This is a genomic window from Streptomyces sp. NPDC008238, assembly GCF_042956445.1.
Lineage (GTDB): Bacteria > Actinomycetota > Actinomycetes > Streptomycetales > Streptomycetaceae > Actinacidiphila.
This window is the reverse complement of record NZ_JBIBGK010000016.1, coordinates 1-57671: the sequence shown is the minus strand read 5'-3', so window position 1 is coordinate 57671 and position 57671 is coordinate 1. Positions and strand designations below refer to the sequence as shown.

The following is a 57671-nucleotide window of genomic DNA, read 5'->3' as shown; positions in this document are numbered from 1 at the left end:
CCGCGGTCACCGCCTCCAGGGTCGGCCCGCTCAGGCCCTTGGGGAGCACCGAGCTCTCCGGGCTGCGCAGCGCGGCGAGGGCGCGGTCCACCTCGTCCTGGCCCGAGGCCTCCCCGCCGGCGAGCTCGTCGCGGTAGCGCGCCCAGCGCTCCAGCCGGTCGCGCAGGGTGGGGAAGGTGAAGGGCTTCAGCAGGTATTGCACCACCCCGACCGAGACGGCCTGCCGCACCACCCCGAGGTCGCGGGCCGAGGTCACCGCCACCACGTCGGCGGTGTGCCCGGCCGCGCGAAGGGTGCGGACGACCTGCAGCCCGTGCCCGTCGGGCAGGTTGAGGTCGAGCAGGATCAGGTCCACCTGGTGGCGTTCCAGGGCGCGCAGCGCCGCGCCCCCGGAGTGGGCCACCGCGGCCACCGTGAACCCCGGCAGCCGTTCCACGTACAGCCGGTGGGCGTCCGCCGCCACCGGGTCGTCCTCGACGACCAGCACCCTGATCATGTCCGCACCTCCCCGCGCAGCGGCAACCGTACGGTGAAGGTGGCGCCGCCGCCCACCGCCCCGTCCAGGTCCACGGTGCCGCCCGCGCGCCGGGCGGTCTGCTCGACGAGGGCGAGCCCGAGGCCGTGCCCGTGGCTCTTGGTCGTCCAGCCGCGCCGGAAGACCTCGCGCACCACCGCCGGGTCCACCCCGCGCCCGCTGTCGGTGACCCGCAGCAGCAACTCGCCCTCGTCGGCCCGGGCGGTGACCTCGACGTGCGGGCGGGCGATCGTCTGGGCGGCCCCCTCGATCGCGGCGTCCAGAGCGTTGTCGATCAGGTTGCCCAGCAGGGTGACGAGGTCCCGGGAGGTGAGGGAGGCGGGCAGCACCCCGTCGTCGATGCGGCTGTCCTCGGTGACCGTCAGCTCCACACCGCGCTCGTGCGCCTCGGCCGCCTTGCCCAGCAGCAGCGCGGCCAGCACCGGTTCCGCCACCGCCGCCACCACGCGGTCGGTCAGCGCCTGGGCCAGCTCCAGTTCGGCGGTCGCGAACTCCACCGCGTCCTGGGTGCGGCCCAATTCGATGAGCGAGACGACCGCGTGCAGGCGGTTGGAGGCCTCGTGCGCCTGCGAGCGCAGCGCCTCGGCGAAGCCCCGCACGGAGTCCAGTTCGCCGGTGAGGGACTGCAGGTCGGTGTGGTCGCGCAGGGTGACCACGGTGCCGCGGCGCTCCCCGCCGCGCACCGGCGAGGTGTTGACCACCACCACCCGCTCCGCGGTCAGGTGCACCTCGTCCACCCGCGGTTCGGCCGCCAGCAGCGCGCCGGTCAGCGAGGTGGGCAGCCCGAGCCCGGCGACGTAGGAGCCGACCACGTCCTCGGGCAGGCCCAGCAGTTCGCGGGCGGCGTCGTTGCACAGCGCGACCCTGCGGTCGGCGTCCAGCAGGATCAGGCCCTCGCGCACCGCGTGCAGGGTCGCCTGGTGGTAGTCGTACATGCGGCTCAGCTCGTCCGCGGCCATGCCGTGCGTGTGGCGGCGCAGCCGGGCGTTGGCGAGGTAGGTGCCGACGCCGCCGACCGCCAGGGCCGCCGCGGCGATCCCGATGAGCACCGCCAGCTGTTCCCGGACCCGGTCGGTGATGGCCTCGACCGTGATGCCGACGCTGACCAGGCCGACGATCCGGCCGTCGTCGTGGACGGGGGTGACCACGCGCACGGACGCGCCCAGCGTGCCGGTGTAGGTCTCCGTGAAGGTGCCGCCGCGCTGGGCGGCCTCTATGTGCCCGAGGAAGCGGTGGCCTATCTGCCCGGTGTCGGGGTGCGTCCAGCGGATGCCGTCCGGGCTCATGATCGTGATGAAGGAGACGCCGGTGTCCCGCCTGACCTGCTCCGCGTAGGGCTGGAGCGCGGCGGTGGGGTCCGCGCCGCGGATGGCCGCCGCGACCGAGGGGGCGTCGGCCACCGCCCGCGCGGCGGCCGTGACCCGGTCCTTCGCGGCGTCCTCCGCGCGCTCGGCGGCGTTGACGTAGACGAGCACCGCGATGCCCGCGACCACCATGGCCACGATGACCACCTGCATCGCGAACAACTGGCCCGCCAGGCTGCGCGCACGGCGGCGCGGCCGGGGGCGGAGGAGGCGGGTCGGGAGCAGCATGCCCACCAGTGTGCACAGGTGCCGCGAACACAATGAACGCAAACGTGACCTGGCTCACTGCGCGGGCGATAGTCACCGGGACCTATCCAATCGCGGGCGTCCCGGGACGGCGTCCGGGTGGACCGAGGAGACGAAGGTGTCAGTGCCGGTACAGAGCCGTACCCAGGGTCGCAGGGACCGCACCCATTTCCTGTACATCGCGGTGCTCGTCGCCGCGGTCGCCGGCGCCGTGCTCGGGATGGTCGCGCCCGACGCGGCCGTCGAGCTGAAGCCCATAGGCACCGGCTTCGTGAACCTGATCAAGATGATGATCTCGCCGATCATCTTCTGCACGATCGTGCTCGGCGTGGGCTCGGTCCGCCAGGCCGCCAAGGTCGGCAGGGTCGGCGGCCTCGCCCTCGGCTACTTCGTGGTGATGTCCTTCGTGGCCCTCGCCATCGGCCTGGTGGTCGGCAACATCCTCCAGCCCGGCGACGGGCTGCACCTGACGAACGCGCTGGCGGACGCCGGCCAGGCGCAGGCCAAGGACGCCCCGGCCGAGACCCTGCCGGACTTCCTGCTGAGCATCATCCCGGTCACCCTGGTCTCCGCCTTCACCGAGGGCCAGGTGCTGCAGACCCTCCTGGTCGCTCTCCTGGTCGGCTTCGGCCTGCAGGCCATGGGGACGGCGGGCGAGCCGATCCTGCGCGGTGTCGGCCACATCCAGAAGCTGGTCTTCCGCGTGCTGTCCATGATCATGTGGGCGGCCCCGATCGGCGCCTTCGGCGCGATCGCGGCGGTCGTCGGCTCGGCGGGCGTGGACGCCCTCAAGGCGCTCGCCACGATCATGCTCGGCTTCTACGTCACGTGCCTGATCTTCGTCGTGGTCGTGCTCGGCCTGATGCTCCGCTTCTTCGCCGGGGTCAACCTCTTCCAGCTGCTGAAGTACCTCGGCCGGGAGTTCCTGCTGATCGTCTCCACCTCGTCCTCGGAGTCGGCGCTGCCCCGCCTCATCGCGAAGATGGAGCACCTGGGCGTCAGCCGTCCCGTCGTCGGCATCACCGTGCCGACCGGCTACTCCTTCAACCTCGACGGCACCATGATCTACCTGACCATGGCCTCGCTGTTCATCGCCGACTCGATGGGCCAGCCGCTCGCCCTCGGCCAGCAGATCACCCTGCTGCTCTTCATGATGGTCGCCTCCAAGGGCGCCGCCGGCGTCACCGGCGCGGGCCTGGCGACCCTCGCCGGTGCGCTCCAGTCGCACAAGCCGGCCCTGGTCGACGGCGTCGGCCTCATCGTCGGCATCGACCGCTTCATGAGCGAGGCGCGCGCCGTCACCAACTTCGCGGGCAACGCCGTCGCCACGGTGCTGATCGGCACGTGGACCAAGGAGTTCGACCGTGAGCAGGCCCAGCGCGTGTTCGCCGGCGAGCTGCCCTTCGACGAGACCACGCTCGTCGACGACGGCCACGGCGCGCCCCCCGAGCCCGCCGAGTCCGCCGAGCCGGCCGAGCCGGCGGGCAGCGGCAAGGAGCCGGTGACGACGGCCTGACCGGCCGTCACCCCCGATACGGTCCCGCCGGGCGGATCCCCCCTCCGTCCGGCGGGACTTTTTCCGTGCGGGGAAGGGGGAGTCACCCGATCGGCCGAGGACGCGGGGGTGAGTTCCGGAAAGTGCGCCGAGCGGCCCGGGGCCGGTCGGCGTGCGGGCGTACGGGGCTCGCGCGCCCCGCGCGCGGGACGTCGCGCGGCACGCCGGAAGGCGTGCCGCGGGGGCGGTCGCCGTGCGGTGCGCGAAGGGCTTCAGAAAGTTCGTCTCGGTTCGTGGATATGGCCAATTCCCGTTCCACGTAAGGGAGATAATCACACGGCCCGGCGTTGGGGACGGGGGAGCGCAGGCGCCTGCTGCATTTGGCGTATTCGGCACCACTTGCAGCAGCGGTGACTCGTTGTCACTGCTGCGTCGCAATGTCCGGGGTGAGAGGATTTTTTTTACCACATTCCGGACATATGGTGTGCGACCCTAACGCACCTCACTGGACAAGGACCCGCTATGACTGCCACCCCCACCGTGCACGCCGGCCATGACGCTCCGACCCGGCGCCCGCAGACGCGGCGGAGGATCCCGCTGGCGGAGCTCGCCTCCCGCGGCAGCTCCGTCGCCTCCCCGGCCCTTGACCGTGTGATGCCCGCCGCCGCGTCCGCGGGGGCCGTCCCCGTCGCCGCCTTCCAGTCGTTCAGCAGCAAGTAGGACGGACGACTCGGGGGTTCCGGGCGCCGCAGTCATGGAGGCATCAGCGCCGGCCAGGCCGTTGTCGCAGTTCGTGCTCAAGTTGCACAGCCGGTGCGACCTGGCGTGCGACCACTGCTACGTCTACGAGCACGCCGACACCAGCTGGAAGACGCGTGTCCGGGCCACCCCCGACGAGGTCTTCGAACGGGTGGCGGCGCGGATCGCCGAACATGCCGCGGCGCACCGGCTCCCCGCCGTCCAGGTGGTGTTCCACGGGGGAGAACCCCTGCTCGCCGGCCCGGCGCGGATCCGCCGGGCCGCCGCGGCACTGCGCGGGGCGCTGGACGGCGTGTGCGCCCTCGAACTCGGCATCCAGACCAACGCCGTCCTCCTGGACGAACGGTTCTGCGACGTCTTCGACGAGTTCGGCGTCTCGGTCGGCGTCTCCTTGGACGGCGGCAGGGCCGAGAACGACCGCCACCGCCGGTTCGCCGACGGGCGCGGCAGCTACGACAAGGTGGTGGCCTCGATCGGGCTGCTCCGCGAGCCGCGCTACCGCCATCTGTTCGGCGGGCTGCTCTGCACCATCGACGTGGAGAACGACCCCGTGGCGGTGTACGAGGCGCTGATGGCGCTCGAACCGCCCCGCATCGACTTCCTGCTGCCCCACGCCACCCACGACGCCCCGCCCGCGCGCCCCGGCGACGCCCAGGCGCCGTACGCGCAGTGGCTGCTGACCGTCCACCGCCGCTGGACGGCCGAGGGCCGCCCGGTGCCCGTGCGGGTCTTCGACTCCGTGCGCCGGATGCTGCGCGGCGGCAGCAGCCTCGTCGAGTCGATCGGCACCGACCCGGTCGACCTCGTCGTGATCGAGACCGACGGCACCTTCGAGCAGGCCGACTCGCTCAAGACCGCCTACGACGGCGCCCCCGCCACCGGGATGGACGTGTTCGCCCACTCCCTGGACGAGGTCGCCGCCCACCCCGGCATCACGGCACGGCGGCAGGGCAAGGACGGGCTGTGCGACGAGTGCCGCCGCTGCCCGGTCGTCGACGTCTGCGGCGGGGGACTGTACGCGCATCGCTACCGCACGGGTTCCGGATTCGCGAACCCGTCCGCCTACTGCGCCGACCTGATGGAGTTGATCCTCGGCATTCGCGAGGCCGAGGAGACGGAACGGGAGAACCCGGTGAGCACCGCGTCGGGGCAGCAGCCCCAGTCCCCCTTGACGGAGGACCAGATCGACCAGCTGGCGGCCGGCCACGGCGACGCCGCGACCGTCGCCGCGCTCGCCGCCGAGCAGCTGGAGATCACCCGCGGCCTGCTCACCGCCGTCTGGGAGCGTGCTCCCCGGGACGGCAGGACGGCCGCGGTCTGGCGGGTGCTCGCCGAGGTCGACGAGGCCGTGCCGCAGGCCCTGGACGAGGTGCTCGCCCACCCGTACGTCCGGCCCTGGGCCCGGCACTGTCTTGAGACGGGCGGCGCCGGCGGGGCGGACGTGGCCGGGCTCGCGGAGTTCGCGGCCGCCGCCGTGGTGCGGGCCGCCGGCCGGTACGGGGCGGCCGTGCGCGTCCCCGTGCGCGACGGAGCGGTACGGCTGCCCGGCCTCGGCCGCGTCCTGGTCGGCGCCCCCGACGGCGAGGAGGCCGAAGTGACCGCGGACGCCGCCGGGTTCGACGTGCGCGCCGACGGCCGGACGCTGCGGATCGCCGCGCACGACCCGGGGGACGCGCGCTGGCACCCGGTACGGCGGGTCGGCCCGGCCGGCTGGAGCGTGGCGCTGGAGGACACCGACCCCTACCGCGACGCCCACCAGTGGCCCCCGGTGCCCCGGCAGGACGAGGCCGAGGTCAAGGCCTGGCACGAGGACCTGGTCGCCGCCTGGGACTTCCTCGGCCGTGAACTGCCCCGCTACGCACCGGGACTGGCCGCCGGACTCGGCACCGTCACCCCGCTGGTCCCGCCGGACGACGGCAGCGACGTCAGCGGCGCCGCCCGGCAGGCCTTCGGCGCGGTCGGCATCGCGCGGCCCGCCCTGCCGGACACCCTGGCCCTGCTGGTCGCCCACGAGTTCCAGCACGTCAAGCTCGGTGCCGTACTGGACCTGATGGACCTGTACGACCCGCGGGACACCCGCCTCTTCCACGCCCCGTGGCGCCCCGACCCGCGCCCGCTGGAGGGGCTGCTGCAGGGGACCTACGCGCACGTCGCCGTCGCCGAGTACTGGCGCGCGCAGGCCCGCCGGGACGTCCCGGGGGCGGCCGCGCCCTTCGCCCGCTGGACCCGCGAGACCGCGGAGGCGGTCGACCGGCTGGCCGGCAGCGGATCCCTCACCCCGCTCGGCGAGCGGTTCGCGGACGGCATGGCCCGCACCGTCGCCCCCTGGCTCTCCGAACTGAACGGGGTCTGACGTGCACACCCTGCAAAGCCTGACCCGGGACCTGCGCGCGCTGGGCGTCGAGCCGGGTGAGGTGCTGCTCGTCCAGGGCTCGCTGAAGTCGATCGGTCCCGTCGAGGGCGGCGTCCGCACCGTGATCGCGGCCCTGCGGGCGGCGCTCGGCGACCACGGCACCCTCGTCGCGTACGCGGCGACCCCGGAGAACTCGGTCACCTCCAGGGCCGACCGGCAGCACACCGAGGGCATGGACGAGGCGGAACTGGCCGCGTACCGCGAGGCGATGCCCGCCTTCGACCCGCTGACCACGCCCGTCTCGCCCAGCGTGGGACGGCTCGGCGAAGAGGTCCGGCTGCTCACGGGCGCGCTGCGCAGCGCGCACCCGCACACCTCCTTCACCGCCTTCGGCCCGGCCGCGAGCTTCGTCACCGACGGCCACGCGCTGGAGAGCCACCTGGGCGAGGACTCGCCCACCGCGCGCCTCTACGACCTGCGGGCCCGAGCCCTGCTGATCGGCGTGGACCTGTGGGTCTGCACCGCCTACCACCTCGCCGACTACCGGGCGGTCCCGCCGCCGGACCGCCCCTACCAGGCCGTGGTGCGCACGGAGGACGGCGGCAAGGAGTGGGTGCACTTCGAGGCGCCCGACATCGACGACCGGCACTTCCCGGGGCTGGTCCCGGTGGTGGCGAGCGAGTGCGCGGTGCTGGACGGTCCCCTGGGCGCCGCCGACTGCCATCTGGTGCCGATCGCCGACGCCGTGGACGTCATCGCCAAATGGCTGGTGAGCAACGGACGTTGACGGAATCCGGGCAAAATTGATGGTCATGCGCTATTCCGCCGGAGAATCGGCGGTTCCTACACTGAGGTTCCCTCACGAGGGGTGGAGCGGGGTCGTGTAGGTCGGGCGGGGGAGATGGCGCATGGCATTACCCGTGGGGCAGGGCGACGCCTCGGACAAGCCGTACTTCTTCCTCAGCTATGCGCACACCCCCCGGAACGACCCCTCGGACCCCGACCCCGACCTGTGGGTCGCCAAGCTCTACAACGACCTCTGCGCGCACATCCTGCAGATGACCACGCTCCCCGCCGGGGTGCGGGCGGGCTTCATGGACCGGGGGATGAACGTCGGCGAGGGCTGGCCGGAATCGCTCGCCGAGGCGCTGGCGCACTGCCGGGTCTTCGTCCCGCTCTATTCGCCCCGCTACTTCCGCAGCCCGCAGTGCGGCAAGGAGTGGTACGCCTTCTCGCAGCGCGCCCTCTACCACCGGTCCCTGCACGACCGCCCGATATCCGGCATCGTGCCCGCGCTGTGGGTGCCGGTCCCCACCGGGGACATGCCGGGTCCGGCCGAGTCCCTGCAGTTCAACCACGCGGACTTCGGCGAGGACTACGCCGCCGAGGGCTTCTACGGGCTGATCAAGCTCAGCTACCTCAAGCACGAGTACGAGCGGGCCGTCTACCGCCTGGCGCAGCGCATCGTGCAGGTCGTCGAGGACACCAAGATCGCCACGGGCCGCCACCTCGACTACCACCACGTCCCCAGCGCCTTCGGGCCCCCGGGCGCCAGCCGGCCGCTGCGCGTGACCGTGCTCGCCTGCTGCGACACCGAGGAACTGCCCGCGGGCCGCGGCCCCACCTGCTACGGGCCCTCGCCGCGCGACTGGAACCCGTACCGCCCGCAGAGCAGCCGGCCGCTGGCCGACCACGCCGCCGACCTGGCGCGCAACCTCGACTACCGGGTCAGCGTCGGGGTGTTCGAGGAGGAACTGGACCGCCTGCTGGACCCGACCCCCACCGCCCCCGGCCTGCTGCTGCTCGACCGCTGGGCCCTGGAGTCGCCCGAACGGCACGACATGCTCAGCCGCTTCGGCAGCGAGCGCCGGCCCTGGGTGAGCGTGCTGGTGCCGTGGAACCGCACCGACCCGGAGTCCAACGGCCACGAGGAGACGCTGCGCCGACTCGCCGACGAGGCCCTCGACCCCGGCCGCGCCGACGGCCCGGGCGCGCGCTTCGTCCGCAACAACATCCCGAGCCTCGAGGCCTTCAGCGACGAGGTCCCCCGCGCAGTCGGACGTGCGGCCAAGCACTACGCCGCCCACGCCCCGGCCTTCCCGCCCCAGGGGCCGCACACCCCGCGCCCGAGGCTGCGGGGCCCGTCCGCCGGGGTGTACGGACCCGAACGCTCCTCCCCGCACGGCCTGCACGACGACCGCGGCACCACTGAACCCGACAAGCCGGAGGGCCAGGATGAGCGAGAGCCGTAACGGACGTGTGATCACGTTCTACTCGTACAAGGGCGGCACCGGACGGACCATGGCCCTGGCGAACACCGCGTGGATCCTCGCCGCCAACGGCCACCGGGTGCTGACGGTCGACTGGGACCTGGAGGCCCCCGGCCTCTTCCGCTTCTTCCACCCCTTCCTCGACTCCTCCGCGCTCGCGGCCACCACCGGCATGATCGACCTGATCACCGAGTACCGCGAGGAGGCGCTGCGCGACGTGCCGCGGCCCCCCGACTGGCACCGCCAGTTCGCCCGGGTCCGCCCGCACGCCATCTCCCTCAACTGGGCCTTCCCCGACGGCGGCAGCCTGGACTACCTGTCCGCGGGCCGGCAGGACCGCAACTACTCCACCGCGCTCACCGGCATCGACTGGGACGTCTTCTACGACCGTTTCGGTGGCGGCCAGTTCCTCGACGCCATGCGCGCGGACATGCGGCGGCACTACGACTACGTCCTCATCGACAGCCGCACCGGCCTCAGCGACATCGCCGACATCTGCACCGTCCACATGCCCGACGAACTGGTGGTCTGCTTCACCCTCAGTGACCAGAGCATCTACGGCGCCGCCACCGTCGCCCGGGACATCGAGGAGCGCTACAACGGCCGCGGCATCCGCATCTTCCCCGTTCCGATGCGCATCGACGACGGCGAGAAGGAGAAGGCGGACGCCGGACGGGCACTGGCCCGCGCCCAGTTCGAGGGCCTGCCGGCCGGCATGGGCGACGACGAACTCGTCGCGTACTGGGGGTCGGTGGAGATCCCGTACCGCCCCTTCTACGCCTACGAGGAGATCCTGGCGACCTTCGGGGACGCCCCGGGCCTGTCCAGCTCGATGCTGTCGGCCTGCGAACGCCTCACCTCCGTCGTCTCCGGCGGCTCGGTGACCTCGCTGCCCCCCATCGCCGAGTCCGAGCGGCTGCGCTGGGCCGCGGAGTTCACCCGGCGCAGGCCCGTCCCGCCGTCCGGTCTGGTGCTGGCGTACGTGCCCGAGGACCGCATGTGGGCGGACTGGATCGAGTGGATCCTGACCCGGGCCGGCTTCCGGGTCGTCCCCTGGGACGTGGAGAGCCACACCGCCCCCGCGGAACAGCCCGCCGTGGCCGGGGCCTCCGCCCGCACCCTCGTCGTGCTCTCCGCCGCCTACCTGCGGTCCCGGCGGGCCGTGCGGGTGTGGGAGTCGAGCGCCGGCACCGAACCCTCGGGCCCGCAGCACCAACTGCTGCCGATCCGGGTCGGCGACGTGCGGCCGGGCCCGCCGCTGGCCCAGCGCAGCCCGGTCAGCCTGGTGCGGCTCGACCACGCCGCGGCCGCCGGCACGCTGCTGCGGGCCCTCGGACGTGACGAGGCGGACCTCGCCGCGACCGCCATGTCCGGCGGCCCGCGCTACCCCGTCGGCGACCCCAAGGTGTCCAACCTCAGGCCCCGCAACACCTTCTTCACCGGGCGCTCCACCGTCCTGGACCGGCTCCGCGACCGCCTGGGCGGCGGCAACCCGTCCGTCCAGCCGTTCCCGCAGACGCTCCACGGCCTCGGCGGCGTCGGCAAGACGCAGGTGGCGCTGGAGTACGCGCACCGCTTCAAGGCCGACTACGACCTGGTGTGGTGGATCGAGGCGGAGCAGGAGGACCGGATCGCGCCCTCCCTCGCCGAACTCGCCCGCCGCCTGGAACTGCGCGTCGGCGACAGCGTCTCCGAGGCCGCCGAGGCGGCCCGCGACGAACTGGCCACCGGCACCCGCTTCACGCGCTGGCTGCTGGTCTTCGACAACGTCGACGACCCCGAGCGGTTGCGCCGCTTCTTCCCCGGGGGGCGCGGCCACATCGTCGTCACCGCCAGGAACAAGCCGCCGACGGGCGCCACCGAGCCGCTGGAGATCGAGGTCTTCAACCGCTCGGAGAGCGTGGAGCACCTGCGCCGACGGGTCGGCGGCATGGGCCGGGAGGACGCCGGACAGGTCGCCGAGGCCGTCGGTGACCTGCCGCTGGCCGTCGAGGTGGCCGCCGCCTGGCTCGCCGAGACCGCCACCCCCGTCGACGTGTACGTGCACCAGCTCAAGGAGCAGACGACCAAGGCGCTGTCGGTCACCACCGCCGCCGGCTACCCCCGGGAGGTCGGGGCGACGTGGAGCATCTCCATCAGCCGGCTGCGCGACCAGTCCAGGGCCGCCGTCCGGCTGCTGGAGCTGTGCGCCTTCTTCGCGGCCGAGCCGATCTCGATGACCCTCATCGAGAGCGACTCGATGATCCAGGCGCTGCTGCCCCACGATCCCGAACTGCGCGACCGCTACATGCTCGGCAAGGTCATCCAGGCCCTCAACCGCTTCGCCCTGGCCAAGGTCGACCCCGCCGACAGCAGCATCCAGGTGCACCGGCTGGTGCAGGCCGCCGTGCGCTCGGAGATGTCGGAGGACGCCCAGCAGGACACGATGCACGAGGTGCACCGCATCCTCGCCGAGGCCCGGCCGCCGGAGGACGCCATCAACGACCCGGCGAACTGGCCCGGGTTCGAGCTGATCTGGCCGCACCTCGCCCCCTCGCAGGCCGAGGAGTGCCGTGAGGAGAAGCCGCGCCAGCTGCTGGTCAACCGCGTCCGCTACCTGTGGAAGAGCGGCGAGCTGGAGCAGGCCCGGCTGCTGGCCGAGCAACTGCTCGGCGTGTGGAAGCAGTCCCTCGGCGAGGACGACCTGCAGACCCTCAACCTGCAGTTCGAGCTCGCCAACGTGCTCCGCTCGCAGGGCAGGTACCAGGAGGCCCGGCAGTACGACGAGGACACCCTGGCCCGGCAGACCGCCCTGCTGCCCCCGGGCCACCCGCACACCCTGATCACCGGTGGCAGCCTCGCCGCCGACCTGCGGGCGCTCGGCCTCTTCCAGGAGGCCAGGGAACGCGACGAGGAGATCTACGCCGGCTTCAAGGACATCTTCGGCGAGCAGCACCCCCGCTCGCTGGTCGCGGCCAACAACCTCGCCATCGACTACCGGCTCACCGGGGATTCCGAACTCGCCCGCCGCCTCGACCAGGAGACCGTGGACCGGCGCACCCCGATGCTGGGCGACCGCCATCCGTACACCCTGTCCACCAAGGCCAACCTCGCCCGCGACCTGCGGGAGATCGGCGACTACACGGGTTCCGTCGCGATGCTCGAGGAGGTGATGGACGTCTTCCAGGACGTCCTCAACCCCGACGTCCCCGAGACGCTCCGCAACGCCAAGAGCCTCGCGGTCTCGCTGCGCAAGGCGGGCCGCGCCGCCGAGGCGATGCGGCTCACCCAGGTGACCTACGACCGCTACCTGGAGCGGTACGGACCCGACGTGCCTGACACGCTCGCCTGCGCCCTCAACCTCGCGGCCGACTACTCGGCCGCCGGCGACAAGCAGAAGGCCCGCGACCTGGCCACGGACGTCCTCGCCGCCTACCGCCGGATGCTCGGCGACGACCACCCGTTCACCCTGGCCTGCCGCAACAACCTCGCCATCTACCTGCGCGGCAGCGGCAACGCGGAGGAGGCGGTCGCGGTCGGCAACGACACCCTGGCCCGGCTGGAACGCGCCGTCGGCCCCCGCCACCCGTACACCCTCAACTGCACGATCAACCTGGGCAACGCGACAGGCGAACTGGGTGACAGCGACCGGGCGGTGACCCTCCTGGAGACCGCCCTGCGCGGGCTCACCGAGCGCTACGGCCCCGAGCACCCGGACGCCCTGGCCTGCGAGATCAACCTCGCCTACGCCCTGCGGCAGTCCGGTCGGCACGCCCGGGCGCAGGCGATCCGCGCCAAGGTGCTGCCCGAGTGCGCACGGCTGCTCGGCGACGAGCACCCCCTCAGCCGCGCCGCCCGCGAGTGGTACCGGGTCAACCGGGACCTGGAACCACAGCCGGTGTGAGCGGAGCTCAGGCGGGCACCGAACGCTCCCGGCCGCCACCGGCGGCCGCCCACGCCAGCACCCGGGGCAGCACGGACAGGGCCGCGAAGTGCGCGGCCCCCGGCTGCACCACCATGGTCGCGCCGGGGATGTGCTCGGCCAGCCAGCGGGAGTGCGCCACCGGCGAGAACACGTCGTCCTCCCCGTGCCACAGCAGCACCGGCGCCGTGATGCGGTCCAGGCCGAACCCCCAGCCCCGGTTGAACGCCAGGGTGTCGTCGATCCAGCCGTCCGCCGAGGTGCGCAACGCCTCCGCGTAGGTGCGCAGCAGCATCGTGCGCAGACCCGCGTCGGCGATCACCCGCTGGTCCGGCACCGGCATCTCCTCCCGGAGCACGGCGAGCAGGCTGGCCGGGTCGTCGCGGATGGTGCGCGAGCGCAGTTCCAGCCGGGCGGCGAGCCGGCGCTGCGCCGCGTCGGCGGTCGTGTGGTCGCGGACGTTGGAACGGGTCATCCCCGCGTACCAGGCGAGCCCCTGCGCGTCCCGGGGCGCGAGCCCCACCAGCACCGCCACCCGCGTCACCCGGTCCGGCAGCAGGGCCGCGCACGCCAGCGAGTGCGGGCCGCCGCCCGAGCGGCCGACCACCGCGAAGGCGTCGAGGCCCATGGCGTCGGCGATCGTCGCGACGTCCGCCGCGGCATCCGCGACCCGTCGGCCGGGCAGCCGCTGCGAACCGCCGTACCCGGGACGGTCGAAGGAGATCAGCCGCACCCCCAGCCGGTACAGCACCGCACTGCGCGGCACCGGGCCGAGCCGGCTGCCGGGCGTGCCGTGCAGCAGGAACACGGGCCTGCCCCGCACGTCGCCCCGGGTCTCGACCGCCAGTTCCCGCCCGTCCCCCGCCCGCACCACACGCACCCGAGCGGCCCCCTCTCGTGTGTCCTCCGGCCCGTCCCGTCCCCGTCCTCACACCCGCATCTCGCGCCTCGCCTGCCAGGTGGTGTGCTCCCGGGACACGGCGTCCTCCGCGTCCCGGGTCAGCTGCGACCACAGGTGCTCGGCATGCGGGTCCTCCAGGTCCAGCGACGCCAACTGCACCCGGATCAGCTCCAGTTCGTCCGCGGCCACCCGGTACGCCGCGGCCAGCGGGCTGTACTGGCGCAGCTGCGCCCAGGCCGCGACCGAGGCCGTGATGGCCGACACGAAGCCGAGGGTGTCGAAGGGGGACCAGCCGCCCGCCCGCAGGACCAGGAAGAGGACCCCGAGCAGCGGGAACGCCATTGCCAGGCGTCCCGCCCGGCGTCCGTTCACCTCGCAGCGGGCAGCCTTCATCGTGTACCACTCGTGCTGCACCCGGATGCGCTCCCGCAGGTACACGTCGTGCCGTACGCGCAGCGGCGCGTCCCGCAGCCGCCGCATCCCCGGGGTGATGCCCGTGTCGACGCGGGAGGGCAGGGCCCTGCTGCGGCGGAAGGTGTGCAGGACGTCGCCGAGCTGCAGCCGGTACAGGGCGTCGGGGTCGCGTTCGTCGCCGGGCGGCGTGAAGGGGTCGGCGCGCACCGAGTACTTCCAGGCGAGCGTCTTCATCGACTCCGCCAGCGCCCGGCCCTCGTACCAGAGGGCCTGCGGGTTCTGGCGGTGGATCACCCAGGTCGTCCACGCGGCGTAAGCGAACAGCGCGGCCGCGAGCCACGAGGCCCAGTGCAGACGGCCCGCGGTGACGTCGAACGAGCTGAAGACGGAGGCCACCGTGAGCAGGCCGAGCTGCTGCCGCGACAGCCGTACGGTCTGCCATTGGCCCCGCAGCGACGCCCGGTCGGCGGCCCAGAACAGATCCGGCAGCAGATCCCGTTCGCTCACCATCGGCAGCGGCCCCCCGGTCCTCGCTGAATCCCGCAGTGACCCCAGTATGGGCGCGCCGGGGGCGGCCGCCCAGTAGGCGTCCGGCCGAACTCCCGCGCCCGGCGGACCCCGCCGGTGCTCCGGCCGTCACGCCCTCGGCGAACGCGCGGCGCACCGCCCGGGACGACGGGCAGGGTGACGGGTGTGCTGAGACGAGTCGCGGTCCTGTCCGACGTCCACGGCAACCTGCCGGCCCTGGAGGCGGTGCTCGCGGAGCCCGACGTCCGCGCCGCCGAGCGGGTGGTCCTCACCGGGGACCACGCGGCGGGGCCCATGCCGGTGCCCACGCTCGACGCGCTCCGCGGCCTCGGCGAGCGCGCCCTGTGGATCCGCGGCAACGCCGACCGGGAACTGGTCGAGCACCGCCGCACGGGTACGACCACCGGCCACCCGGAGTCGGACTGGGCGGCGGGGCGGCTCCGTGAGGACCAGGTGACCCTGCTGGCCGGACTCCCGGACACCGTGGAACTGGAGGTGGACGGCGCGGGCCGGACGCTGTTCTGCCACGCCACCCCGCGCGACGACGAGGAGATCGTGCTCGTCGACTCCCGCGCCGGGCGCTGGGCCGAGGTGATGACCGGCGTCGCCCCGCAGGTGGAGACCGTCGTCTGCGGCCACACCCACATGCCCTACGCCCGGATCGCCCACGGCCGCCTGGTCGTCAACCCCGGCAGCGTCGGCATGCCGTACGGCCGCCCCGGCGCCCACTGGGCCCTCCTGGGAGCGGACGGCGTCCAGCTGCGGCGCACCCGCTACGACCGCGAGGCCGCGGCCGCCCGCATCGTCGCGGAGTCGGGCTTCGACGGCGCCGAGGAGTGGGTGGGGGAGTACGTCCTCGGCTGCCACCCGGCCGAGGCCGTGATCGACGCCTGGGGCCCGCGCGACGGTCGCTGACCTCCCGGAGGGCCGGACCCCGGCAGGGGCACGCCTGCCGGCGCCCGCTCAGTCCCACCACACGACGACGTACAGCCCGCGCCGCGAGGCCTCTTCGCAGAAGGCCCGCAGCGCGGTGAAGTGCTCCGTCAGGTATCCCCAGGGGTCCCGGACGCCCGGCATCCCGTGGTCCGCCCCGTGCGCCCGCACCGCGGCCCGGTCGATCGCCGCCAGACCCCCCGCGACCAGGGCCACGCCCGCAGGGGCGGTCGCGGCGGGAGGCGGCCCGAACACGCCCACGGCGTCCGGGTGGTCCAGGAAGGCGACGTCGACGGCCGGATCGCCGTTCAGTGCGCGGTCCAGCGCGGCCAGGGCCGGCGCCGCGACGCCCGCGGCACGGCACACCTTCAGGAGCGTGGCCGGTGCCCAGTCGAGGTCGAGGACGTCCTCCCGTAGCGGGTCCCACCCCGGGTCGGCGTCCGAGGACTCCCGGGCCGCGTCACGGCACCGGGCCAGGAACTCCTCCGTCACCCGCGCGAGTTGCTGTGTCACCGCCATGGGAACCATGGTGTCCCACCTGGCGCCAGTGGTGGTAGCGCCGCCAGGACGTGGGGACGCTCACCGCGCCGGCCTGCCTGCACCCGGTGCACCCGGTGTGGTGCAGGCAGGCCGCGCGCGGCATCCCGTGACGTCCGGTCAGGCGGTGCGCAGCCAGACCGTCGCCAGCGGGGGCAGCGTGAGCTGCACGCTCTGGCGCCGGCCGTTCCAGGCGACCGGCTCGGACTTCAGCGGCTCGGGGTTGGTGACGTCGCTCCCGCCGTACGCGGCGGCGTCGGTGTTGAGCACCTCCCGCAGCGCCTCCACCCCGTCGGGCACGCCGATCCGGTAGCCGTGCCGGACGACCGGCGAGAAGTTGCTGACCGCGACCAGCGACTTCCCCCCGGCGTCCAGGCGCACGAAGGAGAAGACGTTGTCCTCGGCGGCGCCCCCGTCGAGCCAGGCGAAGCCGTCCGGGGTGGTGTCGCGCTGCCACAGCGAAGGCGTCGCCCGGTAGAGGGTGTTGAGGTCCCGGACGAGGTCCCGTACGCCGCGGTGGTCGCCCGCCGCGGAGTAGGTCTCGTCGAGCAGCCACCAGTCCGGGCCGTGGTCGTGGGACCACTCGGCGCCCTGGGCGAACTCCTGGCCCATGAAGAGCAGTTGCTTGCCCGGGTGGGCCCACATGAAGCCGAGGTAGGCACGGTGGGTGGCGCGCTGCTGCCACCAGTCGCCGGGCATCTTCGCCACCAGGGCGCCCTTGCCGTGGACGACCTCGTCGTGCGAGATCGGCAGGACGTAGTTCTCGCTGTAGGCGTACACCATCGAGAAGGTCATCTCGTTGTGGTGGTACTTGCGGTGCACCGGCTCGTGCTTGATGTACTCCAGCGAGTCGTGCATCCAGCCCATGTTCCACTTCAGGCCGAAGCCGAGCCCGCCGAAGCCGGCCGGGCCGACGTGGTGGGTGGGGCGCGTGACGCCGTCCCAGGCGGTGGACTCCTCCGCGATCGTGACGACGCCCGGGCAGCGCCGGTAGACGGTCGCGTTCATCTCCTGCAGGAAGGCGACGGCGTCCAGGTCCTCGCGGCCGCCGTAGGCGTTCGGCGCCCACTCGCCGTCCTCGCGCGAGTAGTCGAGGTAGAGCATCGAGGCGACCGCGTCGACCCGCAGCCCGTCGATGTGGAACTCCTCGCACCAGTAGACCGCGTTGGCCACCAGGAAGTTGCGGACCTCGGTGCGGCCGAAGTCGAACTCCAGCGTCCCCCAGTCGGGATGGTCACCGCGCCAGGGGTGCTCGTAGAGGTTGGTGCCGTCGAAGTCCGCCAAGGCCCAGTCGTCCTTGGGGAAGTGGGCCGGCACCCAGTCCATGATGACGCCGATGCCCGCCCGGTGCAGAGCGTCCACCAGGTACCGGAAGTCGTCCGGGGTGCCCATCCGGGCGGTCGGGGCGTAGTACGAGGTGACCTGGTAGCCCCAGGAGCCGCCGAAGGGGTGCTCGGCGACCGGCATCAGCTCCACGTGCGTGAAGCCCAGGTCGCGCACGTACGCCGGGAGCTGCTCGGCCAGTTCGCGGTAGGACAGCCCCGGCCGCCAGGAGGCGAGGTGCACCTCGTACACCGAGAAGGGCGACTCGTGCACCGGCAGCCGCCCGCGCGAGGCCATCCACTCGGCGTCCTGCCACTCGTGCCGGGACGCGGTGACGACGGAGGCGGTGGCGGGCGGCTCCTCGGTGCGGCGGGCCATCGGGTCGGCCTTCAGCCGCCGTCCGCCGTCCGCGCCGCAGACCTCGAACTTGTAGCGCTGCCCCTCGCCGACCTCCGGCAGGAACAGCTCCCACACGCCGGACGAGCCCAGCGAGCGCATCGGGAAGGCGGTGCCGTCCCAGTGGGTGAAGTCGCCGACCACGCGCACACCGCGCGCGTTGGGCGCCCACACCGTGAACCGGGTGCCGGTGACGCCCTCGTGGGTCATGGGCTCGGCGCCCAGTGCCTGCCACAACTGCTCGTGCCGCCCCTCGTGCACGAGGTGCAGGTCGAACTCGCCCAGCGCGGGCAGGAAGCGGTACGGGTCGTCGACCTCGTGTTCGTCGCCGTCGTAGGCGACGGCCAGCCGGTACGCGGGGACCTCCGTCAGCGGCAGCACACCGCTGAACAGCCCGTCGCCCTCGTGGTTCAGCACCGTCCGCGTCCCGCCGGTGAGGACGGCCACGCTGCGCGCGTACGGCCGCAGCGCCCGGAAGGCCAGGCCGTCCGCCACACGGTGGACGCCGAGCAGCCCGTGCGGGTCGTGGTGGGCGCCGTCCAGCAGCCGCCGGCGTTCGCCCGGGTCGAGCTCCGGGGCCGGTGGGACGTCCCCGGTCACGGGGCCCGCGGCCGGAGCGACCTCGGGCGCGGGCGGCGGCGCCTGGTGGCCGACCCCCGCGGGGGGCGCGGTGCGCGGGGCGGTGCCCGAGGCGGGCGGGCGCTCGGCCCCGGCGGGGTCGTAGCCCCGCGCGACGGCCTCGGAGGAGCCGGACGCGTCCGGCTGCGGGAGGTCCGCGGTGGCCGGGCTGCCGCCCTTCGCCGCGGGTCGCGCGCCGGCCGCCTTCCCCCCGGGTGCCGGTTTCGTGCCCGCGGCCTTCGGCGGCCGGGTGGCCGGGGCCGGCGGGGTCGGCGGGGCGGCGGGCGGCGGCGGGGGAGCCGAGCCCTCGGACCCGGTGCCGCGGGCGGGACGTTCGGTACGGGCCCTCCCGTTCCCGCCCGCGCCGGGGGTGCCGGGGGTGGCGTCGGGGAGCGGCTGGCGATCGGTCACGATCAGGTCCTCCTCGGATGGGGCGTGGGGGTGCCCGGTCAGGGGGTGCGGCCGTGCGGCGGCTGCGCCAGACGGCGCACCGCGGCCATGGGGATGGGGAGCCAGGCGGGACGGTGCCTGGCCTCGTAGAGCACTTCGTAGACGGCCTTGTCCGTCTCGTGGGCTCGTATGACGACGGGCTCGTCCCGCGGATCGGTCCCGGCGGCCTCCGCGTAGCCCGCGCAGAAGGCGGCGCGTTGCGCCTGAGCCCATTCGGGCGCCCCGGGGGCGGACGGGTCGTGGTGCCGGGCGGCGTAGTCGAAGGAGCGCAGCATCCCGGCGACGTCCTGCACCGGCGGCGCGGGACGGCGGCGTTCGGGCAGCGGCCGGGCCGGCTCGCCCTCGAAGTCGATCAGCACCCACCCTCCGGGAGCCGTGCGCAGGGCCTGGCCGAGGTGGAGGTCGCCGTGGATGCGCTGCGCGGCCAGCGTGGTGCCGCGCGTGCCGAGGGCGGCGAGGTCGTCGTAGGCGGCCCGCAGCGCCGCGCGGTACGGCCGCAGGGCCGGCACCGCCGCCGCGGCGGCGTCCAGCCGTCCGGCCATCGCGGCCGCGAGCAGTTCGATCTGCGGACGGCGCAGGGTGCTCGTCGGCAGGGCGCGCGCCAGCGCGAGGTGGACCTCGGCGGTGGCGCGCCCCAGTGCGCGCGCCTCGCCGGAGAAGTCCGAGCCGTCCTCGACGGCCTGCAGGGCGAGTTCCCACGCTCCGGCCGAACCGGGCAGGAAACGCTGCAGCACCCCTAGCGTGGCGGGCTCGTCGTACAGGCCGAGCGCCTCGAACCAGGCGGAGGGCGCGGCCACGCGCCGCGACCCTGCCCGCGCCAGGGCGAGGGAGAGCTCCAGGTCCGGGTTGGGGCCGGGGGCGACCCGCCGGAACAGCTTGAGGATGAAGGCGTCGCCGTAGATGACCGAGCTGTTGGACTGCTCCGCGGTGGACAGCCGGGGCGCCAGCCCCGCCGGGATCGCCGCGCCCGGCTCGGAGCCGAAGCGCAGGTGCCCGGTGCGGCCGGGCGCGCGCAGCCGTTCCAGCAGCAGGGACGTCAGACGCGGGTCGTGCAGCGCCTCGTAGATCGTCAGGCCGTCCAGCGGCCCGCCGACCGCGTGCCCGACGAGGGCGGGCGCGAGCGCGGGCGGCAGCAGCGCCCGGGTGCCCAGCAGCAACTGGTAGGTGTCGGCCGGCTGCCCGTGCCCGGTGCCGGGCATCCGCTCCTGCACGTCCTGGTGGACGTCGAGCAGCAGATGGAGCAGTCCCGGGGTGCCCAGCCGTCCGTCGGCGGGCAGCAGTTCGGTGGCCGAGACCAGTCCGAAGCCGCTGATCGGCCGCCCCTTCCCGGCGAACCACCGCTGCCGGGGCAGCCACTCCCGCAGCATCGGGACGAGCGCGGAGAGCAGCCCCGGCGCCGGGGGCACGGTGGTCCCCGACCGGACTGCGGAGGTGCGAAGCCACGAGGTGTCCGACATGACGTCCTTTCCTCGGGTGCCGGGCCTGCTGGTTCCCTAAGTGAAGGGGGGCGCTGCGGCGATGGTCCGACGAGTGGGACGTGTCGGACGAATATCATCCGAGCCGGTGGAGCAATTGGCGTACTTGGCGTACGAGGGACAAGGCCCGTACAGCATCCGATATGACGCTGGATCCGGCAGGGGGAGCCTGCCCCCGCGGCCCGGCACGAAACCGTGCCGGGCCGCCGGGTCGCCGTCACCCGGCGGGTCCGCCTACACCGTTTCGCGGCGCAGCCGGAACCAGTAGAAGCCGTGACCGGCGAGGGTGAGCAGGTAGGGCCATTCGCCGACGGCCGGGAAACGCACCCCGCCGATCAGCTCGACGGGGTGCCGGCCGGTGAAGGCCCGCAGGTCGAGTTCGGTGGGCTGGGCGAAGCGCGAGAAGTTGTTGACGCACAGGACGAGGTCGTCCTTGTACTCGCGCAGGAAGGCCAGGACGGCCGGGTTGGTGGAGGGCAGCTCGGTGTACGAGCCGAGGCCGAAGGCCGGGTTCTGCTTGCGGATCTCGACCATCCGGCGGGTCCAGTGCAGCAGGGAGCTCGGGGAGCTCATCTGCGCCTCGACGTTGGTGACTTGGTAGCCGTACACCGGGTCCATGATGGTCGGCAGGTAGAGCCGGCCCGGGTCGCAGGAGGAGAAGCCCGCGTTGCGGTCCGGGGTCCACTGCATGGGCGTGCGCACCGCGTCGCGGTCACCGAGCCAGATGTTGTCGCCCATGCCGATCTCGTCCCCGTAGTAGAGGATCGGCGAGCCCGGCAGGGAGAGCAGCAGAGCGGTGAACAGCTCGATCTGGTTGCGGTCGTTGTCCAGCAGCGGGGAGAGCCGGCGGCGGATGCCGATGTTGGCCCGCATCCGCGGGTCCTTGGCGTACTCCGCGTACATGTAGTCGCGCTCTTCGTCCGTCACCATCTCGAGCGTCAGCTCGTCGTGGTTGCGCAGGAAGATGCCCCACTGGCAGTTGCCCGGGATGGCCGGGGTCTTGGCCAGGATCTCCGAGACCGGGTAGCGCGACTCCCGGCGCACCGCCATGAAGATGCGCGGCATGACCGGGAAGTGGAAGGCCATGTGGCACTCGTCGCCGCCCTTGGCGTAGTCGCCGAAGTAGTCGACCACGTCCTCCGGCCACTGGTTGGCCTCGGCGAGCAGGACCGTGTCCGGGTAGTGGGCGTCGATCTCCTCGCGCACCATCTTCAGGAAGTCGTGGGTGCGCGGCAGGTTCTCGCAGTTGGTGCCTTCCTCCTGGTACAGGTACGGCACCGCGTCCAGCCGGAAGCCGTCGATGCCGAGGTCCAGCCAGAACCGCAGGGCGGCCAGGATCTCCTCCTGGACCTTGGGGTTCTCGTAGTTGAGGTCCGGCTGGTGCGAGAAGAAGCGGTGCCAGTAGTACTGCTTGCGCACCGGGTCGAACGTCCAGTTGGAGCTCTCGGTGTCGACGAAGATGATCCGGGCGTCCTGGTACTGCTTGTCGTCGTCCGCCCAGACGTAGTAGTCGCCGTAGGGGCCGTCCGGGTCCGAGCGGGACTGCTGGAACCATTCGTGCTGGTCGCTGGTGTGGTTGACGACGAAGTCGATGATCACCCGCATCCCGCGTTGGTGGGAGGCGTCCACGAATTCCACGAAGTCGGCCAGGTCGCCGAACTCCGGCAGTACGGCCGTGTAGTCGGCGACGTCGTAGCCCCCGTCCCGCAGCGGCGAGGCGAAGAACGGCGGCAGCCACAGGCAGTCGACGCCCAGCCACTGCAGATAGTCCAGTTTGGCGGTGAGTCCCTTGAGGTCGCCGATGCCGTCGCCGTTGCTGTCCTGGAAGGACCGTACGAGCACTTCGTAGAAGACGGCCCGCTTGAACCAGTCGGGGTCCCGGTCCTTGGCCGGGGTGTCTTCGAACGTGTCAGGTACGGGTTCGTTGACGATCAAGTGGGTGACCCTCCTGTCGATGGAGTAGGTCGCAGGGTGAGGATGTGCGCGGGCGCGCGGCCCGGCTCGAGGCGCACATAGTTGTCCCTGCCCCAGTGGTAGGTCTCGCCGGTGAGCTCGTCGCGCACCGGGATGGACTCGTGCCATGCGAGGCCGAGTTCCGGCATGTTCAACGAGACGGTCGCCTCCTGGGTGTGGTGCGGGTCCAGGTTGACGACCACCAGTACGACGTCGCTGCCGTCGCCCGAGCGCTTGGAGTACGCCAGCACCGCGTCGTTGTTCACGGGGTGGAAGCGCAGGTCGCGTAGCTGCTGGAGCGCGGGGTGGCGGCGTCGCAGCCGGTTCAGCGTCGTGAGCAGCGGAGCCAGCGAACGGCCGTCGGCCTCGGCTGCCGCCCAGTCGCGGGGCTTGAGCTCGTACTTCTCCGAGTGTAGGTACTCTTCGCTTCCCTCGCGCACCGGCGCGTTCTCACAGAGCTCATATCCGGCGTACACCCCCCAGGTGGGGGAAAGGGTCGCCGCCAGGACCGCACGCGCCTCGAACGCCGGGCGGCCGCCGTGCTGCAGGTAGGCGTGCAGGATGTCCGGGGTGTTGACGAAGAAGTTGGGCCGCATGTAGCTCGCGGCCTCGCCGGACAGCTCCGTCAGGTACTCCGTCAGCTCCTGCTTGCCGTTGCGCCAGGTGAAGTACGTGTACGACTGCTGGAAGCCGATCTGGGCCAGCGTGTGCATCATGGCCGGACGGGTGAACGCCTCCGCCAGGAAGATGACGTCGGGGTCGGTGCGGTTGACCGCGGCGATGACCTTCTCCCAGAAGACCACCGGTTTGGTGTGCGGGTTGTCGACCCGGAAGATCCGCACCCCGTGGTCCATCCAGTGCCGCAGCACCCGCTCGGTCTCCTGGACGATGCCGGCGAAGTCGGCGTCGAAGGCGATCGGGTAGATGTCCTGGTACTTCTTCGGCGGGTTCTCGGCGTACGCGATCGAGCCGTCCGCCCGGGTGGTGAACCACTCGGGGTGCTTGCCGACCCACGGGTGGTCGGGCGAGCACTGCAGCGCGAAGTCCAGGGCGATCTCCAGCCGCAGTTCGCGTGCCCGCTCCACGAAGAAGTCGAAGTCCTCGATCGTCCCGAGGTCCGGGTGGACGGCGTCGTGACCGCCCTCCGCGGAGCCGATCGCCCAGGGCGAGCCCACGTCGTGGGGGCCGGCGTCGAGCGTGTTGTCCGGTCCCTTGCGGAACGCTGAGCCGATCGGGTGGACGGGCGGCAGGTAGACCACGTCGAAGCCCATCGCGGCGATCGCCGGCAGTCGCTCGGCGGCCGTGCGGAAGGTGCCGGACCTCGGTGGTCGCCGGCCCGTGGGGTCCACCACGGCGCCCTCGGACCGGGGGAACATCTCGTACCAGGACCCGAACAGCGCCCGCTGCCGCTCCACCTGCAGGGCCGCCGGACGGGAGGCGCTCACCAGGTCGCGCAGCGGGTGCCGGCCGAGGACCTCCAGCACGTCGGGCGCGAGGGCCGCGGAGTGCCGCTCGGCGGGGGTGCGGGAGGTGTCGCGCAGGGCGTCGACCGCGGCCAGCACCACGGCGCGGCCGTCCTTCTTGGGTACCCCGGACGCCGCGCGCTCGTGCAGTTCGGCCCCCTCCGCGAGGACCAGTTCGGTGTCGATGCCCGCCGGGACCTTGATGCCCGCGTGGTGCCGCCAGGTGGCCACCGGATCGCTCCAGGCCTCCACCGTGTACGTCCAGCGGCCCTCCGCGGTGGGCGTCACCTCGGCGCCCCACCGGTCGGTGCCGGGGGCGAGTTCGCGCATGGGGATCCGTGGCCCGGAACGTCCGGCGGGGTTGCGCAGGACCACGTTCGCCGCCACCGCGTCGTGTCCCTCACGGAACACCGTGGCGGTGACCTGGAAGGTCTCGCCGACCACGGCCTTGGCGGGGCGGCGGCCGCAGTCGACCAGCGGGCGGACGTCCAGTACGGGGATACGACCGATCATTGCGCCTCACCAGTTTGTGCGGGTGGCCGGACGGGTACCTTCCGCTCTTTTTATCTGCTCCTTCGGATGCCTGCCTGTGGGCATGACCGCTCCTGTCCGCGTTCACTCGGGTGGGCGGATACGAGTTGTGGTGGGGGAGGGTTCGGCGCCGCGTCGCGCAAGGGTGAGCCTGCCCATTGGATGACGGTCGAATACTCCCGGGGAAGGGGTACTGGCGCGTAAGTTGCGCTCCGGGGGGCCCTGGCGGCGCCCGGACGCAGACAACCGGCCACCCTCCGGCGGGCCGGCGCGCGCCCCCCGCCGGGGCGCCGGGCCGCCCTCCGTGGCCCCGTCCCGGCCGTCCGTCGTAGCCCCCGCGGTGCGCTCCGGCCGACGTCCCTGCAGCGCCGGTCGTAGCCGCCGCCCGACACGCTGACGAGGCGTCGGCGGGACCGCGCGCGGGGGCCCCGGGGCCCCCGGGACGTGCCGGTACGCCAGGGCACGGGTGCCGCGCGGCGCCGCCCGGCTTCGGGATGTTGGGTCCCCGGTTGTCACCACCGCACCGAAAGATGCCGCTACCGTCGGAGATGTGAAGGCTATTCGTCGATTCACCGTGCGAACCGTCCTGCCCGAACCACTACGTCCCCTGGGGGAGCTCGCGCAGAATCTGCGCTGGTCCTGGCACAACGAGACCCGGGAGCTGTTCCAGTCCGTCGACCCCGAGGGCTGGAGAGCGGCGGCCGGCGACCCGGTGCGGCTGCTCGGCGCCGTCTCGAAGGACCGGCTGAACGCCCTCGCCAAGGACCGCAGGTTCCTCCGCCGGCTCGGCACCGCCGTCGAGGACCTCCACGACTACCTCGGCAACCCGCGCTGGTACCAGGGCGCGGCCGAGGCCGGGGAACTACCCGCCGCCGTGGCGTACTTCTCCCCGGAGTTCGGCATCACCGCCGCGCTGCCGCAGTACTCCGGGGGCCTCGGCATCCTGGCCGGCGACCACCTCAAGGCGGCCAGCGACCTGGGCGTGCCGCTGATCGGGGTCGGCCTGCTCTACCGGCACGGCTACTTCCGCCAGTCCCTGTCCCGGGACGGCTGGCAGCAGGAGCACTACCCGGTGCTCGACCCCAACGAGCTGCCGCTGTCGCTGCTGCGCGACGAGGACGGCGGTCCCGTCCTGATCACCCTGGACCTCCCCGGCGGACGCGGCCTGCGCGCCCACGTGTGGCTGGCCAGGGTCGGCCGGGTCCCGCTGCTGCTGCTCGACTCCGACGTCGAGGAGAACCACCCCAACGAACGGGACGTCACTGACCGCCTCTACGGCGGCGGCAGCGAGCACCGGCTGCTCCAGGAGATGCTGCTCGGCATCGGCGGCGTCCGCGCCGTACGCACCTACTGCGCGCTGACCGGGCACCCGGAGCCCGAGGTCTTCCACACCAACGAGGGGCACGCGGGCTTCCTGGGCCTGGAACGCATCCGCGAGCTCGCCGCCGAGGGAGAAGGGCTGGATTTCGACTCCGCCCTGGAGGCCGTGCGGGCCGGGACGGTCTTCACCACCCACACCCCCGTGCCGGCCGGCATCGACCGCTTCGACCGCGAGCTGGTCGCCCGGCACCTCGGCGACGAGGGCGAGCTGCGCGGCGTGGACGTCCAGCGGGTGCTGGAGCTGGGGATGGAGACCTACCCCGGCGGCGACCCCAACGTCTTCAACATGGCGGTGATGGGGCTGCGGCTCGCGCAGCGCGCCAACGGCGTGTCCACCCTGCACGGCGGGGTCAGCCGCGAGATGTTCGCCGGGCTGTGGCCGGGCTTCGACCCGGAGGAGGTGCCGATCACCTCCATCACCAACGGGGTGCACGCACCCACCTGGGTGGCGCCCGAGGTGTTCCGGCTCGGTGCCCGCCAGGCCGGTGCCCAGAACGCCGAGGACGCGATGACCACCGGGCTCGCCGACACCTGGGAGAGCGTCTTCCGCATCCCGGACGCCGCGATCTGGGAACTCCGCCGGGACCTGCGCGAACAGCTGGTGCGGGAGGTGCGCCGCCGGGTGCGCGCCTCCTGGCGGCAGCGCGGCGCCGGTTCCGCCGAGCTGGGCTGGGTCGACGACGTCCTCGACCCGGACGTGCTCACCATCGGCTTCGCGCGCCGCGTGCCGTCGTACAAGCGGCTCACCCTGATGCTGCGCGACCAGGACCGGCTGATGGAGCTGCTGCTGCACCCGTCCCGGCCGATCCAGATCGTCGTCGCCGGCAAGGCGCACCCGGCCGACGACAGCGGCAAGCGGCTGGTGCAGGAGCTGGTGCGGTTCGCCGACGACCCCCGGGTGCGGCACCGCATCGTCTTCCTCCCGGACTACGACATGGCCATGGCGCAGCACCTCTACCCCGGGTGCGACGTCTGGCTGAACAACCCGCTGCGGCCGCTGGAGGCCTGCGGCACCTCGGGGATGAAGGCCGCGCTCAACGGCTGCCTCAACCTGTCCGTCCTGGACGGCTGGTGGGAGGAGTGGTTCGACGGCAACAACGGGTGGGCGATCCCCACCGCCGACGGGTTCGGCGCGGCCGGCGACCCCGACCGCCGCGACGACATCGAGGCCGCCGCCCTCTACGACCTGCTCGAGAACCAGGTCGCGCCCCGCTTCTACGACCGCGGCGCGCACGGCCTGCCGGTCCGCTGGATCGAGATGGTCCGCCACACCCTGAGCACCCTGGGGCCGAAGGTGCTCGCCGGGCGCATGGTCCGCGAGTACGTGACCCGGCTGTACGCGCCCGCCGCGCGCGCCCACCGCCTGGCGGGCGGCGGGGAGTGCGTCGAACTCGCCGCGTGGAAGCGGCGGGTGCGCGAGCAGTGGCCCCTGGTCGGCGTCGACCACGTGGAGACCGGTGCCTCGGTCGGCGGCTCGCCCGAGCTCGGCACCACGCTCACCTTGCGGGTCCAGGTGGCCCTCGGCGGCCTGGAGCCCGGGGACGTGGACGTCCAGGTGGTGTCCGGGCGCGTCGACGAGTCCGACCGCATCGCCGACCCGACGGTGGTCTCCCTCAAGCCGGGCGGCCGGCCGGACCTGGAGGGCCGCTGGCTCTACGAGGGCCCGCTCGCGCTCGACCGGACCGGCCCCTTCGGCTACACCGTCCGCGTCCTGCCGATGCACCGGCTGCTCGCCTCGGTCGCCGAACTCGGGCTGATCGCCGTACCGCCCGAGGCGTCGGGGATGACGGCCGGCGTGCTGCGCTGAACCGTACGCCCGCGGGAACCGGACCGGACCGGGCCCCGGCCGTCGCTGTCGACGGCCGGGGCCCGGCGTGTGCGGTCAGCCGACGGGGATCAGCTGCTGGTGTTCACCGCGGTGTCGTCGACCACGAAGCTCGTCTGCAGCGAGGAGTCCTCGGTGCCGGTGAACTTCAGGGTGACGGTGGAGCCGGCGAAGCCGTTCAGGCTGAAGGACTTCTGGGTGTAGCCCGAGGCCTTGTTGAGGTTGGAGTAGGTGGCCAGGGTGGTCGACCCGGCGGTGACCGTCAGCTTGTCGTACTGGGTGCTGGTGGTCGTCTCGGCGGAGTCGATGTGCAGCCAGAAGGTGAAGGTCGCCTTGCAGCCGGCCGGGATGGTCACCGACTGGGTGAGCGTGTCGGTGTGCGTCGAGCCGTAGCCGTCCAGCCACGCCTTGTACGAACCGCCGTGGGCGGCCTGGCCGCTGTCATTGGTGATCACACCGCTGCTCGCCGTCCAGGAGGCGCTGCCCGACTCGAAGCCAGGGTTGCCGAGCAGTTGCGCCGAGGCGCAGCTGCCGGGCGTGGTGACGGTCCACGTGAACGAGGCGGTGCCGGTCTTGGCCGCGGAGTCGGTCACCGTGACCGTGGTGTTGTACGTGCCCGCGGCGGTCGGGGTGCCGGAGATCAGGCCCGTGGAGCCGTTGATCGACAGGCCGGCCGGCAGACCGCTCGCCGCGTAGCTCAGTGCGCCGCTGTTGGTGCTGCTCGCCTGGACCTGCAGGCTGACCGCGGTGCCCACGGTGCTGCTCTGGTTGCCCGGGTTGGTGACCGTCACGCCCGACACGGGCGCGTGGCTGCCGACGCCGATGCCCGCGAAGGCGTTCTGCACGCCCGCGTACTGGGCGGAGCCGGCGCCGTACAGCGCCTGGGCGGCGTTCAGGGCGGCGGTGCGGGCGCCCGCGTAGTTGGTGCTGCTCGTCATGTACGAGGTCAGCGCCTTGTACCAGATCTGCAGCGCGGCGGCGCGGCCGATGCCGGCGACGGCGATGCCGTCGGCGGTCGGGCTGTTGTAGCTGACCCCGTTGATGACCTTGGCGCCGCTGCCCTCGGAGAGCAGGTAGAACATGTGGTTCGCCGGGCCCGAGGAGTAGTGGACGTCCAGGTTGCCGATGCCGGAGTACCAGTTGTCCGGCGAGGTGCCGTCGCGGGACGGCTTGTCCTGGTAGCGCAGCGGGGTGCCGTTGCCGTTGATGTTGATCTCTTCACCGATGAGGTAGTCACCGATGTCGTTGCTGTTGTTGGCGTAGAACTCGACGCCGGTGCCGAAGATGTCGGAGGTCGCCTCGTTCAGGCCGCCCGACTCCCCGGAGTAGTTGAGGTTCGCGGTGGCCGAGGTGACGCCGTGGCTCATCTCGTGGCCCGCGACGTCCAGCGAGGTCAGCGCGTGGGTGTTGCCCGACCCGTCGCCGTAGGTCATGCAGAAGCAGCTGTCGTCCCAGAACGCGTTGACGTAGCCGCTGCTGTAGTGGACCCGCGAGTACGCGGCGACACCGTCGTTGCGGATGCCGCTGCGGCCGAAGGTGCTCTTGTAGAAGTCCCAGGTGGTCTGGGCGCCGTAGGCGGCGTCGGCGCCGGCGGTCTGGGTGTTGGAGCCCGTGCCGTCGCCCCACACGTCGTCGGCGTCGGTGAACAGCGTGCCGGTGCCGGAGGTGCCGCGGTTGAGGTTGTACGTCTTGTGGCCGCCGCGGGTCGTGTCGTACAGCTGGTACGTCGAGCCGGACAGCGTCGTGGACAGCGTCACCTGGCCGCTGTACTGGGTGTTGCCGGTGCCGGTCTTGATGTCCTGGAACCGGTACAGCTCCTTGCCGGTCACGGCGTCGGTGACGACGTGCAGCCGGCTCGGCGTGCCGTCGTCCTGCAGACCGCTGACGACGCTCTCCCAGGCCAGCTTCGGCGTGCCCTGCCCGGCCCAGACGACCTTGCGGGCGCCGTCCGTGGCGGGTGCCTCGGCCTTCAGCGACTTGGCGGTCTTCAGCGCGGCGGTGGTCGCGGCGGACTCGGCGACCTTCGGCGTCGTCGAGGGGACCGTGATCCTCCGGTCGGTGTTGAACGTCGTGCCGACCGTGCCGGCGCCCTTGGCGGGCGTGTGCACCACGAGGTCGCCGCCCAGCACCGGGAGGCCGGCGTAGGTGCGCTCGTAGCGGGTGTGCAGCGTGCCGTCGGTGTCCTTGACGACATCCTTGACGACCAGCTTCTCCTTGCTGCCCAGACCCAGGGACTCGGCCGTGACGGCTGTCCTTTCGCCGGCGCTCTTGATCAGCGCGGTGCGCTGGGCGGGGGTGAGCTTCGCCTCGAGGGCTCCGGTGCGGAGCTGGCTCGTGTGGGGGGCGGCGTTCGCCGTCGCGGACGTGGCCGGTATGCCGACGGCGATGAACGCGGCGGTGGCGACCACACTGGCGGCCGCGACTGCCTTGCGGGGGGATCGTCTCACTCGGACTCCTACTGCGTCGGCCGCGGTTGGCGGCCGGGGACAGCCGGGCAGACGGGGTGTGCTGCCCGGGCGGAACTAGCCGTGCGGGTGGGACGTGCGGAGTTCGGCCGGTGCGTCAGCACGAGGTGGTGCGGTGTGTGGGCGTACTGACGGCCGACCGGGGGAAGAGTGCCACTGTTCATGGCGTCGTGTCATGTACGTGACGAGAAGTTGGCCGAATTCGTCCTTTGAGGGGAACAGCGGGTTCGCATACCGGACAGGGCGGGGCGAAGTGCCGCGCCGGACGCGGGGCCGAGGCGGGTGGGGGTGGTGCGGCGGTGGGGGTGACGGGGGTGGGGGTGGGTGGGTGGATGGCTGGGTGGGTCGCGGGTTCGTCTCGCGCCCTTCGGGCGCCCAGCGCCGGCTGCGGAGGGGAGGGTGGGGGTGGCGCCGGTGGGTTGTTCGGGTGTCGCGCCGTCTCGCGCCCTGCGGGCGCACAGCGCCGGCTGCGGAGAGGAGGGTGGGGGGCCGGGGCTTGTCGGCAGTGTGCGGGCGCGTGGGTGGCGGGCGTTCAGGCGCCGGAGCGGGTTGCCTTTCCGATGGCCTGGGGTCTCGTTGCCGTCCGCGGGTATAGATGGCCGGTGACCACGCCATCCGTGGGTGGTGGGCGCGCCCGCCGTAACCGGCGTCTGCGGGTATCTCGAGGTTCTGTCGGGCGGTCGGCGGGAGATCGGGCTCGCTTTCGACGGTATGGACGTCGAAACAGAGCCCGATCTTTGAGCCGGGCGAGATCGGGCCCGCTTTCAGCGTCATGGACGTCGAAACAGGGCCCGATCTTCGGATCGGTTGAGATCGGGCTCGCTTTCAGCGGCATAGCCGTCGGAAGAGGGCCCGATGTCGGATCGGGGAAGCACCCGCAGACGCCGGTTACGGCGGGCGCGCCACCCATGAACAGTGGGCGTGGTCACCGGCCATCTGCACCCGCGGACGGCAACGAGACCGGGACCGTACGAACAACCAGCCCCGCTCCGGCGCCTGAACCCCAGCCGACCACCGGGCCGCACACTGCACACAAGGCAGCCCCCCACCCTCCCCTCCGCAGCCAGCATCTTTGCGCCCGAAGGGCGCGAGACGCCGGGACAGCCGAACAACCGGCCCGGCACCCACCGGCCCCGGCCCGGCCCCGCGCCGCCGCTGTGCGCCCGAAGGGCGCGAGACGCCGCGAAAGCCGAACAACCGGCCCGGCACCCACCGGCCCCGGCCCTACACGAGGCTGTCGCGCCAGGCCTGGTGCAGATCGGCGAAGCGGCCCGCGCCCGAGACGAGTTCGTCCGGGGTGCCGTCCTCCACGATGCGGCCCTGGTCCATCACCAGGACCCGGTCCGCGATCTCCACCGTCGACAGCCGGTGCGCGATGATCACGGCCGTGCGGCCGCGCAGTACCTCGTGCATCGCCTGCTGCACCGCGCGCTCGCCCGGTACGTCCAGGGAGGAGGTCGCCTCGTCCAGGATCAGCACCGCAGGGTCGGCGAGCAGCGCCCGGGCGAAGGCCACCAACTGGCGCTGGCCCGCCGAGATGCGGCCGCCCCGCTTGCGCACGTCGGTGTCGTAGCCCTCGGGCAGCGCCGCGATGAAGTCATGGGCGCCGATGGCCCTCGCGGCCGCCTCGATCTCCTCGCGGGTGGCCTCGGGGCGGCCGATGGAGATGTTCTCGGCGACGGTGCCCGAGAAGAGGAACGCCTCCTGGGTCACCATGACCACCCCGCGCCGCAGTTCGGGCAGAGCCAGGTCGCGCAGGTCCACCCCGTCCAGGGTGACCCGGCCGTCGGTCGGGTCATAGAACCGCGCCAGCAGCTTGGCCAGCGTCGACTTGCCCGCGCCGGTGGCGCCGACCACCGCGACCGTCTGCCCGGCGGGCAGCCGCAGGTCGAAGCGGGGCAGCACCTCGCCGCCCGTGCGGTAGGCGAAGCGGACCTCCTCGAAGACGACCTCGCGGCCCGGGATGTCCTTCTCCGTGGCCGGCAGCGCCCGCGGCGTCTCCGGCTCGGGCACGGACGGCCGCTGGGCCAGCAGACCGGCGATCTTCTCCAGCGAGGCGGCCGCCGACTGGTAGGAGTTGAGGAACATGCCGAGCGGGTCGATCGGCGCGTACAGCCGCCGCAGGTAGAGCACGAAGGCGGCCAGCACACCCAGTGCGAGGGAGCCGGAGGCCACGCGGTACGCGCCCCAGAGCACCACCAGCGCCACCGAGGTGTTGGCGATCAGCCAGGAACCGACGGTGAAGCGGCCCATCTCCAGGATCGCGTCGCCGTTGGCCTGCCGGTGGGCGGTGTTGAGCTCGTCGAACGCCTCGTCGTTGGCCTTCTCGCGGCGGAAGGCCTGTACGGGCCGGATGCCGTTCATCGTCTCGGTGAAGCGCACGATGACGGCGGCGATCGCCGCGGAGCGGCGCGTGTAGACCTTCGCCGACCGGCGCCGGAAGATCCGCACCGTCACCACCAGCGGCACGGCCGTGGCGAGCGCGAACAGGCCGAGCCCCCAGTCCAGCCACAGCAGTACGGCCGAGATGTACAGCACCGACAGCCCGACGTTCAGCAGCTCCTGGAGGCCCTCGGTCAGCAGCTCCCGGATCGACTCCACGTCGGAGGTGGCGCGGGCGATGATCCGGCCCGAGGTGTACCGCTCGTGGAAGTCCAGGCCGAGCGCCTGGGCGTGCCGGAAGATCCGGCCGCGCAGGTCGACCAGCACGTCCTGGCAGACCCGGCCGGCCTGCCGGATGAACGAGCGCTGCAGCAGACCGCCGACGACGGCACAGCCGATGTAGGCGACCGCCACCGCGATCAGCGGGCCGTGGTCGTCGCGGCGCAGCGCCGGGATGGCCCGGTCGATCGCCACGGCCACGATCAGCGGGCCCGCCTGCACGGCCGCCTGCTGCAGCAGAAGGAGCACGGCCGCCAGCCACACGCGCCGCCGGTGCGGTCCGACCAGTTCCCGGAGCAGGGCGCGTGACGCCCCCTCGGGTGCCGGCAGCCGGTCCTGGTCGAAGGGGTCGTCCGCCCGGCCGTCCCGGCCCTCCTGGGCCTTCCCGGTGTCCGGGCGCCCCGCCGGTTCCTCCTCGGCCGCCTGCTCGGCAGGCTGCGACTCCGTGACGGAGGTCATCGGGTGCTGCTCCCTTCGAATTGCGGGCGGTCCGGCTCGGCGGGCGTGCTCCCGTCCCGGCCGGACATCAGGCGGCGGTAGGCCGCGGAGGAGGACAGGAGCTCCTGGTGGGTGCCGACCGCCGTGATCCGGCCCTCCGACAGCAGCGCCACCCGGTCGGCGAGCATCACCGTGGACGGGCGGTGGGCGACCACCAGCGCCGTGGTGGTGGCCAGGACCTGGCGCAGGGCCGCCTCGACGAGGGCCTCGGTGTGCACGTCGAGGGCGGACAGCGGGTCGTCCAGCACCAGGAAGCGCGGGCGGCCGACGACCGCGCGGGCCAGCGCGAGCCGCTGCCGCTGACCGCCGGACAGGCTCAGGCCCTGCTCGCCGACCTGGGTGTCCACACCCTGCGGCAGCTTGTGGACGAAGTCGCACTGGGCGATCTCCAGCGCCCGCAGCAGGTCAGTCTCGTCGGCGTCGGGCGCGCCCATCAGCACGTTCTCCCGGACGGTGGCGGAGAACAGGGTCGGTTCCTCGAAGGCGGTCGCGACCAGGGAGCGCAGCGCGGACCGGGTCAGCAGCGCCGCGTCGGTGCCGTCCAGCGTGATGCGGCCGCCGGTCGGCTCGTACAGCCGTGGGATGAGCGAGGTCAGGCTCGTCTTGCCGCTGCCCGTGGCGCCGACCAGCGCCACCGTCTCGCCGCTGCGGATGTGGAGGTCGATCCCGGTGAGCAGGTCGGGGGTGCCCTCGGGGGCGTCGGGGTAGCGGAAGCGGACGGCGCCGAACCGGATGCCGTCGGCGGGCCGCCCCTCCTCGCCGGAGTCCGTTCCTGCCGCCGTTCCCGTGCCGGTCTCCGGCGGGACCTCGGTGTCCAGGACCTCGAAGACGCGGTCGGCGGCGGTGGCCGCCTCGTTGCTGAAGGACAGCAGCCAGCCCAGCGACTCCACCGGCCAGCGCAGCGCGAGCGCCGTGGAGAGGAAGGCGACCAGGGTGCCCGCCGACAGGTCGCCGTCGGAGACCTGCACCACGCCGAGGACCAGCGCCGCCCCGAGCGCGACGTCCGGCAGCCCGACGATGACCATCCACAGGTCGGCCAGCAGCCGGGCCTTGCGCAGTTCGGTGCCGCGCAGCTCGCGCGACTGCCGGCGGAAGGCCTCGGCCTGGCTGCGGTGGCGGCCGAAGGCCTTGATGATGCGGATGCCGAGCACCGACTCCTCGACCAGCGTGGTCAGGTCGCCGACCTGGTCCTGCGCGGCCCGGGAGGCGAGCTGGTAGCGCGACTCGAAGTACGAGCAGAGGATCACCAGCGGCACGACCGGGACCAGCAGGATCAGCCCCAGCGACCAGCGCTGCACGAACAGGATGCCGAAGCCCGCCACGATGGTGGCGGTGTTGACCACGAGGAAGACCATCGGGAAGGTCAGGAACATCCGCAGGATCTGCAGGTCGTTCGTGGCGCGCGAGAGCAGCTGCCCCGATCCCCAGCGGTCGTGGAAGGACACCGGCAGCCGCTGCAGCCGCCGGTACAGGTCGGCCCGCATCGTCGCCTCGAGACCGGCCATGGGCCGGGCCACCAGCCAGCGCCGCACGCCGAAGAGCCCGGCCTCCAGGAGACCGAGCAGCAGTACCAGCCCGCCGCCGAGCCACACACCGGACGGGTCGTGGTGGGCGACCGGGCCGTCCACGATCCACTTCAGGACCAGCGGGATCAGCAGTGCCAGGCAGGAGGCGACCACGGCCACGCCCGCGGAGCCGAACAGCCGGTGGCTGACCGGCTTCACGTACGGCCACAGGCGCAGCAGCGAGCGCACCGCGGATCGGGAACGTTCGGGCTCGGGTTGGTTGGTCGACTCAGGCATCGTTTCAGAGACTACGTGGCGCCGCCGACAACGCTCATCCGGATTTTCGGCCGAGGTCGCGCACGGCCGGCACCGCGAGCAGCGCCACGCACACCAGCAGGGTCACCGCACCCCCGGCGAGCAGCACCGGGCGCGCCCCGAACACGCCCGCCGCCGGCCCGGCGAGGGCCTGGCCGACGGGCAGCATGGCGACCGAGCCGGCGACCTCGTAGGCGTGGATCCGGTTGAGGATCTCGCCGGGCACCTGGGTCTGGACGCTGGTGGCCCACATCACACTCCAGAACGCCCAGGCCGTCCCCGCGACCAGCACCGCCGCCGCGACCGCCGGCACCGGCAGCCCCGCGCCGACCGCCGCCGGGTAGAGCGCGAACCCGAACAGCGCCACGGCCCCGCCCCGCAGCGGACGGGCCGGCCGCAGCCGTATCGCCAGCAGCCCGCCGAGCGCGGTGCCCGCCCCCAGCGCGGAGGAGACCAGGCCGTACGCCTTCGGGCCGTGCTCCGGCAGGATCTCCCCGGCGGCCAGCGGGGTCACCGGGCCCATGACGAGGATCATGAAGCCCATCCAGATGACGATCACCGACCACATCCAGGTACGGGCCCGGAACTCCCGCCACCCCTCCACCAGGTCGGCCCGGAAACTGCTGCGCGCGGCGGCCTCCCGCGCATCCCGGGCGGTGCGCCCCGGCAGCCGGAGCAGCAGCAGGCAGACGGCGCTCACCGCGTAGGTGCCCGCGTGCACGGCGAACACCCCGCCCGCCGAGGTGAAGGCCACCAGCACTCCGGCGAGCGCCGGCCCGGCGAGCGCCATCAGCGACTCGGCGGTGCGCACCACCCCGTTCGCCTCCTGGACGTCCCGGGCCACCTGGGGCACCGTGCTGGCCACCCCTGGCTGGAACATGGCGCCCGCCACGCCGTTGACCGCGCCGATCACGCAGATCTGCCAGAGCACGACGTGGCCGGAGAAGAAGAGCCAGGCGGCCAGCGACTGCGTGCCGACCCGCGCCAGGTCCGCCCCGATCATCAGGCCGCGGGCGCTGAACCGGTCGGCGAACACCCCGCCGAGGACGACCAGCCCGGCGAAGCAGGCGGTGAAGGAGGCCATGGCGTAGCCGATGTCGCCGGCGCCGTAGCCGTGCTGGAGCAGTCCCGCCGACAGCGCGACGGGCAGCATCGAGTCGCCGAGCATGGCGACGCTGCGGGCGGTGAAGTACAGGCTGAACCCCCGTGACCACAGGCGGTCCCGGGGAACGGCCGGCGTGTCGAGGCCGGAGGCGCACGGCGGCGAGGGCGGAGATGCGGAGGTCACGGACGACGAGTGTGGACTGGACCAATCGGCCGAGTCCACACCTTTGCCGCCGCGTCTCGTCCCTCAGACGGCGCGCAGCAGCAGCACCGTCCTCCCCGGCACGGTCAGCGCCCGTCCGCCGCGGTGCCGGGTCCCCGGCGGTTCGGCCTGGTCCTCCCGCGAGGTGTCGAGCAGCAACTCGTACTCCCGGGCCCACGGCCCGCCCGGCAGGGTGAAGCGGACCGGGCGGTGCGAGGCGTGGAAGACCGCCAGGAAGCTGTCGTCGGTGACCGGGCGGCCGCGCGCGTCGCGGTGCGGGATGTCGGCGCCCGACAGGTACATCCCGAGCGTGGACGTGGGGCCGTACCAGTCGGCGTCGGTCATCTCCCGCCCCTGCGCGGTGAACCAGGCCAGGTCCCGCAGCCCCTCGGCTGACTGCGGCCGGCCGGAGAAGAAGGCCCGCCGGCGCAGCACGGGGTGCGCGCGGCGCAGCGCGATCAGCCGGGCGGTCAGTTCGCGCAGCGAGGCCCAGGCCGGCTCCTCCGGCAGCGACCAGTCCAGCCAGCTGATCTCGTTGTCCTGGCAGTACGCGTTGTTGTTGCCGCCCTGGGTGCGGCCCGCCTCGTCGCCGGCCACCAGCATCGGCACACCGGTCGACAGCAGCAGGGTCGAGAGCATGTTGCGCAGCTGGCGGCGGCGCAGCTCGCCCACGGCCGGGTCGTCGGTCTCGCCCTCGTGGCCGCAGTTCCAGGCTCGGTTGTCGTCGGTGCCGTCGCGGTTGTCCTCGCCGTTGGCCTCGTTGTGCTTGCGCTCGTAGCTCACCAGGTCGCGCAGGGTGAAGCCGTCGTGCGCGGTGATGAAGTTGACCGAGGCGTACGGACGGCGACCGCCCCACGCGTACAGGTCGCTGGAGCCGGACAGCCGGTACCCCAGGTCGCGCACGTCGTGCCGGCTGCCGCGCCAGAAGTCCCGGACGGTGTCGCGGTAGCGGTCGTTCCACTCCGTCCACAGCGGCGGGAAGGCACCGACCTGGTAGCCGCCGGAGCCGACGTCCCAGGGCTCGGCGATGAGCTTGACCCGGCGCAGCACCGGGTCCTGGGCGATGACGGCGAGGAAGGGGGAGAGCATGTCGACGTCGTGCATCGACCGGGCGAGCGCCGCGGCGAGGTCGAAGCGGAAGCCGTCGACACCCATCTCGGTCACCCAGTAGCGCAGGGAGTCGGTGATCAGCCGCAGCACCTGGGGCTGGACGACGTGGAGGGTGTTGCCGCAGCCGGTGTAGTCCGCGTAGCGGCGCGCGTCGCCCGCCAGCCGGTAGTAGCCGCGGTTGTCGATGCCGCGCAGGGAGAGGGTGGGCCCGAACTCGCTGCCCTCGGCGGTGTGGTTGTAGACGACGTCCAGGATCACCTCCAGCCCCGCGTCGTGCAGGGCGCGCACCATGCGCTTGAACTCGCCCACCTGCTGCCCGCGGGTGCCGGTGGCGGCGTAGCCGGCGTGCGGGGCGAAGTAGCCGACCGAGTTGTAGCCCCAGTAGTTCCGCAGGCCCCGGCGGAGCAGGTGGTCCTCGTGCGCGAACTGGTGCACCGGCAGCAGTTCGACCGCCGTCACACCGAGGCCGGTGAGGTACTCGATCGCCGCCGGGTGGGCCAGCCCGGCGTAGGTGCCGCGCAGTTCGGGCGGGATGCCGGGGTGGCGCATGGTGAAGCCGCGTACGTGCAGTTCGTAGATGACGGAGTCGGCCCAGGGCGTCTTGGGCCGGCGGTCGTCCGTCCAGGGGTCGTCGTCGTCCACCACGACGCCCTTGGGCACGTACGGGGCCGAGTCGCGGTTGTCCCGGACGGTGTCGGCGACCGCCTGCTCCGGCCAGTCGCGGACGTGGGCGTACACCTCGGGGGGCAGCGTGAAGTCGCCGTCGACCGCCCGCGCGTACGGGTCCAGCAGCAGCTTGGCCGGGTTCCAGCGGGCACCGGTCCACGGGTCCCAGCGGCCGCCCACCCGGTAGCCGTAGCGGTGGCCGGGCAGCACCCCCGGCACGAAGCCGTGCCAGATCTCGTGGGTCAGCTCGGTCAGCGGGACCCGGGTCTCGGTCCCCTCGTCGTCGAACAGGCACAGCTCCACCGCCTCGGCGCCGCCCGCCCACAGGGCGAAGTTCGTGCCCGGTCGTCCGTCCGGGCCGGTGTGGAAGCGGGCCCCCAGCGGCTGCGGGCTGCCCGGCCACACCACGGCGTCCCCGGCGGGCCCGGGCACCGCCGGGGCGGTCTCCGGGCGCGGCAGCGGCACGGCCACGGGGGCGGTCCGGTGGCCGTTCGGGCGCAGCTGTCCGGCCCGGTCGACCGATTCGTCCTCGCGCGTCTCCGACACGTGCTCGCCTCCTGCGGCTCGGGGGACGCCGGACCCGGCCGGCGCCGGCCGTGCCCGTGCGCGGCGCGGTGTCCCTCCGCGCGCGCGTCGCGCCCTCCCGCTTTACCTTCCCGTTCACCCTGCGGCGTCACACGCGTGATCGATCGGACGCATCGCAGACGTTTCCCCGCGGCCGTCCGGTCGTTGACCGAGCGTGACGACTGCGGTGCGGCGCGCTCTGCGCGCGGGGGCGGGGCTTGCCACCGCCATGTGGCTGACGGGGATGCTGACGGCGTGCGGGCTGGGGTTCGGGCCCGCGGACAGCGGGGCGCCGGCCGACGACACCCCGAAGGTGTCCGAGGCGAGGATCAGGATCACCCCGGTGGACGGGGCCGAGGACGTGAAGGCGGACGACCCGCTCACGGTCGAGGCCGAGGACGGCCGGCTCACCTCCGTCAACGTCGAGGACGGGGACGGGGAGGTGGTCGAGGGCGTGTTCACCGCCGACCGGTCGCGCTGGCACGCCAGGTCCCGGCTGTCGCTCTCGGAGAAGTACACGGTGGACGCCGTCGCCGAGGACACGGGCGGCCGGCGCGCCGCCAAGCACGCGGTGTTCACCACCCTCGTCCCCCAGAACACCCTCATCGGCTACTTCACCCCCGAGGACGGCCAGACCGTCGGCACCGGCATGATCGTCTCGCTGGACTTCAACCGGCCGGTCGCCGACCGCGAGGCCGTCGAGCGCGCCGTCGGCGTCACCTCCTCGCCCGCGGTGGAGGTCGCCCCCCACTGGTTCGGCGACCGCCGCCTCGACTTCCGTCCCCGCGAGCGCTGGGTGCCCGGTACGAAGGTGACGCTCTCGCTGCGGCTGCGCGACATCGAGACCGCCCCCGGTGTCTACGGGGTGCAGTCCAAGGACGTGACCTTCGACATCGGCCGGGACCAGACCAGCACCGTGGACGCCGCCGCGCACACCCTGACGGTGAGCCGCGGCGGGCAGGTCACGCGCGTCCTGCCGATCTCGGCGGGCGCCCCGTCCAACCCGACGTACAACGGCGCGATGGTGATCTCCGAGAAGCTCCGGCTGACCCGGATGAACGGGGACACCGTCGGCTTCGGCGGCGAGTACGACATCCCGGACGTCCCGCACGCCATGCGGCTCACCCGCTCCGGCACCTTCGTGCACGGCAGTTACTGGGCCGCACCCGGCACCTTCGGCGCGGCCAACACCAGCCACGGCTGCGTCGGCCTCTACGACGTCAAGGGCGGCGGCACCGCCACCCCGGCGGGCTGGTTCTTCGCGCACTCGCTCGTCGGCGACCTCGTCACCGTGGTCAACTCCCACGACCGCACCGTCTCCCCGGACAACGGTCTGGGGGGCTGGAACATGTCCTGGGAGCAGTGGGCGGCCGGCGCCTGAGACCCGTACCGTCGACTGGGACGGAACGGTGACAAAACCGGGATCCCCAACACCGGTTCCGTGTGGTTCGCTAGCGCAAGGTGAGGGGGACTCACACGTGGGCAGCGGGCCACGGGCCGGTTTTGGGGAGACGACAGTTGAAGGCGATACAGGGCGCGCCGGGCGCGAGGCGGACCACCTTGGCCCTGGCGGTGGGGGCGATGCTGCTCCTGGTCAGTGCGTGCGGGGGCAGTGCCAACGGCGACAGCAAGGGCGGGGACAAGGCCAAACCCGGTGCCTCGGCCTCACAGGGCGGCAAGGGCGACACGACCGAGTCGCAGGCCGTCGTCACCATCGCGCCGGAGGACGGCGCCGATGAGGTGGCCACGACGGGGGACCTGAAGGTCACCGCCGGCAAGGGCAAGCTGACCTCGGTCGTGGTGAAGAGCGGCAAGGGCGACCCGGTCGAGGGCAAGATATCCGCCGACGGCAGCAGTTGGGAGCCGACGGAGACGCTGGGCACCTCCACCGAGTACTCGGTGGACGCGATAGCCAAGGACGGCGCGGGCCGTGAGTCGGCGAAGCACGCGAGCTTCACCACGGTCACCCCGAAGGACACCTTCATCGGTTTCTTCACCCCCGAGGACGGCCAGACGGTCGGCGTCGGCATGCCGGTCTCGCTGAAGTTCAACCGGGCGATCACCGACAAGAAGGCGGTCCAGGACGCGATCAAGGTGACCGCGAACCCCTCGGTGCCCGTCGTCGGCCACTGGTACGGCGACCAGCGCGTCGACTTCCGTCCCGAGAAGTACTGGGCCAAGGGCACCAAGATCACCCTCTCGCTGCGGCTCAACGGCGTCGAGGCCGCCAAGGGCGTCTACGGCACCCAGTCCAAGGACGTGCACTACACCATCGGCCGCAGCCAGGTCAGCATCGTGGACGCCGCGAAGCACACGATGAAGGTCTACCGCGACGGCAGCCTGCTGAAGACGGTCCCGATCACCTCGGGCGGCCCCGGCACCACGACCTACAACGGCAAGATGGTCATCACCGAGCGGTACAAGGTGACCCGCATGAACGGCGACACCGTCGGCTTCGGTGGCGAGTACGACATCAAGGACGTGCCCAACGCCCAGCGGCTGACCACCTCGGGCACCTTCATTCACGGCAACTACTGGGCCTCGCCCGGTACGTTCGGCAACGCCAACGTCAGCCACGGCTGCGTGGGCCTGCGGGACGTGCGCGGCGGCAACGGCGACACCCCGTCCTCGTGGTTCTACAACAACTCGATGATCGGTGACGTCGTCGAGGTGAAGAACTCCCACGACAAGACGGTGCAGTGGTGGAACGGGCTCAACGGCTGGAACCTGCCGTGGAGCGAGTGGACCCCCGCCTCCTGACGCGCCCTGTGAGGCACGTCGCAGCGTAAACGGGCGTTCACGGATACCCTCGTCGGCCATGACAGTTAATCTCGAGGTCGACGAGGGTGTCGGCACCATCCGCCTGGACCGCCCCCCGATGAACGCCCTGGACGTCGCGACCCAGGACCGGCTCCGCGAGGTGGCGGAGGAGGCGTCCCGGCGCGAGGACGTACGGGCCGTCGTGATCTGGGGCGGCGAGAAGGTGTTCGCAGCGGGCGCGGACATCAAGGAGATGCAGGTCATGGACTACGAGGCCATGGCCGTGCGGGCCCGCGCACTGCAGGACTCCTTCACGGCGGTCGCCCGGATCCCCAAGCCGGTGGTGGCCGCCGTGACCGGTTACGCCCTCGGCGGCGGCTGCGAACTCGCGCTCTGCGCCGACATCCGGATCGCCGCGGAGGACGCCAGGCTAGGCCAGCCCGAGATCCTGCTCGGCCTCATCCCCGGCGCGGGCGGCACGCAGCGGCTGTCGCGCCTGGTGGGCCCCGCCAAGGCGAAGGACCTCATCTTCACCGGCCGCATGGTCAAGGCCGACGAGGCGCTCACCATCGGCCTGGTGGACAAGGTGGTCCCGGCCGCGGAGGTGTACGCGGCGGCCCGCGCCTGGGCCGAGCGGCTGGCCCGCGGGCCGGCCCTGGCGCTGCGCGCCGCCAAGGAGGCCGTGGACGCCGGTCTGGAGACCGATCTGGAGACCGGCCTGACCATCGAACGGAACCTGTTCGCAGGGCTGTTCGCCACCGAGGACCGTACGACGGGCATGCGCAGCTTCGTCGAGGAGGGTCCCGGCAAGGCGAAGTTCCGCTAGATCCAACCCGGTTGAGTGACAGCCGGCACCCGTCGGGTCGCCTTAAGCCGACCTTAAGAGGACCTTAAGGCGACCTGCGCCGAATTCGCCTGCCGTTCCTCTCCGACGCCCTCTTCGTGCAGGTGGGAGGGGTCGTGTGAGATCCATCATTGCCCTTGACATATGCCGGTACGGCAACTCGGAATGACGCGTTCCGCCCCGTCAATTCCCCCGATCCGCCCCGAACCCCCGTCGCGTACGGCCATCATGAGAGCATGGCGGGGCAGCAGGGAGCATCTGAGCAGCCGCAACGGGTGACGATCCCGGCGGCGGGGTGGCCGCCCACGGCGGTCGACGATCTGGCGGCGACGTCCCTCGATCTGTTGGGCAATCCCTCCGTGGACGAGGTGCGGCTCTCCTCGCGCCCGGAGTCCGCGGCCACGGCGCGCCGGCTCGCCCGGTCGGTGCTGCGGCTGTGGGGCCTGCCCCAGTTCGACGACGTCGTGGAGTTACTCGTCTCCGAACTCGTGGGCAATGCCGTGCGTCACACGGGGGCCCGCACGTTCGGTCTGCGCATGCTGCGCCGCCGCGGCTGGATCCGGGTGGAGGTGCGCGACCCCTCCCGGGCGCTGCCCTGCCTGATGCCGGTCCGCGAGATGGACGTGAGCGGGCGGGGGCTCTTCCTGGTCGACAAGCTCGCCGACCGCTGGGGCGTCGATCTGCTTCCGCGCGGAAAGACCACCTGGTTCGAAATGCGGGTCATGGACCGCTGAACGGCAAATGAACAGCTAACCTGCGTTTGCAAGGTCAGTGTCCCACCTCACTCCCACATCGTGAGGTTTCGGCTGCGATGTCTCGTATAGTTGTGAAGCAACGGCCCCCATGACCCGGGCTCGGCCGTCCCAAGGCGTCGTGGATCACACCCCCTGGCTCCACGGCGAATCGAGAGGCCCCAGCAGCGTCGCACAAGGACGCGCAGGGGCCTCTTTCGCTTTCCGGCGGGACACGCCGACAAGGGTGACCATTCCGGCGACCGGGCGATATGGGGGTGATCGTGGGCATATGATCGCACTGCGCATGCTGCGCCGGCTCTGCGCCGCCGCCCTTCCGCTGGGGGTGCTCGCACTCCCCGTCTGCACGGCCGCCGCGGCCGTCGACCCGGGTCTTCCACGCGACCCGGCCGTCCCCGAATGGTGCCCCGTCGTCCCCGACCGGCTCTACGCCGCCGCGGACCCCGGAGTCGACCTCGACCGGATCAGGCCCGACGAACCGGCCTGGCGCTCCAACTGCAACGCCCTCTTCCGCGGCGACGACCGCCCGCCGGAGTCCGTGTTCAAGGACGGGTTCCGCCCCGAGGACGTGGGCGACGGCGAGTACGACCTGCAGGCCTACGCCCGGCGGGAGCAGCCCTCGCCGTTCGTGGCCACCACCTACGACCGTTCGACCCTCGCACAGCACACGACCGCCTACCACTACTACATCGACGCCCCCGGGGGCATCGAGCTCGACGAGACCCTCGGCACCCGGGAACTGCGTTCGGCGCGCACGGGCGTGGTCTTCCCCGGGGGTGTCGCCCGGCAGTTCATCGTGAAGGCCTGCCCGGTGGACAAGGCCACCAAGGCCGAACTCACGTCCCGGTGCGTGCCCAACCCGGCGTACTCGCCGTGGCGCGGCTGGCCCGCCCCCGACTGGACGGGGGTCAAGGAGCCCGCCGCCCCGTCCGCCCAGCCGCCCGCCGCACGGCCGCCCGCCGTGCAGCCGGCCGCGCCCCCGGCCGCGCCCCCGGCCGCGCGGCCGGGTACGCAACCGGGCGGCCGTCCGTCCGCGCCGCCGGCCGTCCAGCAGGGCACTCCACCGGCCGCACGGCCGTCCGCGCCGCCGGCTGCCCGGCCGGGTACGTCACCGGCCGGCCGGCCCGCGGCACCGCCCGCCGTCCAGCAGGGCACGCCTCCGGCCGCCCAGCAGGGGGCGCCCCGGACCCCGGCGGAGGGTGGGGGCGGGGGCGGCCCGGTGGGCTGACCCGCCCGCGGCGTCTCCTTCGCCCCGGGTGCGGCGACCGGTTCCGGCCGGTCACCGCACCCGGGGCCAAGGCCGTTCTCCTCGCGGGTCGTTCTGTCCCGGCCCCGGTCCCGGCCCCTGCCCCGAAGTCGGCCGGCCCGGTCGCGGGGGAGCCCGGGGAGACGGGGTGCCCGTGAAAGCCGACGGCGGCCACCAGCGCTCCGGGGAGCGTGGTGGCCGCCGTTCGTCCTGTGCGGCGGCGCAGCCCTCAGCCGAGCCGCAGCACCGTGGTGAGCACCTCGGTCAGCGTCGCCGCGGGGTCCTCCACGGCGTCACGGCTCCGCCATGCCACGAAACCGTCCGGGCGGACCAGGATCGCGCCGCTCGGCGTCATGCCGTGCACCGCCGTCCAGTCCGTGCCCGCCTCGGGCACCAGGTCGGCCTGCGTGGACTCGCCGAGCCGGTACGACTCCAGCGGCACCCCGAGGCGCTCTGCGACCGTGCGGGCCGCGTCGTGCCAGGCCGTGCCCTTCGGCCCGTCGCCGGTGAGCAGCACCATGGAGCGCTCGTACAGGTCCAGCGTGGAGCGGCGCTCGCCCTCCCGGGTGGTCACCCACACGTGCGGCGAACGGCCGCCGGGCTCGGCGACCGGCCGGAAGTCCTCGGGGACGACGGGCCGTCCGGGGTCCGCGCCGAGGAAGGCGCCCTCCGGGTAGCGGTAGCCCAGCGCGACCACCAGGACGCCCTTCTGGGGGCCGCCGCCGGCCGGCGGCGCGTAGCCCGGGTGGGCGTGCTCGGCGGAACGGGCGGAGGCGCGCTCGCCGGTGGCCACGGCGACCGGGCGGCGCTCCGCCTCGTACGTCTCCAGCAGCCCCGGCCCGGCCCAGCCGCCGGTCACCGCGGCGAGCTTCCACGCCAGGTTGTGGGCGTCCTGGATACCGGTGTTGGAGCCGAAGGCGCCGGTGGGGGACATCTCGTGGCACGAGTCGCCGGCCAGCAGCACCCGCCCGCGCCCGTAGGAGTCCGCGACCCGCTCCGCGGCCCGCCAGGGGGCCCGGCCGGTGATCTCGACCTCCAGGTCCGGCACGCCCACCGCGGTGCGGATGTGGGCGGCCAGCCGCTGGTCGGTGAAGTCCTCCGGCGTCTCGCCGCGCTCGGGGTGCCAGGGCGCGTGGAAGACCCAGTTCTCCTCGTTGTCGACGGGCAGCAGCACACCGTCGGCGTCCGGATTGGTCAGGTAGCACGCGATGAAGTAGCGGTCGCCCACCGCGTCGGCCAGCCGCTTGGCGCGGAAGGTGGCGCTGATGTTGGCGAAGAGGTCGCCGCGGCCGGAGTGCCCGATGCCCAGGGCGCCCCGCACGGGGCTGCGCGGGCCGTCGGCCGCGACCAGGTAGTCGGTCCTGACGGTGCTGCGCTCGCCGGTCTCCCGGTCCATCAGCTCGCAGGTGACGCCGTCGTCGTCCTGGGTGAACGACAGCAACTCGGTGCTGAAGCGCAGGTCGCCGCCGAGCGTGCGGGCGTAGTCCAGGAGCACCGGCTCCAGGTCGTTCTGGCTGCACAGGCACCAGCCGCTGGGGCTGATCCCGGACAGCCGTCCGCCCGGGTCGATCTCCCGGAACAGCCACTCCGCGTTGTCCGAGGTCAGCGATTCGGCCTGCAGGATGCCGTGGTTGTCGGCGAGTACGGAGGCGGCCCGCCGGATCAGCGGCTCGGCCCCGGCCGTACGGAACAGCTCCATGGTCCGCAGGTTGTTGCCGCGGCCACGGGGGTGGATGGAGGTACCCGGGTGCTTCTCGACGAGGACGTGCCGGACGCCGAGCCGGCCCAGGAAAACCGAGCTGGAGAGCCCGACGAGGGAGCCCCCCACGATGAGGACCGGAACCCGGTCTTCGGCCTGTGGAGTCATAGCTCCCTTGATGCCCGATTACCGGGGGTATTTTCGCCCGTCACCCAATTGGATCACATATCTCGCACCGGTTGGGCCACCACAGCACGATCGTTGGACGACGGACCTCGGGGGTTGCTCGCTCTCGGAAGAGGTGGAATATGCCGGCCCAGGCCGAAAAGGTCTCGCAGTCCGCGCTCGATGGCAATCGCCTGCGCGTCGTCCTCATGCTTGAAGTCGAGGACGGCGCCGAGCAGCGGTTTCTTGATGCGTATGACCAGATGTGCCGCCGTGTCGCTGCCGTGCCCGGACACGTCAGCGACCAGCTTTGCCAGTCGATCGAAAATCCCTCGCAATGGCTGATCACCAGTGAGTGGGACAGTGCCCTGCACTTCCTCGCCTGGGTGGACAGCCCGACCCATCTGGAGATGGTGCAGCCGATGCACGGCTGCGTGAAGGACACCCGCTCGCTCCGCTTCGGGGTGCTGCGGGAGACCCGTACTTCCTACGAGTCCGGTCGCATGCAGACCGTGCCGCGGGTCGGGGACGGGATCATCCGCCACGCCATCACCTTCACCGTGAAGCCCGGCAGCGAGCAGAAGGTGGCGGACATCCTGTCCGGCTACACCTCGCCGCAGGCCGTGGTCGACGAGAACACGCGGCTGCGCCGCACCTCGCTGTTCATGCACGGCAACCGTGTCGTGCGCGCCGTGGAGGTGGAGGGGGACCTGGCCAGGGCACTGCGCCACGTCGCCCGCCAGCCCGAGGTGCGGGCGGTCGAGGAAGCCATCAACCCCTACCTGGAGGTGGACCGGGACCTCAACGACGCGGGATCGGCACGGGAGTTCTTCGCCCGCGCCGCGCTCCCGGCCGTGCACCACGTCGCCATGGGCGCCGACCGGCCGGAGGGCCTGAGCCGGCACGCCCTGATCTACCCGGCCAAGGCGGGTTCCGGCCCGGCGGTCGCCAAGATGCTCGCCCAGCAGGACGAGGAGGCCGTGGACGTCCCCAAGGGGCCGCTCGCGCGCAGCACCGTCTACCTCCGCGAGGACATCGTGGTGCGGCTGGTGGACCTGCGGGTCCCCGTCGAGGAGGCGCCGCTGGTCGCCGTGGGCGCCGCCGGCAAGCACAAGGCCGGCGTCCTCGCCCGGCTGCTCGACCTCGGTCCCGACTGGGACCTCGGTGACGAGCAGGGCCTGAAGCGGTTCCTCGTCGAGTGCGACATGCGCATGGTCACCGACCGCAGCGCGACCACGTCCTGACCCGTCGAGCCATTGGCAGCCGGCAGGTACCGGCCGGTCCGGGGTGCGCCCCGGACCGGCCCCCGCCGGAGGAGGCAAGCTATGGATGATCTTCTGACCAACGAACGGAACGTCCCGTTCACGCCGACCGTCGTGAACCTGGCGGACACCCCGCACAACCGCCGCCGCGGCGGCGACCTGCGGGCGATGCTCACCCCGACCACGTGCGGCGCCACCAGCGGCTTCATGGGCGTGGCGCTCGTGGAACCCGGTGACCGGATCGGCGAGCACTACCACCCGTACTCCGAGGAGTTCGTGTACGTGGTCTGCGGCGCGCTGGAGGTGGACCTCGACGGCGAGCCCCACGTGCTCCGCCCGGAGCAGGGGCTGATGATCCCGCCGTACGTCCGCCACCGCTTCCGCAACGTGGGCGACACCGAGGCCCGGCTCGTCTTCCACCTCGGTCCGCTCGCGCCCCGCCCGGAGCTGGGCCACGTGGACACCGAGGTCACCGAGCAGACCGAGGACGCGGCGTCATGACCCGCCGGGTGGCGGTCACCGGGGCCGGTGTCGTCGCCCCCGGCGGTGTCGGGGTCCCCGCTTTCTGGGAACTGCTCACCGCCGGCCGGACGGCGACCCGCGGGATCACGCTCTTCGACCCGACGGGCTTCCGGTCCCGCATCGCCGCAGAGGTCGACTTCGACGCGGCGGCCTGCGGGCTCGGCCCGCAGGACGTGGAACGCGCCGACCGGTACGTCCAGTTCGCGCTTGTCGCGGCCGCCGAGGCGGTCCGCGACGCCGGGCTGGAACTGGACGAGGAGGACCCCTGGCGGGTCGGGGTCTCCCTCGGCACCGCCGTCGGAGGCACCACCCGGCTGGAACACGACTACATACGAGTCAGCGAACACGGCGCCCGCTGGGACGTCGACCACCGCCAGGCGGGGGCGCACCTGCACCGGGCGTTCGCGCCCAGCGCGCTCGCCTCGGAGATAGCCGAACGGCACGGCGCCCGCGGCCCCGTGCAGACCGTCTCCACGGGCTGCACCTCCGGTCTCGACGCCGTGGGCTACGCGTTCCAGACCATCGAGGAGGGACGCGCCGACATCGTCATCGCCGGCGCGTCCGACTCCCCGATCTCACCCATCACGGTGGCCTGCTTCGACGCCATCAAGGCCACCTCCCCCAACAACGACGACCCGGCGCACGCCTCCCGGCCCTTCGACGCCCGTCGCGACGGCTTCGTCATGGGCGAGGGCGGCGCCGTGCTCATCCTGGAGGAACTGGAGCACGCCAAGACCCGCGGGGCCCGGATCTACTGCGAGATCGGGGGCTACGCCACGTTCGGCAACGCCTACCACATGACCGGGCTCACCACCGACGGCCTGGAGATGTCCGAGGCCATCGACCAGGCCCTGGACCACGCCAGGATCGACCCGGGCGACGTCGACTACGTCAACGCGCACGGCTCGGGCACCAAGCAGAACGACCGCCACGAGACCGCGGCGGTCAAGCGCTCGCTGGGCGCGCACGCCTACTCCACGCCCATGAGCTCCATCAAGTCCATGGTCGGCCACTCCCTGGGTGCGATCGGCGCCATCGAACTGGCCGCCTGCACCCTGGCCCTCGCCCACGGCGTGGTGCCGCCGACCGCCAACTACGAGACCCCGGACCCGGAGTGCGACCTGGACTACGTCCCGCGCACCGCCCGTGAACTGAAGCTGCGCACCGTGCTGTCCGTCGGCAGCGGGTTCGGCGGCTTCCAGTCCGCGGTGGTCCTCAACCGACCGGAGGGGAGCCAGCGATGAACACGCAAGCGGTGGTCACCGGCATCGGCGTCGTCGCACCGAACGGCATCGGAGCCGACGCCTTCTGGAAGGCGACCAGGGAAGGTGTCGCCGTCCTCGACGCGGTCAGCCGCGAGGGCTGCCGGGACCTGCCGCTTCGCGTCGCGGGAGAGGTTCGCGGCTTTGACGTGTCGGCGGTCGTCGAGGGCCGCTACACGGTGCAGACCGACCGGTTCACCCACTTCGCGATGGCGGCCGCCGACCAGGCACTCGCCGACTCCGGACTGCACTTCGACGAGGAGGCCCCCTTCGACATCGGAGTGGTGACCGCGGCCTGTTCGGGCGGCGGCGAGTTCGGGCAGCGCGAGCTGCAGCACCTGTGGGGCAAGGGGCCGCGCTTCGTCGGCCCGTACCAGTCCATCGCGTGGTTCTACGCCGCGAGCACCGGCCAGATCTCGATCCGCGGCGGCTTCAAGGGCCCCTGCGGTGTGGTCGCCAGCGACGAGGCCGGAGGTCTCGACGCCATCGCCCACGCCTGCCGCAACATCACCCGTGGCAACGGCACCCGGGCCGTCGTCGTCGGCGCCGCCGAGGCGCCGCTGGCGCCGTACTCGGGTGTCTGCCAGCTCGGATACGAAGAACTCAGCCTGGAGGAGGACCCCGAACGGGCCTATCTGCCCTTCACCCGGCACGCCCGCGGCTTCGCCCCCGCCGAGGGCGGCGCGATGCTCGTGGTCGAGGACCCGGCGCACGCCGCCGGCCGCGGGGCCGAGGTACAGGCCGTCATCGCGGGGCACGGCGCCACCTTCACCGGTGCCTCGCGCTGGGCGGAGTCCCGGGAGGGACTGGCCCGGGCCGTCCGCGACGCCCTCGCGGAGGCCGGGTGCGCCCCGGGGGACATCGATGTCGTCTTCGCCGACGCGCTCGGTACCCCGGAGGCGGACCGCGCCGAGGCACAGGCGCTGGCCGACGTGTTCGGCAAGCGCGCTCCCAGCATCCCCGTGACGGCCCCCAAGACCGGCACCGGCCGCGCCTACTGCGGCGCCCCGGTGCTCGACGTGGCCGCCGCCGTGTTCGCCCTGCGGCACGGAGTCGTGCCCCCCACCCCCAACATCACCGACATCTGCCTCGACCTCGACCTGGTCACCGGCCGGCCCCGGCCGGCGGAACTGCGGACCGCGCTGGTGCTCAGCCGCGGCCTGATGGGTTCCAACTCGGCCCTGGTCGTCCGGACATGACGCAGGCGCAGTGAAGGAGAGCTCTTCCATGAGCAAGGAACTGACCTACGGCGAACTCGCCGCCCTGATGAAGTCCAATGCCGGGATCACCGTCGACGCCGGCCTCCTCGACGGCCACCCGGAGACACCTTTCGCAGAGTACGGACTGGACTCGCTCGGCCTGCTCGGCATCGTCGGCGCCCTGGAGAACGACCGGGGCATCCCGATCGCCGGCGACGCCGACTCGTGCAAGACCCCCGGCGCCTTCATGGACGTCGTCAACAACTCACTCAAGGCAGGAGTCTGACCATGCCCGGCCACACCGAGAACGAGATCACCATCCCCGCCCCCATGGACGTCGTCTGGGACATCACCAACGACGTGGAGGGCTGGCCGGACCTGTTCAGCGAGTACGCCTCCGTGGACATCGTGGAGCGCGAGGGCGACCGGGTCGTCTTCCGGCTCACCATGCACCCCGACGAGCACGGCCAGGTCTGGAGCTGGGTCTCCGAGCGGGTCGCCGACCGCGCCACCCGTACGGTGCGCGCGCACCGGGTCGAGACCGGCCCCTTCCAGTACATGGACATCCACTGGGCGTACGAGGAGGTCCCCGGCGGCACCCGGATGCGCTGGACCCAGGACTTCGCCATGAAGCCCGGCGCCCCCCTCGACGACGAGGCGATGACCGACCGCATCAACGACAACTCCAAGATCCAGCTGGAGCTGATCCGCGAGCGGATCGTGCAGCGCCACGGCGGCGCGGCATGAAGACCTACCGCAGCCTGATCGTGGCCAGGATGAAGCCCGGTGCCGATGAGCAGGTGGCGCAGGTCTTCGCCGAGTCGGACCAGGGCGAACTGCCCGGTCTGATCGGGGTCACCGGACGCAGCCTGTTCCAGTTCGGCGACGTCTACCTGCACCTGGTCGAGGCCGACCGGCCGCCCGGCCCGGAGGTCGGCAGGTACAAGGACCACCCGGCGTTCCAGGACATCAGCCGGCAGCTGTCGTCCTTCATCTCCGCGTACGACCCCGAGACCTGGCGCGAGCCCAAGGACGCCATGGCCCGGGAGTTCTACCGCTGGGAGCGCAGTGGCTGACGAGGCCACCGCCGAGCCGGACTGGGTGCGCTGCGAGCGCTGTGCCGCGCTCGTCTACGGCAAGCGCTACACCCGTACGCTGCGCGTCTGCCCCGAGTGCGGCGCGCACGGCCGGCTCACGGCCCGGCAGCGTCTGGACCAGCTGCTGGACCCCGGCTCCCGCAAGCCGCTCGCCGCGGAGCGCGGCGAGCGGCCGGCGGAGCCCGACCCGCTGGGCTTCACCGACACCCGCCCGTACGCCGAGCGGCTGCGCGAGGCCCGGGCGGCGACCGGGATGGACGAGGCCGTGGTGTGCGTGCACGGCACGATCGAGGACCAGCCGGTCGTCGTCGCCGCGATGGACTTCCGCTTCCTCGGCGGCAGCCTCGGCCTCGGGGTCGGTTCGCAGATCACCCGGGCCGCCCGGACCAGTCTGCGACGGCGCGTCCCCCTGCTGCTCGTGACCGCCTCAGGCGGCGCCCGCATGCAGGAGGGCGCCCTGTCGCTGATGCAGATGGCCAGGACCGCCCAGGCGCTCGCCGAACTCGACGAGGCGGGCGTCCTGGTGGTGTCCCTGGTGACCGACCCCACCTACGGCGGCGTCGCCGCCTCCTACGCGACCCTCGCCGACGTCATCCTCGCCGAGCCCGGCGCCCGGCTGGGCTTCGCCGGGCCGCGCGTCATCCAGCAGACCACCGGCCGGCGCCTCCCCGAGGGCTTCCAGACGGCGGAGTTCCTCCTCTCGCGCGGCCTCATCGACGACGTCGTCCCCCGCCCGGCCCTCCGCCCGACGCTGGCCCGGCTGCTGCGGCTGCGCTCCGGGGACGGCGTCCCGCGGGCGGGGGCACGCCGCCGGGCCGAGCAGCCCCGGCCGGCGACCGTGCCGCGCGGACCGGCCGTCCGCGTCGTCCGTACGGCGGACGAACTGCCCGAGCGGGACGCCTGGGAGGCGGTCCGCCTGGCCCGGCACCCGCTGCGGCCCACGGCTGCCGACTACGCGACCCACCTGCTCCAGGACTTCCACGAACTGCACGGCGACCGGCTGGCCGCCGACTGCCCGGCCGTCATCGGGGGGCCGGGGCTGCTGCACGGCAGCCCCGTCATGCTGATCGGCCACCACAAGGGCGGCCCCGGGCTGGAGGAGCGCCGGCGGCGGCACTTCGGCATGGCCACCCCGGCCGGCTACCGGAAGGCGGCACGCCTGATGCGGACCGCCGCCAAGCTGGGCATGCCGGTGGTGACCCTCATCGACACCCCGGGTGCCGACCCGGGCCCGGAGGCGGAGAGCGGCGGCCAGGCCCTCGCCATCGCCGAGAACCTGCGGCTGATGGCCCGGCTGCCCGTACCGGTCGTCGCGGTGATCACCGGCGAGGGCGGCAGCGGCGGGGCGCTGGCGTTCGCCGTCGCCGACCGGGTCCTGGTCAGCGCCAACGGCATCTACTCCGTGATCAGCCCCGAGGGCTGCGCCGCGATCCTGTGGAAGGACCCCGGCGCCGCCCCCGTCGCGGCGGCCGCGCTTCGACTGCACGCCCGCGATCTGCTCCGGCTGGGCATCGTCGACGGCGTGGTCCCCGAGCCGCCCGACGGCGCCCACGCGGACCACGCCCACGCGGCCGCCCTCGTCGGCGGCGCGCTCTCGGCCGCCCTGGACGAACTGCGTCCCCGGCCCCCCGACCGGCTGCTGGCCGAGCGCCGCGACCGGTTCCACCGTTTCGGCCGACTGGAGGAGGAGGCAGCACCGTGACACTCCACGGCGACGACAGGACGGCCCGCCCCCCGGGCGCGGGCAAGAGCCTCAACGGATCGTCACCAGGCGGCGCGGCGGCCGCGCTCCCGGCGCTGGAGGCGGTCTGCCGCAGCGCCACCGAGCTGGCCCGCTCGATGCCGGTCCCGCCGCGGCGGATCAGGCTGCGGCACGGGCAGACGGCGGTCGAGATCGAGTGGCCGGAGCCGCGGGCACAGGACCCCGCGCACACTCGGGCGCCCGTCCCGGCCGCCGAGGCCGCCGAGGCCGCCGCGGTACCGGCGACCGCTCCCGCACCGGCTCCGGCGTCCGCCGCCGGACACCCGCGGGGCGCCGGCGCACCGGAGGCGCAAGAGGCGCACGGAGCGCGTGATTCCACATCACTTCACTACGTATGCGCCCCCACCGTGGGCACCTTCTACCACGCCCCCGACCCCGGCGAGCGCCCCTGCGTGTCCGTCGGCGACCTCGTCCGCCCCGGCCAGCCCGTGGGCGTCCTGGAGGTCATGAAGATGATGAGCGTCGTCGAGGCGGACGCGGCCGGCCGGGTCGTGGAGGTCGTCGTCCCCGACGGGCAGCCCGTCGAGTTCCAGCAGCCGCTGATCGCACTGGAGCCCGTACCGGTGGGGGAGTGAGGCCCGTGTTCTCCACCGTCCTGGTCGCCAACCGCGGCGAGATCGCCCTGCGGGTCGCCCGCGCCTGCCGGGAACTGGGCATCCGGACGGTCGCGGTGTACTCCACCGCCGACCGCGACTCGGCCGTCGTCCGCTTCGCCGACGAGGCCGTGCACATCGGGCCGCCCCCGGCGAGGGCAAGCTACCTCAACATCCCCGCCGTCGTCGAGGCCGCCCGCCGCACCGGCGCGCAGGCCGTCCACCCCGGTTACGGATTCCTCTCCGAGGACCCCGACTTCGCCGAGGTCTGCGAGGCCAACGGCCTCACCTTCATCGGGCCCTCCCCCGAGGTGCTCTCCCGGCTGGGCGACAAGGCCGCCTGCCGCGCGCTGATGGCCGAGGCGGGACTGCCCGTGCTGCCCGGCAGCGCCGGCCCGCTGGCCGGGACCGCCGACGCGAAGGAGGCGGCGCAGCGGACCGGTTACCCGGTGATCCTCAAGGCCGTCGCGGGCGGCGGGGGACGCGGCATGGCCGTGGTCACCGACCCGGACCGGCTGCTCGACACCTACCGGCGCACCGCGGCGCACGCCCGGTCCGTCTTCGGCGACGACCGGCTCTACCTGGAGCGCTTCGTCGAGCGGGCCCGCCACGTGGAGGTGCAGGTGCTCTGCGACCGGCACGGCGCGGTCGTCCACCTCGGCGAGCGCGACTGCTCGGTGCAGCGGCACCACCAGAAGCTGGTCGAGGAGACCCCCGCCCCGGACCTTCCGGCGCGCCTGAGGTCGGCGATGTGCGACGCCGCCGTGCGCGGCGCCCGGGCGGTCGGCTACACGGGCGTGGGCACCTTCGAGTTCGTGCTCACCCCGGAGCGCGACTTCCACCTGATGGAGGTCAACTGCCGGCTCCAGGTGGAGCACCCGGTCACCGAGATGGTCACCGGGATCGACCTGGTCCGGGAGCAGATCCTGGTCGCCGCAGGCCATCCGCTGACCCTGCGCCAGGAGGACGTCGTGCACCGCGGGGTCGCCGTGGAGTGCCGGGTCAACGCCGAGGACCCCGCGCGGGACTTCGCGCCGACCCCGGGCCTGCTCACCGGTTTCGAGGTGCCCGGCGGGCCCTTCGTACGGGTGGACACCCACGCCTTCCCCGGCTGGCGGATCGGCCCGGACTACGACTCGCTGCTCGCCAAGGCCGTCGTCTGGGCGCCGGACCGGGACCGGGCGCTGGCCCGGATGGACCGCGTCCTGGAGGAACTGCGGGTGCGCGGCGAGGGCGTGTGCACCACGGCCGGCTTCCTGCGGAAGGTGCTGGCCCGCCCGGAGTTCCGGGCGGGCCGGCACACCACCGGTCTGGTGGCGGAGATGACCGGCTAGCGGGTCACTTCGCCCCGCCGACCGTGCTGTGCAGGGCGTGCAGGTAGGCGTTGACGGGGGCCACCTCGGCCACCTGCAGCCCGGCCTCCGTCATCAGCTTCACCATGCTGTCCCGCGTGTGCTTCTGGCCGCCGACGTTCAGCAGCAGGAGCAGGTCCATGGCGGTCGTGAAGCGCATGGACGGCGTGTCGTCGATGAGGTTCTCGATGACGATCACCCTCGCGCCGGCGCCACCCGCCGCGACGACGTTGCGCAGCGTCCGCCGCGTGCTGTCGTCGTCCCACTCCAGGATGTTCTTGATGATGTACATGTCGGCGGCCACCGGGATGTCCACCCGGCAGTCCCCGGGCACCAGCCGGGCGCGCGCGGCCAGCGGACCGCCCTCGCGCAGCCGCGGGTCGGCGCCGGCGACGACCTTCGGCAGGTCCAGCAGCGTGCCCTGCAGGTCGGGGTGCTTCTCCAGCAGCGCGGCCAGCACGTGCCCCTGGCCGCCGCCGATGTCGGCGACCGAGCTGACGCCCGACAGGTCGAGCAGCTCCGCGATGTCCTCGGCGGACTGCCGGCTGGAGGCGGTCATGGCGCGGTCGAAGACCCGGGCGCTGTCCCGGGCGTCGTCGTGCAGGTACTGGAAGAACTCCTTGCCGAAGACCTCCGGGAAGACGTTGCGGCCGCCGCGCACCGCCTCGTCCAGCCGCGGCCAGACCTCCCACGTCCACGGCTCGGTGCACCACAGCGCGATGTAGTGCAGGGTGTTCGGGCTGTCCTTGCGGAGCATCCGGGACATCTCGGTGTGGGCGAAGCGGCCGTCGGCCTGCTCCTCGAAGACCCCGTACGAGGCCAGGGCGAGCAGCAGCCGGCGCAGCTGGCGCGGCGCCGTGCCGACCATGGCCGCGAGCTCGTCGACGGGCGACGGGTCCTTGCCGAGCGCGTCCGGCACGCCGAGTTTGACCGCGGCCCGTACGGCGGCGGCGCAGGCGGCACCGAAGACGAGCTCGCGCAGCCGCATCGCCGGCGGCGTCGCGGCCTCGGCGGCCGCCGCGTTCGCGGTGCCGTCCGCGCTGGTGGTTTCTGTCAAGGTCATTCCTCGCACAACCCCTTCGGTTCGGAGACGCGGCACGTGTTGTCACGGAGGACATTCGCGGTGCCCCGGTCACGGTCGGCCAGGTCGGCCGGGCTGTTGCCCAGGGCCGTGTTGCCCCGGACGGTGTTGCCGGTGTCGGGGGCGCCCACCACGCTGCGGAAGAGGACGATCCCGCCGGACATCGGTGAGGTGCCGTGGTTGTCCACGACCCGGTTGCGGACCACCAGGGTCCGCTCCGCCCCCGTCAGCACGATCCCGGCGCCCTGGATGAACGGGAGCCGGGCGTCGGAGGGGCAGTACTTGTTGTTCGCCGCCACGAGGTTGTCGGAGACGGTCAGGGCCCCGGCGCGCGGCGTGCCCTCGTCCCCCACGACGAAGACGCCGCCGCAGTTGGCGGTGATGTGGTTGTCGACGACCCCCAGGTTGCGCACCCGGCGCAGCACGACCCCGATCCGGTTGCCCGTCAGCTCGTTGCCGCTGACGCGGGTGCGCCGGGTGTCCAGCGCGCCGCCCTCCCCGTCCGCGGTGTTGGCCAGGAAGATCCCCGACTCGCCGTTCTGCCGGGAGACGTTGTCGCGCAGCAGCGTGTGCACCGAGTGCTGGACACCGATCCCCTGGCGCCCGTTGTGCTCGGCGGTCACGTCACTGACCTCCAGGCCCTCGGTCCAGGAGGCGTCGACCCCGTTCTTGCGGAAGCCGGAGACCGACAGCGACAGCAGCCGGACGCCGCCCAGGCCGCTCTGCTCCGTTCCGGTGACGCACAGCCCGCTGCCCGCCCGGCCGCAGGCGTTCGCGCCGGGCCCCGCGCCCGGGGTGAGCACGGTGTCCGTGCCGTGGCCGACCAGCGTCAGCCGCGGCTTGGTCACGTCGACGCTGCCCGGGTAGGTCCCGGGGAGGATCCTGATGACGTCGCCGGGCCGGGCCCGGTCCACCGCGGCCTGGACGGACTCCCCGGGCCGGACGACCAGCGTGCCGCCGGGTGACGCGGCCTCGGCCGGGAGGAACGCGCACAGCCCCAGCACACTGAGGACCGCGGCCGCGGCGGCCGCGTAGGGCCGACGAAGTGTCATGACTGCCGTACCTGCTTTCCGGGTGACGTCCCGAGTCACCCGAAATCTGACGCTATGAGTGGTTCTGTCGGATCGCCACTCTGCCGGGGCATCAGAGGCGGCAGCGGGCGGCGGGCCGCACGGGCACCACCACCCGGTGACCGAGCACCCCCGCGTCCACCGTTCCGTCCGCCGCGTACCAGCGCCAATGAGTCTTTCCCGGTAAGCACCCGTCACTCGTTGTGATCGCTACCCCTTGCGCTGCGGCCTGCGTGGTCCCCAAGTCCAGGCAGGCGTAAGGCCC

40 protein-coding genes (1 of these 40 running past the window's edge) are annotated in these 57671 nt (G+C 72.9%); 23 read left to right on the top strand and 17 right to left on the bottom strand.

Annotated elements, in window-relative coordinates:
- Together ACFZAU_RS27505 and ACFZAU_RS27500 are read right to left on the bottom strand one after the other, a co-directional pair.
- Window positions 1-496: the 5' portion of a response regulator gene (locus tag ACFZAU_RS27505; RefSeq protein ID WP_499602410.1), read on the bottom strand. It extends 188 nt beyond the left edge of the window; only the first 496 of its 684 coding nucleotides appear in the window; the start codon lies at window positions 494-496; its stop codon lies off the left edge, out of view.
- Entirely contained in the window at window positions 493-2127 is a 1635-nt protein-coding gene (locus tag ACFZAU_RS27500; protein WP_500463101.1) for a sensor histidine kinase, read from the bottom strand. Before ACFZAU_RS27500 ends, ACFZAU_RS27505 begins: the two co-directional genes overlap by 4 nt.
- Before the next feature lie 142 nt (window positions 2128-2269).
- On the opposite strand from ACFZAU_RS27500, the gene ACFZAU_RS27495 reads away from it, so the two are divergent.
- From ACFZAU_RS27495 to fxsT, 6 genes are all read left to right on the top strand, one after another.
- Entirely contained in the window at window positions 2270-3661 is a 1392-nt protein-coding gene (locus ACFZAU_RS27495; RefSeq protein WP_500554429.1) for a cation:dicarboxylate symporter family transporter, read from the top strand.
- A gap of 501 nt (window positions 3662-4162) precedes the next feature.
- Window positions 4163-4360 carry an FxSxx-COOH cyclophane-containing RiPP peptide gene (gene fxsA, locus ACFZAU_RS27490; RefSeq protein ID WP_499602406.1) on the top strand — a complete coding sequence of 66 codons (198 nt, stop codon included), beginning with the start codon at window positions 4163-4165 and terminating at the stop codon, window positions 4358-4360.
- Between the two features lie 34 nt (window positions 4361-4394).
- Window positions 4395-6752, top strand: coding sequence for an FxsB family cyclophane-forming radical SAM/SPASM peptide maturase (locus ACFZAU_RS27485; RefSeq protein ID WP_500554363.1), 2358 nt, complete (start codon window positions 4395-4397; stop codon window positions 6750-6752).
- A gap of 1 nt (window position 6753) precedes the next feature.
- Window positions 6754-7539, top strand: coding sequence for an AAC(3) family N-acetyltransferase (locus tag ACFZAU_RS27480; RefSeq protein ID WP_500554362.1), 786 nt, complete (start codon window positions 6754-6756; stop codon window positions 7537-7539).
- A 121-nt stretch (window positions 7540-7660) separates the two neighbouring features.
- Window positions 7661-9004: a TIR-like protein FxsC gene (locus tag ACFZAU_RS27475; RefSeq protein WP_500554361.1), complete on the top strand. Its 1344-nt coding sequence runs from the start codon at window positions 7661-7663 to the stop codon at window positions 9002-9004.
- Window positions 8988-12905, top strand: coding sequence for an FxSxx-COOH system tetratricopeptide repeat protein (gene fxsT, locus ACFZAU_RS27470; protein WP_500554360.1), 3918 nt, complete (start codon window positions 8988-8990; stop codon window positions 12903-12905). Before ACFZAU_RS27475 ends, fxsT begins: the two co-directional genes overlap by 17 nt.
- A 7-nt stretch (window positions 12906-12912) precedes the next feature.
- On the opposite strand, the gene ACFZAU_RS27465 is transcribed toward fxsT, so the two are convergent.
- Window positions 12913-13803: an alpha/beta fold hydrolase gene (locus ACFZAU_RS27465; protein ID WP_500554359.1), complete on the bottom strand. Its 891-nt coding sequence runs from the start codon at window positions 13801-13803 to the stop codon at window positions 12913-12915.
- 48 nt (window positions 13804-13851) lie between these two features.
- Window positions 13852-14748: a DUF4231 domain-containing protein gene (locus ACFZAU_RS27460; RefSeq protein ID WP_499602398.1), complete on the bottom strand. Its 897-nt coding sequence runs from the start codon at window positions 14746-14748 to the stop codon at window positions 13852-13854.
- Between the two features lie 183 nt (window positions 14749-14931).
- On the opposite strand from ACFZAU_RS27460, the gene ACFZAU_RS27455 reads away from it, so the two are divergent.
- Window positions 14932-15681 (top strand): metallophosphoesterase family protein, encoded by a 750-nt coding sequence (locus ACFZAU_RS27455; protein ID WP_500554358.1) that lies wholly within the window; start codon window positions 14932-14934, stop codon window positions 15679-15681.
- A 48-nt stretch (window positions 15682-15729) separates the two neighbouring features.
- Here ACFZAU_RS27455 and ACFZAU_RS27450 read toward each other — a convergent pair whose 3' ends face one another.
- From ACFZAU_RS27450 to ACFZAU_RS27430, 5 genes are all read right to left on the bottom strand, one after another.
- Window positions 15730-16218, bottom strand: a complete 489-nt coding sequence (locus ACFZAU_RS27450) for a DUF1877 family protein (RefSeq protein WP_500554357.1) — start codon at window positions 16216-16218, stop codon at window positions 15730-15732.
- Between the two features lie 138 nt (window positions 16219-16356).
- Window positions 16357-18984 carry a 1,4-alpha-glucan branching enzyme gene (gene glgB, locus ACFZAU_RS27445; RefSeq protein ID WP_500554356.1) on the bottom strand — a complete coding sequence of 876 codons (2628 nt, stop codon included), beginning with the start codon at window positions 18982-18984 and terminating at the stop codon, window positions 16357-16359.
- 38 nt (window positions 18985-19022) lie between these two features.
- Entirely contained in the window at window positions 19023-20480 is a 1458-nt protein-coding gene (locus ACFZAU_RS27440) for a maltokinase N-terminal cap-like domain-containing protein (RefSeq protein WP_500554355.1), read from the bottom strand.
- Window positions 20481-20732: 252 nt separating this feature from the next.
- Entirely contained in the window at window positions 20733-22433 is a 1701-nt protein-coding gene (gene treS / locus ACFZAU_RS27435) for a maltose alpha-D-glucosyltransferase (RefSeq protein WP_500554354.1), read from the bottom strand.
- Window positions 22430-24427, bottom strand: coding sequence for an alpha-1,4-glucan--maltose-1-phosphate maltosyltransferase (locus ACFZAU_RS27430; protein WP_500554353.1), 1998 nt, complete (start codon window positions 24425-24427; stop codon window positions 22430-22432). Before ACFZAU_RS27430 ends, treS begins: the two co-directional genes overlap by 4 nt.
- Window positions 24428-24995: 568 nt before the next feature.
- On the opposite strand from ACFZAU_RS27430, the gene glgP reads away from it, so the two are divergent.
- Complete coding sequence (gene glgP / locus ACFZAU_RS27425) at window positions 24996-27632, top strand: alpha-glucan family phosphorylase (RefSeq protein ID WP_500554352.1); 2637 nt, start codon at window positions 24996-24998, stop codon at window positions 27630-27632.
- Between the two features lie 89 nt (window positions 27633-27721).
- On the opposite strand, the gene ACFZAU_RS27420 is transcribed toward glgP, so the two are convergent.
- The 5 genes from ACFZAU_RS27420 to glgX all read right to left on the bottom strand — a co-directional run bounded on the left by ACFZAU_RS27420 (window position 27722) and on the right by glgX (window position 38677).
- Window positions 27722-30097 carry a M4 family metallopeptidase gene (locus tag ACFZAU_RS27420; protein WP_500554351.1) on the bottom strand — a complete coding sequence of 792 codons (2376 nt, stop codon included), beginning with the start codon at window positions 30095-30097 and terminating at the stop codon, window positions 27722-27724.
- 1242 nt (window positions 30098-31339) lie between these two features.
- A complete protein-coding gene (locus tag ACFZAU_RS27415; RefSeq protein WP_500554350.1) occupies window positions 31340-33235 on the bottom strand; it encodes an ABC transporter ATP-binding protein in 1896 nt (631 codons plus the stop codon).
- A complete protein-coding gene (locus ACFZAU_RS27410; RefSeq protein WP_500554349.1) occupies window positions 33232-35076 on the bottom strand; it encodes an ABC transporter ATP-binding protein in 1845 nt (614 codons plus the stop codon). Before ACFZAU_RS27410 ends, ACFZAU_RS27415 begins: the two co-directional genes overlap by 4 nt.
- Before the next feature lie 34 nt (window positions 35077-35110).
- Entirely contained in the window at window positions 35111-36310 is a 1200-nt protein-coding gene (locus tag ACFZAU_RS27405; RefSeq protein WP_500554428.1) for an MFS transporter, read from the bottom strand.
- Window positions 36311-36445: 135 nt separating this feature from the next.
- On the bottom strand, window positions 36446-38677 hold the full coding sequence (gene glgX / locus ACFZAU_RS27400; RefSeq protein WP_500554427.1) for a glycogen debranching protein GlgX: 2232 nt from the start codon (window positions 38675-38677) through the stop codon (window positions 36446-36448).
- Between the two features lie 307 nt (window positions 38678-38984).
- Here glgX and ACFZAU_RS27395 point away from each other — a divergent pair, with 307 nt between their 5' ends.
- The 5 genes from ACFZAU_RS27395 to ACFZAU_RS27375 all read left to right on the top strand — a co-directional run bounded on the left by ACFZAU_RS27395 (window position 38985) and on the right by ACFZAU_RS27375 (window position 44324).
- On the top strand, window positions 38985-40121 hold the full coding sequence (locus tag ACFZAU_RS27395; RefSeq protein ID WP_500554426.1) for a L,D-transpeptidase: 1137 nt from the start codon (window positions 38985-38987) through the stop codon (window positions 40119-40121).
- A gap of 200 nt (window positions 40122-40321) precedes the next feature.
- Window positions 40322-41500, top strand: coding sequence for a L,D-transpeptidase (locus ACFZAU_RS27390; protein ID WP_500554425.1), 1179 nt, complete (start codon window positions 40322-40324; stop codon window positions 41498-41500).
- Between the two features lie 58 nt (window positions 41501-41558).
- Window positions 41559-42326: an enoyl-CoA hydratase/isomerase family protein gene (locus ACFZAU_RS27385; protein WP_499602377.1), complete on the top strand. Its 768-nt coding sequence runs from the start codon at window positions 41559-41561 to the stop codon at window positions 42324-42326.
- 254 nt (window positions 42327-42580) lie between these two features.
- On the top strand, window positions 42581-43078 hold the full coding sequence (locus ACFZAU_RS27380) for an ATP-binding protein (RefSeq protein ID WP_499602375.1): 498 nt from the start codon (window positions 42581-42583) through the stop codon (window positions 43076-43078).
- A 289-nt stretch (window positions 43079-43367) separates the two neighbouring features.
- Window positions 43368-44324, top strand: coding sequence for a scabin-related ADP-ribosyltransferase (locus ACFZAU_RS27375; protein WP_500554348.1), 957 nt, complete (start codon window positions 43368-43370; stop codon window positions 44322-44324).
- Window positions 44325-44571: 247 nt separating this feature from the next.
- Here the strand turns inward: ACFZAU_RS27375 and ACFZAU_RS27370 are convergent, their stop codons facing one another.
- Window positions 44572-46209: an FAD-dependent oxidoreductase gene (locus ACFZAU_RS27370; RefSeq protein WP_500554347.1), complete on the bottom strand. Its 1638-nt coding sequence runs from the start codon at window positions 46207-46209 to the stop codon at window positions 44572-44574.
- Window positions 46210-46349: 140 nt separating this feature from the next.
- On the opposite strand from ACFZAU_RS27370, the gene ACFZAU_RS27365 reads away from it, so the two are divergent.
- The 10 genes from ACFZAU_RS27365 (at window position 46350) to ACFZAU_RS27320 (ending at window position 55237) form a co-directional block, all read left to right on the top strand.
- Window positions 46350-47450 (top strand): SchA/CurD-like domain-containing protein, encoded by a 1101-nt coding sequence (locus ACFZAU_RS27365; protein ID WP_500554346.1) that lies wholly within the window; start codon window positions 46350-46352, stop codon window positions 47448-47450.
- Window positions 47451-47636: 186 nt separating this feature from the next.
- Window positions 47637-47969 carry a cupin domain-containing protein gene (locus ACFZAU_RS27360; RefSeq protein WP_499602747.1) on the top strand — a complete coding sequence of 111 codons (333 nt, stop codon included), beginning with the start codon at window positions 47637-47639 and terminating at the stop codon, window positions 47967-47969.
- Window positions 47966-49234, top strand: a complete 1269-nt coding sequence (locus tag ACFZAU_RS27355; protein ID WP_500554345.1) for a beta-ketoacyl-[acyl-carrier-protein] synthase family protein — start codon at window positions 47966-47968, stop codon at window positions 49232-49234. The genes ACFZAU_RS27360 and ACFZAU_RS27355 overlap by 4 nt, the downstream gene beginning before the upstream one ends.
- Window positions 49231-50451, top strand: a complete 1221-nt coding sequence (locus ACFZAU_RS27350; protein WP_500554344.1) for a ketosynthase chain-length factor — start codon at window positions 49231-49233, stop codon at window positions 50449-50451. Before ACFZAU_RS27355 ends, ACFZAU_RS27350 begins: the two co-directional genes overlap by 4 nt.
- 28 nt (window positions 50452-50479) lie before the next feature.
- The gene (locus ACFZAU_RS27345; RefSeq protein ID WP_499602367.1) at window positions 50480-50737 is read left to right on the top strand and encodes an acyl carrier protein; all 258 of its coding nucleotides are present in this window, start codon (window positions 50480-50482) and stop codon (window positions 50735-50737) included.
- A gap of 2 nt (window positions 50738-50739) precedes the next feature.
- Window positions 50740-51198: an SRPBCC family protein gene (locus ACFZAU_RS27340; protein WP_500554343.1), complete on the top strand. Its 459-nt coding sequence runs from the start codon at window positions 50740-50742 to the stop codon at window positions 51196-51198.
- The gene (locus ACFZAU_RS27335) at window positions 51195-51527 is read left to right on the top strand and encodes a TcmI family type II polyketide cyclase (RefSeq protein ID WP_500554342.1); all 333 of its coding nucleotides are present in this window, start codon (window positions 51195-51197) and stop codon (window positions 51525-51527) included. The genes ACFZAU_RS27340 and ACFZAU_RS27335 overlap by 4 nt, the downstream gene beginning before the upstream one ends.
- A complete protein-coding gene (gene accD, locus ACFZAU_RS27330) occupies window positions 51520-53250 on the top strand; it encodes an acetyl-CoA carboxylase, carboxyltransferase subunit beta (RefSeq protein ID WP_500554341.1) in 1731 nt (576 codons plus the stop codon). The genes ACFZAU_RS27335 and accD overlap by 8 nt, the downstream gene beginning before the upstream one ends.
- A complete protein-coding gene (locus tag ACFZAU_RS27325; RefSeq protein WP_500554340.1) occupies window positions 53247-53885 on the top strand; it encodes an acetyl-CoA carboxylase biotin carboxyl carrier protein in 639 nt (212 codons plus the stop codon). Before accD ends, ACFZAU_RS27325 begins: the two co-directional genes overlap by 4 nt.
- Before the next feature lie 5 nt (window positions 53886-53890).
- Window positions 53891-55237: an acetyl-CoA carboxylase biotin carboxylase subunit gene (locus tag ACFZAU_RS27320; protein WP_500554339.1), complete on the top strand. Its 1347-nt coding sequence runs from the start codon at window positions 53891-53893 to the stop codon at window positions 55235-55237.
- Between the two features lie 4 nt (window positions 55238-55241).
- On the opposite strand, the gene ACFZAU_RS27315 is transcribed toward ACFZAU_RS27320, so the two are convergent.
- Window positions 55242-56318, bottom strand: coding sequence for a methyltransferase (locus ACFZAU_RS27315; RefSeq protein WP_500554338.1), 1077 nt, complete (start codon window positions 56316-56318; stop codon window positions 55242-55244).
- Window positions 56315-57388: a right-handed parallel beta-helix repeat-containing protein gene (locus ACFZAU_RS27310; RefSeq protein ID WP_500554337.1), complete on the bottom strand. Its 1074-nt coding sequence runs from the start codon at window positions 57386-57388 to the stop codon at window positions 56315-56317. Before ACFZAU_RS27310 ends, ACFZAU_RS27315 begins: the two co-directional genes overlap by 4 nt.
- Window positions 57389-57671 lie beyond the last annotated feature (283 nt).

Coding starts and splice junctions, on each gene's coding strand:
- ACFZAU_RS27500 (WP_500463101.1), bottom strand. CDS start 2,127: ATGCTGCTCCCGACCCGCCTCCTCCGCCCCCGGCCGCGCCGCCGTGCG.
- fxsA (WP_499602406.1), top strand. CDS start 4,163: ATGACTGCCACCCCCACCGTGCACGCCGGCCATGACGCTCCGACCCGG.
- ACFZAU_RS27485 (WP_500554363.1), top strand. CDS start 4,395: ATGGAGGCATCAGCGCCGGCCAGGCCGTTGTCGCAGTTCGTGCTCAAG.
- ACFZAU_RS27475 (WP_500554361.1), top strand. CDS start 7,661: ATGGCATTACCCGTGGGGCAGGGCGACGCCTCGGACAAGCCGTACTTC.
- fxsT (WP_500554360.1), top strand. CDS start 8,988: ATGAGCGAGAGCCGTAACGGACGTGTGATCACGTTCTACTCGTACAAG.
- ACFZAU_RS27460 (WP_499602398.1), bottom strand. CDS start 14,748: ATGGTGAGCGAACGGGATCTGCTGCCGGATCTGTTCTGGGCCGCCGAC.
- ACFZAU_RS27450 (WP_500554357.1), bottom strand. CDS start 16,218: ATGGCGGTGACACAGCAACTCGCGCGGGTGACGGAGGAGTTCCTGGCC.
- ACFZAU_RS27440 (WP_500554355.1), bottom strand. CDS start 20,480: ATGTCGGACACCTCGTGGCTTCGCACCTCCGCAGTCCGGTCGGGGACC.
- ACFZAU_RS27430 (WP_500554353.1), bottom strand. CDS start 24,427: ATGATCGGTCGTATCCCCGTACTGGACGTCCGCCCGCTGGTCGACTGC.
- ACFZAU_RS27415 (WP_500554350.1), bottom strand. CDS start 33,235: ATGACCTCCGTCACGGAGTCGCAGCCTGCCGAGCAGGCGGCCGAGGAG.
- ACFZAU_RS27410 (WP_500554349.1), bottom strand. CDS start 35,076: ATGCCTGAGTCGACCAACCAACCCGAGCCCGAACGTTCCCGATCCGCG.
- ACFZAU_RS27395 (WP_500554426.1), top strand. CDS start 38,985: ATGCTGACGGCGTGCGGGCTGGGGTTCGGGCCCGCGGACAGCGGGGCG.
- ACFZAU_RS27390 (WP_500554425.1), top strand. CDS start 40,322: ATGCTGCTCCTGGTCAGTGCGTGCGGGGGCAGTGCCAACGGCGACAGC.
- ACFZAU_RS27385 (WP_499602377.1), top strand. CDS start 41,559: ATGACAGTTAATCTCGAGGTCGACGAGGGTGTCGGCACCATCCGCCTG.
- ACFZAU_RS27380 (WP_499602375.1), top strand. CDS start 42,581: ATGGCGGGGCAGCAGGGAGCATCTGAGCAGCCGCAACGGGTGACGATC.
- ACFZAU_RS27375 (WP_500554348.1), top strand. CDS start 43,368: ATGATCGCACTGCGCATGCTGCGCCGGCTCTGCGCCGCCGCCCTTCCG.
- ACFZAU_RS27370 (WP_500554347.1), bottom strand. CDS start 46,209: ATGACTCCACAGGCCGAAGACCGGGTTCCGGTCCTCATCGTGGGGGGC.
- ACFZAU_RS27365 (WP_500554346.1), top strand. CDS start 46,350: ATGCCGGCCCAGGCCGAAAAGGTCTCGCAGTCCGCGCTCGATGGCAAT.
- ACFZAU_RS27360 (WP_499602747.1), top strand. CDS start 47,637: ATGCTCACCCCGACCACGTGCGGCGCCACCAGCGGCTTCATGGGCGTG.
- ACFZAU_RS27355 (WP_500554345.1), top strand. CDS start 47,966: ATGACCCGCCGGGTGGCGGTCACCGGGGCCGGTGTCGTCGCCCCCGGC.
- ACFZAU_RS27350 (WP_500554344.1), top strand. CDS start 49,231: ATGAACACGCAAGCGGTGGTCACCGGCATCGGCGTCGTCGCACCGAAC.
- ACFZAU_RS27345 (WP_499602367.1), top strand. CDS start 50,480: ATGAGCAAGGAACTGACCTACGGCGAACTCGCCGCCCTGATGAAGTCC.
- ACFZAU_RS27340 (WP_500554343.1), top strand. CDS start 50,740: ATGCCCGGCCACACCGAGAACGAGATCACCATCCCCGCCCCCATGGAC.
- ACFZAU_RS27335 (WP_500554342.1), top strand. CDS start 51,195: ATGAAGACCTACCGCAGCCTGATCGTGGCCAGGATGAAGCCCGGTGCC.
- ACFZAU_RS27315 (WP_500554338.1), bottom strand. CDS start 56,318: ATGACCTTGACAGAAACCACCAGCGCGGACGGCACCGCGAACGCGGCG.
- ACFZAU_RS27310 (WP_500554337.1), bottom strand. CDS start 57,388: ATGACACTTCGTCGGCCCTACGCGGCCGCCGCGGCCGCGGTCCTCAGT.